The organism is Flavobacterium araucananum, from assembly GCF_002222055.1.
Taxonomy (GTDB): Bacteria; Bacteroidota; Bacteroidia; order Flavobacteriales; family Flavobacteriaceae; genus Flavobacterium; species Flavobacterium araucananum.
Map to the genome: position 1 here is coordinate 115,343 of NZ_MUGS01000002.1, position 57,671 is coordinate 173,013.

At 34.5% G+C, this 57,671-nt stretch carries 50 protein-coding genes and 1 tRNA gene (1 of these 51 cut by a window edge); 25 read left to right on the forward strand and 26 right to left on the reverse strand.

Features of this window, described 5'->3' with window-relative positions:
• Window positions 1-389 precede the first annotated feature (389 nt).
• Together B0A64_RS00835 and B0A64_RS00840 are read left to right on the forward strand one after the other, a co-directional pair.
• The gene (locus B0A64_RS00835; protein ID WP_089477654.1) at window positions 390-1,610 is read left to right on the forward strand and encodes an MFS transporter; all 1,221 of its coding nucleotides are present in this window, start codon (window positions 390-392) and stop codon (window positions 1,608-1,610) included.
• Entirely contained in the window at window positions 1,600-3,468 is a 1,869-nt protein-coding gene (locus tag B0A64_RS00840; protein WP_089477655.1) for a trehalase family glycosidase, read from the forward strand. The genes B0A64_RS00835 and B0A64_RS00840 overlap by 11 nt, the downstream gene beginning before the upstream one ends.
• A gap of 329 nt (window positions 3,469-3,797) precedes the next feature.
• Here the strand turns inward: B0A64_RS00840 and B0A64_RS00845 are convergent, their stop codons facing one another.
• On the reverse strand, window positions 3,798-4,772 hold the full coding sequence (locus tag B0A64_RS00845; protein ID WP_089477656.1) for a polyprenyl synthetase family protein: 975 nt from the start codon (window positions 4,770-4,772) through the stop codon (window positions 3,798-3,800).
• 267 nt (window positions 4,773-5,039) lie between these two features.
• On the opposite strand from B0A64_RS00845, the gene B0A64_RS00850 reads away from it, so the two are divergent.
• The 5 genes from B0A64_RS00850 to B0A64_RS00870 all read left to right on the forward strand — a co-directional run bounded on the left by B0A64_RS00850 (window position 5,040) and on the right by B0A64_RS00870 (window position 11,933).
• Complete coding sequence (locus tag B0A64_RS00850) at window positions 5,040-5,561, forward strand: YceI family protein (RefSeq protein ID WP_089477657.1); 522 nt, start codon at window positions 5,040-5,042, stop codon at window positions 5,559-5,561.
• 107 nt (window positions 5,562-5,668) lie between these two features.
• Window positions 5,669-6,268, forward strand: coding sequence for a TetR/AcrR family transcriptional regulator (locus tag B0A64_RS00855; protein WP_089477658.1), 600 nt, complete (start codon window positions 5,669-5,671; stop codon window positions 6,266-6,268).
• A 10-nt stretch (window positions 6,269-6,278) separates the two neighbouring features.
• A complete protein-coding gene (locus B0A64_RS00860) occupies window positions 6,279-7,613 on the forward strand; it encodes a TolC family protein (protein WP_089477659.1) in 1,335 nt (444 codons plus the stop codon).
• 10 nt (window positions 7,614-7,623) lie between these two features.
• Entirely contained in the window at window positions 7,624-8,691 is a 1,068-nt protein-coding gene (locus B0A64_RS00865) for an efflux RND transporter periplasmic adaptor subunit (RefSeq protein WP_089477660.1), read from the forward strand.
• A gap of 71 nt (window positions 8,692-8,762) precedes the next feature.
• Window positions 8,763-11,933: an efflux RND transporter permease subunit gene (locus B0A64_RS00870; protein WP_089477661.1), complete on the forward strand. Its 3,171-nt coding sequence runs from the start codon at window positions 8,763-8,765 to the stop codon at window positions 11,931-11,933.
• Window positions 11,934-12,032: 99 nt separating this feature from the next.
• On the opposite strand, the gene B0A64_RS00875 is transcribed toward B0A64_RS00870, so the two are convergent.
• The 7 genes from B0A64_RS00875 to B0A64_RS00910 form a co-directional block, all read right to left on the reverse strand.
• Window positions 12,033-13,484 carry an RNA-binding domain-containing protein gene (locus B0A64_RS00875; protein ID WP_089477662.1) on the reverse strand — a complete coding sequence of 484 codons (1,452 nt, stop codon included), beginning with the start codon at window positions 13,482-13,484 and terminating at the stop codon, window positions 12,033-12,035.
• A gap of 433 nt (window positions 13,485-13,917) precedes the next feature.
• On the reverse strand, window positions 13,918-16,353 hold the full coding sequence (locus tag B0A64_RS00885; RefSeq protein ID WP_089477664.1) for a T9SS type A sorting domain-containing protein: 2,436 nt from the start codon (window positions 16,351-16,353) through the stop codon (window positions 13,918-13,920).
• Between the two features lie 51 nt (window positions 16,354-16,404).
• A complete protein-coding gene (locus tag B0A64_RS00890; RefSeq protein WP_089477665.1) occupies window positions 16,405-16,842 on the reverse strand; it encodes a retropepsin-like aspartic protease in 438 nt (145 codons plus the stop codon).
• The gene (locus B0A64_RS00895) at window positions 16,794-19,451 is read right to left on the reverse strand and encodes a CHAT domain-containing protein (protein ID WP_089477666.1); all 2,658 of its coding nucleotides are present in this window, start codon (window positions 19,449-19,451) and stop codon (window positions 16,794-16,796) included. The genes B0A64_RS00890 and B0A64_RS00895 overlap by 49 nt, the downstream gene beginning before the upstream one ends.
• Before the next feature lie 199 nt (window positions 19,452-19,650).
• Window positions 19,651-21,603, reverse strand: coding sequence for a PKD domain-containing protein (locus B0A64_RS00900; RefSeq protein WP_089477667.1), 1,953 nt, complete (start codon window positions 21,601-21,603; stop codon window positions 19,651-19,653).
• Between the two features lie 229 nt (window positions 21,604-21,832).
• Window positions 21,833-22,819 (reverse strand): hypothetical protein, encoded by a 987-nt coding sequence (locus tag B0A64_RS00905; protein ID WP_089477668.1) that lies wholly within the window; start codon window positions 22,817-22,819, stop codon window positions 21,833-21,835.
• Window positions 22,820-23,008: 189 nt separating this feature from the next.
• Complete coding sequence (locus tag B0A64_RS00910; RefSeq protein WP_089477669.1) at window positions 23,009-23,311, reverse strand: hypothetical protein; 303 nt, start codon at window positions 23,309-23,311, stop codon at window positions 23,009-23,011.
• A 125-nt stretch (window positions 23,312-23,436) separates the two neighbouring features.
• Here B0A64_RS00910 and B0A64_RS00915 point away from each other — a divergent pair, with 125 nt between their 5' ends.
• From B0A64_RS00915 to B0A64_RS00940, 6 genes are all read left to right on the forward strand, one after another.
• Window positions 23,437-24,021, forward strand: coding sequence for an RNA polymerase sigma factor (locus B0A64_RS00915; RefSeq protein ID WP_089477670.1), 585 nt, complete (start codon window positions 23,437-23,439; stop codon window positions 24,019-24,021).
• 2 nt (window positions 24,022-24,023) lie between these two features.
• Window positions 24,024-24,746, forward strand: coding sequence for a tetratricopeptide repeat protein (locus tag B0A64_RS00920; RefSeq protein WP_089477671.1), 723 nt, complete (start codon window positions 24,024-24,026; stop codon window positions 24,744-24,746).
• Between the two features lie 242 nt (window positions 24,747-24,988).
• Window positions 24,989-26,638, forward strand: coding sequence for a S41 family peptidase (locus B0A64_RS00925; RefSeq protein ID WP_089477672.1), 1,650 nt, complete (start codon window positions 24,989-24,991; stop codon window positions 26,636-26,638).
• A 105-nt stretch (window positions 26,639-26,743) separates the two neighbouring features.
• Window positions 26,744-27,523 carry a TatD family hydrolase gene (locus B0A64_RS00930; protein ID WP_089477673.1) on the forward strand — a complete coding sequence of 260 codons (780 nt, stop codon included), beginning with the start codon at window positions 26,744-26,746 and terminating at the stop codon, window positions 27,521-27,523.
• 63 nt (window positions 27,524-27,586) lie between these two features.
• Complete coding sequence (locus tag B0A64_RS00935; protein ID WP_089477674.1) at window positions 27,587-28,723, forward strand: 1-acyl-sn-glycerol-3-phosphate acyltransferase; 1,137 nt, start codon at window positions 27,587-27,589, stop codon at window positions 28,721-28,723.
• Window positions 28,713-29,744: an asparaginase gene (locus tag B0A64_RS00940; RefSeq protein ID WP_089477675.1), complete on the forward strand. Its 1,032-nt coding sequence runs from the start codon at window positions 28,713-28,715 to the stop codon at window positions 29,742-29,744. Before B0A64_RS00935 ends, B0A64_RS00940 begins: the two co-directional genes overlap by 11 nt.
• A 156-nt stretch (window positions 29,745-29,900) precedes the next feature.
• Here B0A64_RS00940 and B0A64_RS00945 read toward each other — a convergent pair whose 3' ends face one another.
• Complete coding sequence (locus B0A64_RS00945; protein WP_089477676.1) at window positions 29,901-31,133, reverse strand: MFS transporter; 1,233 nt, start codon at window positions 31,131-31,133, stop codon at window positions 29,901-29,903.
• Window positions 31,134-31,224: 91 nt separating this feature from the next.
• On the opposite strand from B0A64_RS00945, the gene B0A64_RS00950 reads away from it, so the two are divergent.
• The 4 genes from B0A64_RS00950 to B0A64_RS00965 all read left to right on the forward strand — a co-directional run bounded on the left by B0A64_RS00950 (window position 31,225) and on the right by B0A64_RS00965 (window position 34,268).
• Complete coding sequence (locus B0A64_RS00950; protein WP_089477677.1) at window positions 31,225-32,097, forward strand: LysR substrate-binding domain-containing protein; 873 nt, start codon at window positions 31,225-31,227, stop codon at window positions 32,095-32,097.
• Window positions 32,098-32,156: 59 nt separating this feature from the next.
• A tRNA-Ser gene (locus B0A64_RS00955) sits at window positions 32,157-32,243 on the forward strand.
• Window positions 32,244-32,458: 215 nt separating this feature from the next.
• Window positions 32,459-33,949: a beta-lactamase family protein gene (locus B0A64_RS00960; RefSeq protein ID WP_244285321.1), complete on the forward strand. Its 1,491-nt coding sequence runs from the start codon at window positions 32,459-32,461 to the stop codon at window positions 33,947-33,949.
• 142 nt (window positions 33,950-34,091) lie between these two features.
• Complete coding sequence (locus tag B0A64_RS00965; protein WP_089477926.1) at window positions 34,092-34,268, forward strand: MarR family transcriptional regulator; 177 nt, start codon at window positions 34,092-34,094, stop codon at window positions 34,266-34,268.
• 70 nt (window positions 34,269-34,338) lie between these two features.
• On the opposite strand, the gene B0A64_RS00970 is transcribed toward B0A64_RS00965, so the two are convergent.
• From B0A64_RS00970 to B0A64_RS00995, 6 genes are all read right to left on the reverse strand, one after another.
• Window positions 34,339-34,845 carry a GNAT family N-acetyltransferase gene (locus B0A64_RS00970; protein ID WP_089477678.1) on the reverse strand — a complete coding sequence of 169 codons (507 nt, stop codon included), beginning with the start codon at window positions 34,843-34,845 and terminating at the stop codon, window positions 34,339-34,341.
• A 79-nt stretch (window positions 34,846-34,924) separates the two neighbouring features.
• A complete protein-coding gene (locus tag B0A64_RS00975) occupies window positions 34,925-35,884 on the reverse strand; it encodes a nitrilase family protein (protein ID WP_089477679.1) in 960 nt (319 codons plus the stop codon).
• 69 nt (window positions 35,885-35,953) lie between these two features.
• A complete protein-coding gene (locus tag B0A64_RS00980) occupies window positions 35,954-36,778 on the reverse strand; it encodes an AraC family transcriptional regulator (RefSeq protein WP_089477680.1) in 825 nt (274 codons plus the stop codon).
• Window positions 36,779-36,833: 55 nt separating this feature from the next.
• The gene (locus B0A64_RS00985) at window positions 36,834-37,583 is read right to left on the reverse strand and encodes an SGNH/GDSL hydrolase family protein (protein WP_089477681.1); all 750 of its coding nucleotides are present in this window, start codon (window positions 37,581-37,583) and stop codon (window positions 36,834-36,836) included.
• 67 nt (window positions 37,584-37,650) lie between these two features.
• Entirely contained in the window at window positions 37,651-38,433 is a 783-nt protein-coding gene (locus B0A64_RS00990; RefSeq protein WP_089477682.1) for a DUF3050 domain-containing protein, read from the reverse strand.
• Window positions 38,434-38,520: 87 nt separating this feature from the next.
• Window positions 38,521-39,699 (reverse strand): acyl-CoA dehydrogenase family protein, encoded by a 1,179-nt coding sequence (locus B0A64_RS00995; protein ID WP_089477683.1) that lies wholly within the window; start codon window positions 39,697-39,699, stop codon window positions 38,521-38,523.
• 167 nt (window positions 39,700-39,866) lie between these two features.
• Between B0A64_RS00995 and B0A64_RS01000 the strand changes: the two genes are divergently transcribed.
• Complete coding sequence (locus tag B0A64_RS01000) at window positions 39,867-41,615, forward strand: AraC family transcriptional regulator (RefSeq protein ID WP_089477684.1); 1,749 nt, start codon at window positions 39,867-39,869, stop codon at window positions 41,613-41,615.
• Between the two features lie 10 nt (window positions 41,616-41,625).
• Here the strand turns inward: B0A64_RS01000 and B0A64_RS01005 are convergent, their stop codons facing one another.
• Genes B0A64_RS01005 through B0A64_RS24865 form a run of 3 tightly spaced genes read right to left on the reverse strand, consistent with a single transcriptional unit; the run spans window position 41,626 to window position 42,138 of the window.
• Window positions 41,626-41,772: an rSAM-modified peptide gene (locus tag B0A64_RS01005; RefSeq protein WP_109746159.1), complete on the reverse strand. Its 147-nt coding sequence runs from the start codon at window positions 41,770-41,772 to the stop codon at window positions 41,626-41,628.
• Window positions 41,773-41,800: 28 nt separating this feature from the next.
• Window positions 41,801-41,950: an rSAM-modified peptide gene (locus B0A64_RS24860; protein ID WP_109746151.1), complete on the reverse strand. Its 150-nt coding sequence runs from the start codon at window positions 41,948-41,950 to the stop codon at window positions 41,801-41,803.
• Between the two features lie 59 nt (window positions 41,951-42,009).
• Window positions 42,010-42,138, reverse strand: coding sequence for an rSAM-modified peptide (locus tag B0A64_RS24865; protein ID WP_109746152.1), 129 nt, complete (start codon window positions 42,136-42,138; stop codon window positions 42,010-42,012).
• A 260-nt stretch (window positions 42,139-42,398) separates the two neighbouring features.
• Between B0A64_RS24865 and B0A64_RS01010 the strand changes: the two genes are divergently transcribed.
• The 5 genes from B0A64_RS01010 (at window position 42,399) to B0A64_RS01030 (ending at window position 48,233) form a co-directional block, all read left to right on the forward strand.
• The gene (locus B0A64_RS01010) at window positions 42,399-43,958 is read left to right on the forward strand and encodes a vitamin K epoxide reductase family protein (protein ID WP_089477686.1); all 1,560 of its coding nucleotides are present in this window, start codon (window positions 42,399-42,401) and stop codon (window positions 43,956-43,958) included.
• 51 nt (window positions 43,959-44,009) lie between these two features.
• Window positions 44,010-44,231: a hypothetical protein gene (locus B0A64_RS01015; protein ID WP_089477687.1), complete on the forward strand. Its 222-nt coding sequence runs from the start codon at window positions 44,010-44,012 to the stop codon at window positions 44,229-44,231.
• A gap of 5 nt (window positions 44,232-44,236) precedes the next feature.
• Window positions 44,237-44,428 (forward strand): hypothetical protein, encoded by a 192-nt coding sequence (locus B0A64_RS01020; RefSeq protein WP_089477688.1) that lies wholly within the window; start codon window positions 44,237-44,239, stop codon window positions 44,426-44,428.
• A 316-nt stretch (window positions 44,429-44,744) separates the two neighbouring features.
• Complete coding sequence (locus B0A64_RS01025) at window positions 44,745-46,937, forward strand: peptidase domain-containing ABC transporter (RefSeq protein ID WP_089477689.1); 2,193 nt, start codon at window positions 44,745-44,747, stop codon at window positions 46,935-46,937.
• A 3-nt stretch (window positions 46,938-46,940) separates the two neighbouring features.
• A complete protein-coding gene (locus B0A64_RS01030; protein ID WP_089477690.1) occupies window positions 46,941-48,233 on the forward strand; it encodes an HlyD family secretion protein in 1,293 nt (430 codons plus the stop codon).
• Here the strand turns inward: B0A64_RS01030 and B0A64_RS01035 are convergent.
• From B0A64_RS01035 to B0A64_RS01045, 3 genes are all read right to left on the reverse strand, one after another.
• Window positions 48,230-48,937, reverse strand: coding sequence for a tRNA1(Val) (adenine(37)-N6)-methyltransferase (locus B0A64_RS01035; RefSeq protein ID WP_089477691.1), 708 nt, complete (start codon window positions 48,935-48,937; stop codon window positions 48,230-48,232). The genes B0A64_RS01030 and B0A64_RS01035 overlap by 4 nt on opposite strands.
• Window positions 48,938-49,026: 89 nt before the next feature.
• Entirely contained in the window at window positions 49,027-49,551 is a 525-nt protein-coding gene (gene rimM, locus B0A64_RS01040; protein ID WP_089477692.1) for a ribosome maturation factor RimM, read from the reverse strand.
• 15 nt (window positions 49,552-49,566) lie between these two features.
• Window positions 49,567-50,130: a 30S ribosomal protein S16 gene (locus B0A64_RS01045; RefSeq protein WP_089477693.1), complete on the reverse strand. Its 564-nt coding sequence runs from the start codon at window positions 50,128-50,130 to the stop codon at window positions 49,567-49,569.
• A gap of 200 nt (window positions 50,131-50,330) precedes the next feature.
• Here B0A64_RS01045 and B0A64_RS01050 point away from each other — a divergent pair, with 200 nt between their 5' ends.
• Both B0A64_RS01050 and B0A64_RS01055 read left to right on the forward strand, forming a co-directional pair.
• Window positions 50,331-50,804, forward strand: a complete 474-nt coding sequence (locus B0A64_RS01050) for a DUF6252 family protein (RefSeq protein WP_089477927.1) — start codon at window positions 50,331-50,333, stop codon at window positions 50,802-50,804.
• A 150-nt stretch (window positions 50,805-50,954) separates the two neighbouring features.
• Window positions 50,955-51,314, forward strand: a complete 360-nt coding sequence (locus tag B0A64_RS01055) for an RNA recognition motif domain-containing protein (protein WP_026982652.1) — start codon at window positions 50,955-50,957, stop codon at window positions 51,312-51,314.
• Between the two features lie 145 nt (window positions 51,315-51,459).
• Here B0A64_RS01055 and leuB read toward each other — a convergent pair whose 3' ends face one another.
• The 5 genes from leuB to B0A64_RS01080 form a co-directional block, all read right to left on the reverse strand.
• Complete coding sequence (gene leuB, locus B0A64_RS01060) at window positions 51,460-52,521, reverse strand: 3-isopropylmalate dehydrogenase (RefSeq protein ID WP_089477694.1); 1,062 nt, start codon at window positions 52,519-52,521, stop codon at window positions 51,460-51,462.
• Between the two features lie 154 nt (window positions 52,522-52,675).
• Window positions 52,676-54,196, reverse strand: a complete 1,521-nt coding sequence (locus B0A64_RS01065) for an alpha-isopropylmalate synthase regulatory domain-containing protein (RefSeq protein ID WP_089477695.1) — start codon at window positions 54,194-54,196, stop codon at window positions 52,676-52,678.
• Between the two features lie 233 nt (window positions 54,197-54,429).
• Window positions 54,430-55,026: a 3-isopropylmalate dehydratase small subunit gene (leuD, locus tag B0A64_RS01070; protein WP_089477696.1), complete on the reverse strand. Its 597-nt coding sequence runs from the start codon at window positions 55,024-55,026 to the stop codon at window positions 54,430-54,432.
• A 169-nt stretch (window positions 55,027-55,195) separates the two neighbouring features.
• Window positions 55,196-56,590 (reverse strand): 3-isopropylmalate dehydratase large subunit, encoded by a 1,395-nt coding sequence (gene leuC / locus B0A64_RS01075; RefSeq protein ID WP_089477697.1) that lies wholly within the window; start codon window positions 56,588-56,590, stop codon window positions 55,196-55,198.
• Window positions 56,591-57,112: 522 nt separating this feature from the next.
• Window positions 57,113-57,671, reverse strand: the 3' portion of a protein-coding gene (locus B0A64_RS01080; RefSeq protein ID WP_089477698.1) for a helix-turn-helix domain-containing protein. Its footprint extends 362 nt past the window's final position; only the last 559 of its 921 coding nucleotides appear in the window; its start codon lies beyond the right edge, outside the window; it ends in the stop codon at window positions 57,113-57,115.

A 57,671-nucleotide genomic window follows, 5' to 3' on the forward strand; every position in this document is an offset into this window, starting at 1 on the left:
GAACAAAAAAGAAACTGGTTTCTCACACATAGCTATGTGGATTAATGTAAGTGAAACGCCTTTTGAGTTCAATCTAAGCTATGTTTCTATGTGTTAAAATTTACAGCCATCAGGTTACAGCAAAATGACATACGGCAATGTAGAGGCGCACAGCAGTGCGTCTCCACAACGTAAACGTAAAAAATCGGCAACAAATCACAACCGAAAAAAAATTAAACACATAGAAACATAGATTTTTATCATTAAAAAAAGAACAAAAAAGAAGCTGGTTTCTCACACATAGCTATGTGGATTAATGTAAGTGAAACGCCCTTTGAATTCAAACCAAACTATGTTTCTATGTGTTAAATTTAATAAACGTACAGTAACTACAAATTATAGATAAAAAAATGAAAAACATAGGAATCAAAATCTCTCTTTATCTTAATTATTTTGTCTTCGCTATTTTATTGAATAGTGTAGGGATTGTGATTTTAAAATCACAAAAAAATTACGGAGTAGATGAAGTTCAGGCAAGTATTCTGGAAGCTTTCAAAGACATGCCAATTGCTATTGTATCTTTTTTTATAGCCTCTTTTTTACCCAGAATTGGCTATAAAAAATCGATGTTGATAGGATTAGGTTTGGTTACTCTGGCTTGTATTTCTATGTATTTTGGAAACTCATTTGATAATGCTAAAATTCTTTTTGCAACCGTAGGAGTCTCCTTTGCTTTGATCAAAGTTTCGGTTTATTCGTTGATAGGAACCGTGACCGAAACCAAAAAAGAACACAACGCTTTGATGAGTAGTATCGAAGGTTTTTTTATGGTGGGTATTGCGTTGGCTTATTTTTTATTTCCCGCTTTTAATAACGAAAGCGATCCTAATTCCTGGCTTAATGTCTATTGGTTTTTGGCAGGATTATCGTTGCTGTCCTTTCTGTTTTTATTTTTTGTAAGATTCAAAGAGCCCGAAGTTTCAGCAGGAGCAAATGTCAAAGACGATTTCCTGCAAATGTTCAAATTAATGGCAAAATTACTTACCGTTATTTTTGTGATCAGTGTCTTTTTGTTTGTAATGATCGAGCAGGGAATCCTTTCGTGGTTGCCAACATTTAATACAAAAGTGCTTCATTTGCCGGAAAATATCAGTATCATGATGGCAAGTATTTTGGCAATTTCATTGGCAATTGGCAGATTGATTGCAGGTATAGTAACCAAAAAAGTCAACTGGATCTGGGTGTTGAGTTTTTGTATTCTTTCGGCAATGTTGATTGTTGTTTTTGTATTGCCAAAAACAGTTGGTTTAGAAGTTAAAAACATCAATACACTATCAGATATACCCTTAATTGGTTTTGCATTTCCTTTGATAGGCTTGTTTATAGCGCCCATTTATCCGTTACTAAATTCGATTGTGCTAAGTGCTCTGCCAAAGAATTTGCAAAGCTCCATGACCGGATTAATTGTCATTTTTTCTGCTCTTGGCGGAACATTAGGTTCCAGGATAACGGGCTGGTTGTTTAAAAATGAAGGACCGGAAAAAGCATTTTATTTTACTTTAATTCCAATGTCTTTATTATTAATATCCTTTTTTATTCTTAAAAAAATAACTGCAAAAGATGAAATTTAAATTACATATAACCCAAACCATCGAAAAATTATTGGCTCAGGAAGATACTGATGGTGATAAAAAAATAACGATTGATGATCATGGTCCAAAAAAGTTTTTGCTAAATGATGAAAGCGGAAATTCTACTGTAATCGAAGGAACATATCAGCTTTCTAATTTATTGCAGGAATTGGCTTTAGCCAAAAAAAACAAGACTGAATTTGCCGAAATCAATCTGGATGAAATTACCGAAGATCCTGTAAAAAGAATTTCAAGAAAAATAAAAACCCTCTATTGGAAAGGTCTTACCAGAACAATTGATGCCGATGGCGTAAAAAAAATCCTCGAAGACAATAAGATCGAAAATGAATTGGCGTATTTGTACGTGCCTTTTGGCGATGAAATTGTTTTTGATTATTTCAAGAAATTAGAAGCGGCAACACCCAAATTAAAAGTCGTGCAAATGCCTAAAAACATTTCGCCGGAATATGTTTTGTCGCTCAATAAAAAGCCCGGAATTTTAGCGCTGGCACTTCAGATTAAGAACAACGTAATTTCTGGTGTTCCGTTTGTGGTTCCTGGCGGACGATTTAACGAAATGTATGGTTGGGACAGTTATTTTATTGCCAAAGGTCTTTTGATCGACGATAAAATTGATCTTGCTTTGGGCATTGCAGAGAATTTTAAATATCAAATTGATCATTACGGAAAAATTCTGAACGCCAACCGAAGTTATTATTTAACGCGTACACAACCGCCACTTTATACATCGCTGATTATGGATGTTTTAGAAAAGTCGAATCCCGATATTTTCTGGATAGAAAGACATTTAAAAACTGCCATAAAAGAATATCAAACCGTTTGGATGGAAGAAGGCAAACGCCTTACAGCAAACGGATTAAATCGCTATAAAGCCGAAGGAATAGGACTTCCGTTTGAAGTAGAAGAAGGGCATTTTGATGATATTCTGGAGCAATATGCACCAAAATACAATCTGTCTACCCGAGAATTTGAAAAGAAATATCTCGAAAGAGAAGTGGTAGATCCTGAACTCGATAAATATTTTATTCACGATCGCAGCATGCGAGAAAGCGGTCATGATACGACCAATAGATTGGTTGGTGTTTGTGCCAATTTAAACACCGTTGCCATTAATAGTTTATTGTATAAATACGAAACGGATATTGCTTTTTTGATCAAAAAATATTTTAAAAATGAGTTTCAATATTTTGAAGATAAATCTTTTTCAAGCGAATATTGGCTTACAAAAGCCAATTCGAGAAAAGAAAAAATCAATACAATGTGTTGGAATCCGGAATCCGGTTGTTATCTGGATTATGATTTTGTAAACGAAAAGCAACATTTTTTTGAAGCTGCTCCCACATTTTATCCCCTTTGGGCAAAAATAAGTACGCCTGAACAGGCTGAAATTTTGGTCAAAAAGACACTGCCAAGGTTTAAAATGAAAGGCGGAATTGCAGGTTGTACCAAAGAATCTATTGCAGATGTTGATGAAAATGCACCGATAAGACAATGGGATTATCCGTTTGGGTGGGCGCCGCATCAAATGCTTTTATGGGAAGGGTTGCTCAATTATAATTTTTACGAAGAAGCGCAGGAAATGGTTTATCGCTGGCTTTGGCTTATTACCAGAAACGCAGTTGATTATAACGGAACCATTCCGGAGAAATTTGATTTGTCGATAAGCTCGCACAAGATTTTTGCAGAATACGGAAACGTAGGAACTGAATTTGATTATATAACCGAAGAAGGTTTTGGCTGGATGAACGCCTCTTACCAATACGGATTAACAATTTTAGAAGATAATCTAAAACAAAAATTATCAGATTTAGTAGATCCTGATGAACTTTTTAGTTAAACAAGCCTTCGACTTCGTTCAGGGTGATACTTCGTTTTTAAGATATCGTTTGTCTGGCTGAGCGAAGTCGAAGCCCTTTTTGAGCGTTTAAAATAACAAACCCTACAGGTTTTTAAAACCTGTAGGGATTACTGTTTCATAAGCCTTCGACTTCGCTCAGGATGACACTTCGTTTTAAGATATCGTTTGTCTGGCTGAGCGAAGTCGAAGCCCTTTTTCTGTTTACAAATGTGAATTTTTTTTGCCACGAATTACATGAATCTCCGCGAATTCATCATAATTATATTTGATTTTGTATTTTACTGAAAACTGAGACTGAGACTAAAATTTTAAACTTTTCTTCCCATTAAATTTTCACCAAAAGTTCTCAAGATATCTTTCTTTTGGGCGTTAATATCCATTTTTTCTAAAGTTTCAAAAGCCTTAAAAGTATACATTTCTATCGCATCCTGCGTGGCTTTTGAAGCACCGGATTCATTAAAAATAGTTTTTGCTGTGGCTATTTTATCCGTGTTATCGTCTAATTGTAAACTGAATAATTTTTCGAGTTCCGAGGCTTTTTCAGCCGATGAGAACTCACGTGCTTTAAGGTATAAATAGGTTTTTTTGTTTTCGATAATATCACCGCCAACTTGCTTGCCAAAGGTCTCCGGATCTCCAAAAGCATCCAGATAATCGTCCTGAAGCTGGAAAGCCAATCCCAGGTTAAGTCCGAAATCGTAGATAAAATCAGCTTCTTTTTGGGATGTTTTGGCTACAATGGCACCCATTTTCATGGCAGCAGCAACTAAAACAGCAGTTTTGTATTCGATCATTTTTAGATATTCCGGAATCGTAACATCGTTTCTTTTCTCGAAATCAACATCCCATTGTTGTCCTTCGCATACTTCAAGAGCCGTTTTGCTAAACAACTTTGCCAGATCTCTAAAAACGGTTGGATCATACTGTTCAAAATATTGATACGCCAGAATAAGCATTGCATCTCCGGAAAGAATTCCTGTATTAAGATCCCATTTTTCATGCACCGTTTCCTTACCTCTTCGCAAAGGCGCATCATCCATAATATCATCATGAACCAGCGAAAAATTATGAAAAACTTCGACAGCCATTGCAGCAGGAAGGGCTACTTTATAATCCGTATCAAAAACTTCTGAAGCCATTAAAGTTAGTACAGGACGCATCCGTTTTCCGCCAAGACCTAAAATGTAGTCAATAGGTTCATAAAGGTTTTTAGGCTCTTTGCTGATGCTTTGTTTTTCTAAATAAGTGATAAAAAAATCCTGGTATTGGCTAATATCGTGCATAAAATATAATCTGAATTGCGAGCTTCAAAGATACGATTCATAATGAATTATTTCTTTCTTAAATTTTAAATCACAGTTTCCGTCTAAAATAGGCGCTGAATCTGTTAATTCTTAAGGATTTAAAATTATTTTCAAAAAAACTCGGAAACTTATTTGGTGTTTAGAGTTTCCTGTTTATATTTGCACCGTTAATTGGAAACTCGGGAAACCGTAAAAGTTTCCGCAAAGAGTTAGAGTAATTTATAAACTCAGTAAAATCAAATAGTTATGAAAACAACATGGACCTTAGATTCTAGTCAATCAGATGTTTTAATTAAAATGAGACATTCGATAATTGCCTACATGGGAGGAACTACGAATAAATTTGATGGATATGTGAACATTGAGGACAATGAGATCGAAGATGCTTCGGTTGAGTTTTCATTAGACATTAATAACAAAAAAGATAGCTTTCAGCAAATAGATACGTATTTACAACTTCAGGATTTCTTTGATGTAGACGAACATCCAATTATTAGTTTTAAATCGACTTCATTTCAAAGAGTGAACAACAATATCAATTTTTTTAAAGGAGACCTAACAATAAAAGACGTAACCAAAGTGGTAGAACTTGATGCGGAGTTTATTGGAATCAATACCTACAATGGCGAGAAAAAAGTTGCTTTTGAGATCAAAGGCGATATCAAACGTCAGGATTTTGGTTTAGATTTTAATTCGTTCAACCATAACGGAGGTTTAGCTTTAGGGAAAGATATTAAACTGATAGCAAATTTAGAATTTAGCATATAAATCTTAGACAATGAATAAATTAATGTAAAATTATTACAAATATCACGGAAACTATTTTTCTGATTTTAGTTTCCTAAGTATATTTGCAATATAATTTGAAAATTAAAATGAAAGAGAAAATTATATCAAAAGCAAGTGAGTTGTTCTTGAAGCTTGGTTTTAAGAGTGTTACAATGGATGATATTGCAGGTGAAATGTGTATTTCTAAAAAAACGATTTACAAATACTTCTGTAATAAAGAGGTTTTGATCGAAGAGAGTACATCGACAGTTCATAAACAAGTGCATGAAGTTATAGATTCTGTTGTAGCGAAAAATTACAATGCCATTCACGAAAATTTTGAGATTAGAGAAATGTTTCGTGATATGTTTAAAAACGCCACAGATACATCACCACTTTATCAGTTAAAAAAGCATTATCCTGAAATCTATCAAAATATAATGACGCATGAAATCGATCAGTGCAACCATTATTTCAGAGATAATATTTTGAAAGGAATCCAGGAAGGATTGTACAGACCGGAATTGAATATCGATTTGTATGTAAAATTTTACTACACGCTAATTTTTCATATCAACGAAACTACGGTTTCAGAAAGAGAAGCGCAAAAAATAGAATTAGAAGCACTGGAATATCATACCAGAGCTATGGCAACAGAAAAAGGAATACTGGAATTAGAAAAACAACTTAAAAAAATTACTATTTAATCATCAATCTATGAAACGAATAATTCTTATATTTTTGTGTTCAATTGGCTTGTCTGCCAACGCACAAGTCAAAACACTAACCCTGAAAGATGCTATTGTATATGCGCTTGAAAACAAAGCCGATGCAAAAAAAGCAAAATTACAGGTTGAAAATAGCGAGTATAAAATTCAGGAAGTACGTTCAAGAGCGTTACCTCAAATTTCTGCAAACGGAAACTTGACCCACAATCCAATCATTCAGACAACAGTTATTGACGGAGCTGGTTTTGGTGCGCCGGGAACTACGATTCAGGCAGCATTTGGTCAAAAATGGACCTCAAATGCTGGAGTTTCATTGACTCAGACGATTTTTGATCAATCTGTTTTTACCGGATTAAGAGCGGCAAGATCTACCCGTGAATTTTATCAAATAAACGAACAACTAACAGAAGAGCAAGTAATCGAAAGAGTTGCCAATAACTATTATTCTGTTTATGTACAACGCGAAAGATTAATTTTATTAGACAGTAATTATGTTAATACAACTAAAGTACGTGATATCGTAAAAGGACAATTTGATAATGGTCTGGCAAAAAAAATCGATTTGGACCGTATCGTTGTAAAAATGTCAAACATAGATACAGAACGTCAACAAATTAAAAATCAAATTACCTTACAAGAAAACTCGTTAAAGTTTTATATGGGAATGCCTATAGAAACTATAATCGAGATCCCAAAAGAAGAGTTTGAAGTTGTTCCTGCTGCATTGACAGAAGTGCCAAATACTGAAACAAGAACTGAATTTTTGCTTTTGAAAAAACAAGAAGAACTTTTAGTATTCAATAAAAAAGCTGTAGAAGCCGGATATTATCCAACGCTTTCCCTAACGGCAGGTTACAATTATATTGGTCAGGGGCCTCAGATGCCTTGGTTTGCAAAACCTAAAGATGGGGTATATTGGTCAGATTACTCTGCAATTGGATTAAACCTGCATGTGCCAATCTTTACAGGATTTGGAACTCGTGCCAAAGTAAGACAAGCCGATGTCGAAATCAGATCGCTTCAGGAAGATATCAAAGACACTAAACTTTCGCTTGATTTAGATTATAGAAATGCAATGGCTCAAATAGAGAATAACCTTGTAACTATCGAGAATCAAAAAGAAAATATGCGTTTAGCGACGGAGATCCTGAGCAATACAAAGAACAATTATCTTCAGGGATTAGCATCATTAACAGATTTGCTGGATGCAGAAAATGCGCAACTTGAAGCTCAAAATAACTATACCAGAGCAGTCTTGAATTACAAAATTGCCGAAGTAGCACTAATCAAATCAAAAGGCGAACTTAAAACTCTTATTAAATAACTAAAAAAAAATGAAGAAAACTATTATAACAATCGTAATCATAATCGCAGCACTGGGTGTGATTGGGTATGTCTTAAATAATAATAAGAAAGAGAATAAAGCAAAAACAGATATCGTAGCACAGAAAAATGCTGCAGTTTCAGTAAAAGTAGCTCCTGTAAAAACAGAAGAAGTTTCGTTAGACTTCGTGGCTAACGGAAACTTTCAACCTATTCAACAATTGACTTTCTCTGCAGAAAAATCAGGAAAAGTAATTAGTGTTTTGGCCAAAGAAGGAGATTATGTAAGAGTAGGTCAGACTTTATTGACAGTGAGAGGTGATGTAATTAATGTAAATGCGCAACAAGCACAGGCAGTTTACCAAAACGCAAAATCTGATTACAGCAGATACGAAAATGCTTTTAAAACCGGTGGTGTTACCAAACAACAATTAGATCAGGCAAAACTAGCGTTAACAAATGCTCAGTCTAGCTTAACACAAGCAAACATTAATGTTGGAGATACAAAAGTAAAAGCTCCGATAAATGGTTTTATCAATAAAAAATACATTGAGCCGGGATCTATTTTGGCAGGAATGCCTGCAACTGCATTGTTTGATATCGTAAACGTTTCTAAATTAAAATTGGTAGTTACAGTAAACGAAAATCAAGTAGCAAGCCTTAAAGTAGGAAACCATATTAATGTAACGGCAAGTGTTTATCCTGACAAAACTTTTTCTGGAAAAATTACTTTTATCGCTGCAAAAGCAGACGAATCTTTAAACTTTCCGGTTGAGATCGAAATTACAAACAATACAAATAACGACCTGAAAGCAGGGATGTACGGAACTGCAAACTTTGCATCGAACCAACAAAAACAAAACCTTATGGTTGTACCTAGAAATGCTTTTGTAGGAAGTGTAAGCAGCAACGAAATATTTGTAGTTGAAAAAGGTATTGCAAAATTAAGAAAAGTTACTGCCGGAAGAATCTTAGGAGATAAAGTAGAAGTTATCAAAGGATTATCAGACGGTGAAACTGTAGTTATTACAGGTCAAATTAACTTACAAGACGGTAATACAGTAGAAATTATTAAATAATTTAAAGCATTAAGCTATAAGCCATAAGTATTAAGCTTATTGCCTAAAGCCTACAGCCTAAAGCAACATATATGAAATTAGCCGAAATATCCATAAAACGTCCGTCGTTAGTGATTGTATTGTTTACAATCCTGATACTTGGTGGATTGTTTAGCTACAGCCAATTGGGCTATGAGCTGATCCCTAAATTTGAACAAAACGTTATTACGATTTCTACTGTTTATCCTGGAGCGTCTCCAAGTGAGGTAGAGAATACTGTAACCAAGAAAATTGAAGATGCGATTGCATCCCTGGAAAACGTTAAAAAAATTGACTCGAAATCGTACGAAAGTTTGTCTATCGTTTCGATTACACTGACATCAAACGCAAAAGTCGATTTTTCTTTGAATGATGCACAGCGTAAAATAAATGCGATTATTAGTGATTTGCCAGATGATGTAAAAACTCCGGCACTTACCAAATTCTCGCTGAGTGATTTACCAATTATGACTCTTGGTGCCAACGGAAAAATGGACGAAGCAGCATTTTATGACTTAATTGACAAAAAAATTGCGCCTATTTTATCTCGTGTACAAGGTGTTGCCCAGGTAAATATCATTGGTGGTTCTGAGCGTGAAATTCAGGTAAACCTTGATGCATTAAAAATGCAGGGTTACGGATTATCTGTTCCGCAGGTACAACAAAATATTCTGACTTCGAATCTGGATTTCCCAACAGGAAACATCCAGACTCGTAACCAGAAAATATTAATTCGTTTAGCGGGAAAATATAAAAGTGTCGAAGAACTAAGAAACTTAGTAGTTTCTTCTCAAAACGGAATCCAGGTTCGTTTAAGTGATATTGCCGATGTTCAGGATACTCAAAAAATTGCTGAAAAAATATCACGTGTAGATCAAAAAAGCGCCATTGTTTTGCAAATCGTAAAACAATCTGATGCAAATGCCGTAGCGGTAAGTGAGCAATTATTGAAAACAATTGCAATACTTGAAAAAGATTATAAAGTAAACCAGTTAAAACTGGAAGTAGCAAAAGACAGTACCGTCTTTACGCTTGAAGCAGCAGACTCTGTAGTTCACGATTTATTAATTGCAGTAGTTCTGGTAGCTTTTGTAATGTTGTTCTTCTTGCACAGTATTAGAAACTCATTGATTGTAATGGTGTCTATTCCGGCATCTTTGATCGCTACCTTTATTGGTATTTACTTAATGGGTTATACCCTGAACTTAATGAGTTTATTAGGATTATCTCTTGTTGTAGGTATTCTGGTCGATGATGCGATTGTGGTCCTCGAGAATATTTACCGACACATGGAGATGGGTAAAAGCCGTATTCGTGCATCGTATGACGGAACTGCCGAAATTGGTGGAACGGTAACTTCGATTACATTAGTAATTGTGGTAGTGTTCTTGCCTATTGCAATGAGTTCCGGTTTAGTATCTAATATCATTACACAATTTTGTGTTACGGTAATTATATCAACTTTACTATCGCTTTTAGCTTCATTTACAATTATCCCTTGGTTATCATCTCGTTATGGTAAATTAGAGCATATTGAAGGAAAAAATTTCTTTGGAAGAGTAATTCTTGGTTTCGAAAGTTACCTGACACGTTTTACAAACTGGATTTCAGTATTGTTGACCTGGTGTTTGGATAATTACGGTAAAACAGTTGTTCTGGTATTGATATTATTCTTTGGATCTATTTTTGGACTTGGAGGTTTTATCGGTGGAGAGTTTTTTGCATCATCTGATAGTGGAGAATTCTTAGTTCAGATCGAAATGCCAAAAGATGCTTCGTTAGAACAAACGAACTTCATGACCCAAAAAGCCGAAGCTTACTTAAAAGGACAAGAATACGTTCACAGTCAAATTACAACGGTAGGACAAACCAGTGAAGGTTTTGGAGCATCGCAAGCTACAGCTTACAAAGCAGAGATTGACGTAAAAATGATCGAACAAAAAGATCGTACCGATGATGCGAATGTTTATGCGGCAAAAATTAAACGTAAACTTGAAAAAGTATTAGTTGGAGCAAAAGTAAAAACAGTTCCCGTAGGTATCTTAGGTACAGCAGAAGATGCTACATTAGGATTGATCGTAACAGGTCCATCTACAGAAAGTGCTATGGCATTTGCAAAATTAGCAGAAGCAGAATTACGTACAATTCCCGGAACAACGGAGATTAAATTAACGGTTGAAGACGGAAATCCTGAGGTAAACGTAAAAGTAGACCGTGATAAAATGGCCGCTTTAGGACTAACACTTCAAACAGTTGGTTTAACCATGCAAACTGCTTTTAGCGGAAACACAGATGGTAAATACAGAGCTGGAGAATACGAATACGATATCAATATCAGATACAATGCATTCGACAGAAAAAGTATTACAGATGTAAGTAATTTGATTTTTATCAATGCAGCAGGACAACAAATTAAATTGTCTCAGTTTGCTGATATTACAGAAGGTTCAGGACCTAGCCAGTTAGAACGTAGAGACAAATCAGCGTCTGTAACCGTAAAAGGACAAAACGTTGGGGTTCCATCAGGAACAATTGTTACACAATGGCAGGCAAAATTAGACAAGCTTAAAAAACCAGCAGGAGTAAACTATATCTGGGGTGGTGACCAGGAGAACCAATCAGAAGGATTTGGTACTTTAGGAATCGCTTTATTAGCCGCTATTGTTTTGGTTTACCTGGTAATGGTGAGTTTGTACGACAGTTTTGTTCACCCGTTTGTAGTATTATTTGCTATTCCACTTTCGTTTATTGGAGCATTATTAGCATTAGCATTAACAAACAACTCCTTAAATATCTTTACCATTTTGGGTATCATTATGCTTATTGGTCTGGTGTGTAAGAATGCGATCATGCTTGTCGATTACACCAACCAGAGAAGAGCAGCCGGAGAATCGATCAGAAATGCATTAATCCAGGCAAATCACGCACGTTTACGTCCAATTTTGATGACAACAATTGCGATGGTATTTGGTATGTTCCCAATTGCATTAGCATCTGGAGCAGGAGCAGAATGGAAAAACGGTTTGGCTTGGGTAATTATCGGAGGATTAATCTCTTCGTTATTCCTAACCCTGATTGTAGTTCCTGTAATCTACCAAATAATGGAAGGAATTATCCGCAGACTATCTAAAGGAGAAAAAATCGATTACGAAGCTGAAATGTTTGCAGATTATACGCCAACAGAAGTTAGTGAAGACGGTTTTAACCCTAAACATACCCATTAATTGATTTAATTTTAGATTGAAAAATCCCAAATTCCTTAATTGGAGTTTGGGATTTTTTTTGTTTGAGATAACTAAATTTTGGTGTTTAGAAGTCATTCTCTATGCCCAAAAAGGAATGTATTTTTTATATTTTCTGGAATTACTTGACGGATCATCGTCTTTTATTAAACCTTCGGTTATCGTGTCTTTTATAATTCTTGATGCTATTGCAGCATTCTTTTCTTCAATTTGGAATCGTTCTCTTAAACTTTGATTAGTCATTATATCATTCGAGACATAGCATAGACAAGCATGTTGATAGCATGCTCGAGCTTTATCTTTTTTATCTAAATGATTAAGTTCTTTATAACTAAACATAGTAATTCTTGTTCTTTTTTCTGAAACTGTAAAGTCAACAGCTGGTAATTGGAACATTTCGTTATAAAAGATTACTTTATCAATTCCGCTTCCCTTTTCTTCACATATTCCAAATCTTCTTAAGATGTCAGCTAATTTTTCATTTCGAGAAATATACTCATCAATAAAACGCTGTGGAGTTATCAGTGGAAGACCTGGATTTGAAATTTCAATTCGATCTGAAAATATTTCGATCATTGGAAATCCTTTTTCGTTAAAATCTTGGTGAATAAGAGCATTTGCAACCAATTCTCTTATTGCAATTTCAGGATACATTTTTGTTTCTTTTCTAAAAGCTTTTCCTATTTCTTCGTTAGCGGGTAATTGTCCATTAATCCAGTCAATTAAACCATCAAAGCTAACGGCATATCCTCTTTTATCTATTTGTTCTCTTATTGTCTCAACTTTATTTTTTCCTTTATAAACAATTACTCTTACTGCTTTTCTTCCTATTTCATCAAATTCTTCGAGGTTTTTGGCTAGTAAAACAGCACCTAGTTTAGTTATGTCGTATAATTCTTTATTCTTTTTTATAAATTTTTCAGAAACAAATTTTTCTATTACGCCTTGCTGAGTATTTGGATATGGAAGTTTTAATAATTCAAAGTATGTTTGAGAATTTAGTAAACTTATTATTTCAGATGATGTAAGATTAGCTTTAGCAACACGATTTTCTAAAGGCTTATCTGGAGCTTTTCTCCAAATTTTACCTTCTTTTTCAGGAAATTCACTTAGTTTTCTAGTATAACTACCGATTCTAATGTATGATGTGTGTAAAAAATCGACAGGATGGTTTACAGCACTTGGAATCATAATCATAGCTACATGTATTCCATCTTCATATTCAAATTCGTGAAACCGAAAATCTATCTTAGGTGCTAATCGATTCATCAGCCAACTTTCTAATTCTTCACCGCCTTTTTTCTGCGATTTTATCTTGAAGCTAGTTCCAACAACTTTATGGGTTTTATCTTCTATTCCAAAAATTAGATAGCCAAACGGGTGGTTATGTAAGCAAGCGCCATTCGATAGTGCTGAAATACGTTCGCCTATTTCTTCAGCTGAATGGTAGTTCAATTTGAATTCAACCCATTCACTTTCGTTGGGTTGTTTAATTAAATCGTTTACTATATTTATTAACTTTTTTTGTTCCATAATCAAATAACCATCAAATAAGAAAGCCTTGATTTTACTGGCTTCTAGTGTAAAAATACATCTATTTATCAAATAACTATCAAATAAGATTTCTGGTTTACTTTGTTTTGGTAATAACTTTTATTCTTTTTGTTGAATTAATTTAATAGATATTTAAATCAGATAAAATGATTTATAAAATATAAGATACAAATAATAATTTATTAATTGCCTTAGCTTCTAATAAAAAGATCAGTACCAATAATTATTTTAACAGGTTTTGCTTTGTAATATTATAAAGTTTTATTTACGTGGGAAAGATCAAAAAACTGAAGAAAAAATCCCAAACTCCAATTAAGGAATTTGGGATTTTTTTATCGATTCCCTCCAATCCCGCTTCGAAATTTCGGGATCAGAATGAGGTTGGAATTCTAAGTATTGAAATTCAAAACCTTTATTTCTTTACAATTTTTATCGTTTTTACTTTACCTTCAGCTTTTACTTTTAAGAAATAAAACCCGGTGGAAACATTCGATAAATCAATTTCAGAATGCGTATTGTTTATTTTTTTAGCCAAAACAGATTTTCCGGAAACAGCTACAATTTCGATTTCATCAATAGTCGAAGCATTATCGATTATCAAAGTATGTTGTACCGGATTAGGATAAAATCTAAAATTAGGCAAAACAACATCCGGAGTAGAAAGAGTTCCGCTTAATTTTGCCGTAACCGCCAAACGTTGTACACTTTCGATTCCGTTTATCGTTTGCGAAGCATAATACGTAGTTCCGTCTACTAATAGTGTTGTTAGAGGCAAAGTAGCTTCAGTACTTGTCTTAGTTGTTTTTCCTGATAAAGGATTCTGATTGCTATACCATTTAATATTCTGACCCTTAACAACCAAATCCCCTAAAGTTTGTCCCGGATTAAATTCTATCGTCAGAATGTCTTTATCATCTATTAAAGGAGAAGACGGATCGACTAAAATATCTGCAATTACAGAACAACCATTAGCATCCTGGACAATTATAGTATAGGTTCCGGGAACTAATGCCTGAAATGAATTTTTTTCAGAAAACACATCCAGATTTGGAGAAATTGCATATCTAAAATCACCATTTCCTCCTGCTGCATTAACTGTAATAGTTTGATTTTTTACCGTAAATTTTGCAGTTACTGCCGCAGTTGGTTCAGAAATAACAACGTTTCCGCCAAGGATACATCCATTAGCATCTTTTACAGCGATATGGTGTGTACCGATAAATAAATTAGAGAAAAGTTTAGTACTATCAGCATCGGCAGCAACATAAGAAGCTTCGTCTAAAGAGAAACTATAAGGGGCCTTGCCTCCAATTCCTTTAATCGATATCCAGCCACTAGAGTCTCCTTTGCAAGCCACATTTGCAGATGTTGTATTAAAAGATAACGCATCGCCCCCGGTAATTACCGCTGTAAGCGAAATTGTCGTGTTTTGATAGTCACGTACTCTTATATCATAACTTTTAGAAACATTACTATTAATAAAGTTACGGGAACTATAATTATTTCCACCATCAAACGAGTATTGATAAGGACTAAGTCCACCGGAAGCATTTACAGTAATTTTTCCTGAATTGCTACAGTTTACAGCCAGCACATCAGCAGTTGCCAAAAGTGCTGTTGCCGGGATAACATTTATAGGTCCCTGTATCAATCCGCACCCGTTAACATCTGTAACTTGTGCACTATAAGATCCAAGAGGCAGTCTTACAAAAACGCCATTGTCCTGAGGTCCTGCAACTACAACTCCCATATTGTTTTGCAAATAATACAGGTAAGGTCCAGTCCCGCCTTTGGCATTTACAATTATACTTTGATCATTAACAGCAAAAGCTGTTGCAGATAATCCCTCTGCCGGTTCATTTAAAGTGATTATTGCCACATTAGTACATCCGTTTGCGTCTTTTATACCAATTTGATAAGTACCTACACGCAAATTAGTAAAAACAGGATTATTAGTAAAAGTATTTCCGTTACTGGTATACATATAAGGAGCTTTTCCGCCAATTGCTGTTGCTGTTATCTCCCCCGTATTATCTCCCTTGCAGCGTATAGTCGTAGCAGTTAATGTAACAGTAGGTGAATTCATAGGACTCACAACAGCAGTTACTGTAGTCTCATTGTTGTCTGCATCGCGTACTTTTATAGTATAAGTACCGGGTTCCAGCGCGCTAAATCCACCTGAAGAAATATAGTTATTACCATTATTTAATGAATATTGGTACGGAGCCGTTCCTCCGGAAGCCGTTACCGTTATATTTGCTAAATCTGTTAAACAGGTTATTGGCACTATAGCTACACTTGCAGAAAGCGCATTAGGTTTATTAAGGATAGAAATATTGGTTTGAGATAAAATACAGTTTCTGGCATCTTGTACTTGTATACCATACGTACCCGCTTTTAATCCGGTAAAAGCATTGGATACCTGTGCAGAACCAAGAGCTAATCCCACATTATTTGTCAATGTATAGGTATAAGGTTTAATACCTCCAACAGCAGCAATAGTTATTCTCCCGTCATTATCAGCAATTGTCGATGAGTTTGCAGCCGTTACCGCAGCTGATAAAACCTGAAAATCGGCTATTGTAATATCTGTATATCTAATACTATTAAGAGCATCTTTTACAGCAATAGTATAATCTCCGGCAGTTAAGTTTTTAAAAATATTGCTCGACTGATACGGATCTTTATTCAAAGCATATTCATAAGGGAGTTGTCCTCCGGATGCAGTAATACTAACTTCGGCATTACTAACACAGTCAATAGGTTTTAATAAAGATGCAGAAGCAGTAAGCTGAGCATAAAAATAATTGGTAAACAGTAATATAAAGCAAAGTAGAGTTTTTTTCATAAATATAGGTTTGTTAAATTTACTTAACAAATATATACAAAAAACCCAATCTTATTTCAAATACAAATAATGATTGTAATAATCTATAATTGCCTTGCCCTCAAGTAGAACGTCTGCGCCAATAATACCATGAACAGGCTTTGTTTTGTAAGCTTCCAGCGCTTCATTGACATGCGAAAGATCGAAAATAACGATATTAAAATCCTGATTTTTCCAATTGCCCAATTGTAGCTTATTATGAGCAGAAATCTGAGTTTTCATGCCCGTTCCTCCCGCTCCTGAAGCTTTGGTTTTAGATTTTTTTGCATTCAGTTCAAAACGTTCAATGCTCTCAAAACCCACACAGGAATTAGAAGCTCCGGTGTCTAAAATAAAATTTCCGGAAACACCATTGATCTTGACTTTTATTAAAAGGTGTTGCGTTTTGATAACTTTAAATTTTATTTTTTTGTAGTTCTCTTTTTTGAGAACCTCGTGAAGATTTTCCATTTTTGATAGTGATTGAAAACCAAAAATAAACCAATTACAGCCAATAAACTAATGATGTAAAAGATATAATTTGTTGGTTTTTCTTCGACAGAAATAGAGCCATAATACACAAAAGAACTCCAATAGTAAGGAGATTTTTTTGCATTGGAGATTGATTTGTTATTCAGGAAATCAAGCTTTGCCGTGTTATTTGCTTCAAAATAAGGAATATCCTTTTTGATGTTTTTATAAAAATCTGCCATAAAAACCGATGTCGTATAATCGTTGACTTTCCATAGCGAGAACAGCAAGTTCTGAGCTCCCGCAAACTGAAAACCTCTTGCAACGCTCATCGCACCTTCGGCTTTGTAGAGTTTGCCAATTCCGGTTTCGCAGGCACTTAAAACCACCAGGTCCGGATTGATATCGAGGTTATACAATTCTGAATATACTATTTCCTGATCATAAAACTTAATACTTGCCGGAGTTTCGATATCGCCCGAAGAAGCATGTGTACTTAAATGCAAAATAGAATATTTGCTTGCATTATTTTTAAAATTAGAAAAACCAGCGGCTGAATTTTCTAAATATTTCCCTTTAAAGTTACTTCTGATAGCTTCCAGCTCTTTCTTGGAAAAACGCAGTTCGTAAGCCGTTTTTTCGAAAACCGGAAAAACTCCCAAAACCGTTTTCTCTGAGTTTGAAATGGGTTTTGAATGGAGATAATTGCCCGCCGAATTATTATAGGCAATCTTAAAATCATGTAGCAAATAATGCATTTTGGCAAAATTTGTAGTTGATGATTCTTGCGTAATCAAAGCTTCGAAAGGCAGGAAATTCAAAATACCATCAGGAACAATGATGAGGTTTTTATAAATGGTATTTTGAGGTAATTGTAATAAATCGTAAACTCTTTTGCCATAATGATTATATCCCGAAACATCATTTGTAATAGCTGCCGAAGAGCTGAAATAATCAATAAACTTTACAATTTCGAGCATCGATCTGTGTGCTGTATAAATATGTTTAAGATTGATTTTCTTGTTTTGTAATGTAAAATAAAACAAGTTTTCATTTCCGGTAAAATAATAAACCATAACAGCTTTGTCTTTTTCCAGTTTTGATAACAGCGCTTTTACATCACAATTTTCAGGAATGTAGCCCGAGCTTTCGGTTTGGATTTTCTTTAGGGAAAGCATCAATTCGTTTTGCTTTTTTATGGCTAAATTAATGCTGGAAATATTTGCTAAATCTCCTTTTTGCTGTTCTTTTATAATGTTGTTATTTAAATTTTGAAGTTGCTGCAAAAGCTGCTTTTCTTCTGTCGATACATTTTTAATATTTGAGCGATACCCTTTTAAAATTCCTGATTTTGTTCTTTCAGATAATTGAAAAGCTTGTTCCAGATATTCAGTTTTGTTTTCCTTTCGATACAATCGATCATAAATCAAAAGACATATTTCGGTACGATTACGTGCCCTGATTTGTGTAATGATTTTAGAGTTTTCGTAAACCAAAACATTCATCAGTAAATCTTCGATATTAAAAGAAAGATAATAAGAGCGAAGTGCTTTTTTATATTGATTTTGACTAAAGAATATTTCTGCCTGCAAATCCAGAACGTCTATTAAAACCGTTTCTGCATACAATTGATTTTGATTAGGCAACATGTTTTTTGAATTATAATTTGGAATAAGGATTTTAAAAATTGCCTGAATCTGCTTTGCGCTTTCCTCATATTTTTGTTCATCAAAAAGCAATAGGGCTTTTTCATAATATAGTTTTGCCAATTTTCCAGGCTGACGATTTAGTATTGCTAAAAATAGCTTTTCTGCCTTTTGCATATAAGATTCAGCAATTTGAAACTGATGTCTTTGACGGTTAAGAGTGGCTAAATTGCGATAAGAATTAGACAAGGTTTCCGATTGACCTTTATCGTTTTTAAGATAATTTCCGACTGATTTAAAAGCGTTTTCCGCCTTATCATAAATTTCCGGGCGCATCAAATTACCAACCGAACTTAATACATAACTGTTACCCAAATTATTTAATAAAATTGCTTTTTGGACATTTGATAATTTCTCTGTTTTCAGCGTGCTTTCCAGTAATTCTATTGCCAAAGAAATTTTGCCGGAACTCTGATAAACATTTGATAAATTCAGGATCGCAGCAAACTTTTGTTTTGTTGCGTCAGGATAATTTGTTGCAGTATTTACAATAAAAAAGTATTGTTTTATAGTATTTTCGGCACTATCATAATCGCCTAAAACAGTATATAAATTGCCCAGAGGTTTCAGGCAAAATTCGATTATATCATAATTACCGAGTTTGTTTTTCTGATAAATTTGCCAGGCTTTCTCGTAACTCGCAATCGCTTTTGTGTTTTGCCCAAATTGGTTTTCATAATAGGCTTTATTACAGCTCAAAATCACAATTGCCAGTAATTCGTCTTTGGTTTTTGGTGCTGATTTTTTCCAGAAATCAGTTTCTATATTCGTGAGATTTTGTAAAGCTTTCTCCGATGGATGTGCCACAAAAACATCAACCGCATTGTATATCTTATCTTCCTGATTTTGTCCGAAGAGAAAGAGTGTTGAAAAGAATAATATATAGCAATATAGTTTTTTCATAAATTTTTTTTCGCAAAGTTGCACGAAGATTCACAAAGAAGGTTTGCCACGAATTTCACTAATTCTCACGAATTTTCTTTTTTATTTAATATTCATACTTTATCTTAAGTCCTGCATTTGTGAAATTCGTGGCAAAAAAACTTTAAATATATTTCGCGCATCTCTATGAAAATTTTCGTGCAACTTTGTGGAATAACTCCTAAAACTTCCAGATTCCATAAAACTGAAAATAGTTAAAATTCTGTTCAAAGTTCATGACATATCGTGCGCCTAAACTGGGACCAATTCTTGCAAAACCAAATGTTAGATCGAATAAAAGACCTGTTTTTAAATTGGAAAAAGAATTTTTGACAGCGCTTGATTCTGTTCGGGTATCCATTAAAAACTGATCGGTTCCGCCCTCAAAAGTTTCGATTTTTTTGGTTTGATTTTGCTCAGACGAAACATCAAAATTAGCCTGAATTCCGGCGCCAACACCTATGTAATTATTAATATTATAACGGATCAAAACGGGAACTTCCCAGTTTACGTTTTTGTTTTCTGTGGTCGTTGTCGTGCGTTGAAACTGTTTTGTACCATTTGCACCCACAACTGTCTGATCAACGATTGTTGCACCACTTTGGTATTTATTAATAGCATTGAGCCATTCTGCCTGCCAATAAAAGCGATACGATTTAAAAGGCGAGATCGTTGCACCAACAAAATAACTGGTCGATTTTTCGAGATCAGGATAGACATTATAACCCGCTTTTGCGCCAATCGAAATCCCGGGCAAGAATCGGGTAGTGGCATAATTGGTAATTATAGGTTCGTTTTTATCGAAGATTATTGCGGTTCTGCTTTTGGTTTTTACTTTATGAAAGTCTTCGGCAAATTTCATCGAGTATTTTACAAAACCCTTTGTACTGTCTTTTTCGTGTACATTTTTTTGTTCGCTTCCGGGTAGATAAATGTTTTTGAAGGTAAAGTAGATTTGATTTTTCCTGATAATCGTATCCAGGCAACTTACAGTAGGTTCCTGACCTTTAGGGCAAATAGGACATTTGGGGTACATATCTTCGACCTGAAATGTTTTCTTGTCGAACATATCCGGAATATCGGTTTCTAACCGGATCATTCTTGCCGGACCTTCGCCATTGTTCTGGAAACGGGTTTTAAAATTTACACGTTTAAAACGCACCAATCTATAATTCATAAAGCTTCCGTTAGACCCCATTTTGTTGGGATCATGAGACGTTACGATTTCCATTTCGAGATTTTTTACTTTGTGGTTTTTATAACTTCTGTTGGGAACAAAGATTCCGCGCATCGTAACGGTTGCACTAGTATCTTTTATCATTTCCGGAGTAGTCTTAAAAGTATAAAAAACATTGTGTGTCTCGCCGGGATTCACATCGTCGAATTCTAAAACAGAGACATTATGATAGGTTTTATTAGCGTCTGACAACGAAGCATTAAGATCTTCTTCGGTTGTTGTATTTCTATATTTTTTGATCTTAAAAGTGTTTTCGGCAGCAGCCAGATAGGTATTAGAATCCTCAAGATCACTGACCTGTGCTACGGTATTTTCTCTTACTTCGCGTTCGTTGGCATACGTTCTAAAATCGACCAATTGAAAATTATTACTTTTAAATTGTTTCTCATTATAGAATAAATACAATTTTCCGCTTGCCACATAATTCTCCAGATTTTGATATCCCACTACGACTACCATTTCCTGATCCGGAATGGGGTCGCAGTTTTTTATAATTGCAAATCCGTTTTGGTCCGCAATAGAAGCAATGTCTTTATAATTAGTATCGGTAATATCGTTTACAGCAACTTTTTTAGGTCGTGTTGCCGGAGGTTTTCCGTTGTCGTAATTGTTGGTTACAGCAAGTCTTGTTGTGTATGTTCCTTTGTTTTTATAGACGTGTTTAGGTTCTGCTTCTTTGCTGTAATGTCCGTCGCCCAACTCCCATAAATACGAATAACTAGGTTTTGGAGCGCCCGCAATCGGGATCAGTGGTGGCGTTTCGGGTTTGTACGTAACAGTATTTCCGTTTTGGGTAATAACAATATTGGCTCTGCGGGTTATGGTGTCTTTTATTTTGGTTTGTCCTATTGAGAGAATAGAGAATAGAATAAAGATAATAGACGATAGTGGTTTCATAACTAGTGGTTTTTAGCCCTGATAGTAGTGGAAATCCTTTTGTATCCGCCGCGGCGGACATAAAAGATACTTCACTTAATTCGTATTTTAATTGGAGTTCAGTGAACTTCGTTTGTAACGAATAGCAGGATTAGCTTCTTAAAATCATCAGAATTAATTTTAAAACTGGATTAAATGTAAAAAAAAGTGATGAGCAAATCACCACTTTTTCTTAAAAGTATTTTGTAAGTTATTGAATAGCATTGATTGCCGCTACAAGTTGTGCCTCTGTACCTACTACAGTTTCTGCAAGAGTAAAGGTATAAACATCGTTGGCAGCAACGGTTACCGCTTTTATTGCATAACGCCATTGACCATTAGATTCGGTTACAAAAATCACGTGACATTTTAAACCAATCGGGATTTGTCCGTAATGCTCGCTAAACAATCCTGCGGCAGTATAGGTGTCCAGTTTCGCCAGTGCATTTGTTCCTTCTCCATCATAAGATAAATAAACCGCACTATTGTTGTTGTCGTAACCATCCGGCGCATCAGCAAGAAGGGTTGTTTTAGGTCTGGGATCGCTGTAAAAACGGTCTACATTTGTCCATCCAAAGTTTCCAAAAGTTACATAATAATTAGTTCCTTCGCCTTGAACACCGCCTTTTCCAACAACTCCATCAGCATTTGGTTTAGGTTGTTCCCACGCAAGTTCGCCTTTATCATCGATGGTACCGTTCCATAAAGTCATTGCGTTGTCTATACCATCTGTTAAAGCAACCGGAACGATTAAATTCATAGAGCAGGAAGTTTTAAGTTCTACACCGCCTTGAGTGGCTTTGATAAAGAATTCTCCTCCTGAAATCAGTAAGTTTTTCTTTCCGTCAGGCATAACTCCCATCGTAGGTTTGTTGGTTACGAGCATCGTTCCTTTGTCAAAAAGCTCGATATATTCAATATCAACTGCTCCGGTTACCGCGACACCGTTTTTAGTAAGACAATCTCCGTTTATGTTTAGTTTTACACCTTTGGCAGATGTTATGGTTTTTACACCATTTCCGGCAGTGATCGTAAATCTTTGTATGGTGCTTGATACGCCTTTTTCGCTAATGCCTTTAAAAGCAGCTCCGCTTGGCGGAAGAACAAGATTGTTATCATCGCCGTCGCCATTGTCGCAGCTTACTAAAGTGACTGTCAATAAAAATAAAACTCCTAATTTTTTAAAATTTGTGTTCATGATTTCTAGTTTTTATAAATCTGTCTTGATTGTTTCAAGTGGTTTTCAGATTCTGGTTGTTAATTTTAATTTTTATATTCTTATATCAATTTGGGTTTGATATTGTTACCCTTATTTTTAAAATTTATTTTTTTAACTTCTTTTCTACCTTTATATCAACTTGCAAAAGAAATTGTTACCCTGTTACTGCTATTTTTTTGAAAGGCATTTATCTTCAAATAAATTTCCGTCTTCGTCTAAGGCAACCAGAATGTCTTTTTTTCTCGAAAGCGTAATGCTTAAATAAATCCAGACAATAGACCAGAGTCCAAAAGTGATACAGGCAAGAAACAAGTGCAGCGGATGATTGATCTCTTTTTTTTCTTTGGATAAAACAGCATAAGGCAATTTCTCGTTATGCTCTATAATAACAAAGCCATTTCGGGTTTTGGCCAAAAGCATTTTATGAAATTGATCCAGGCTTTCTTGGTTTACAAATTGATAAGTTTCCATTTCTCTTAATTTTTAACTGTTTTAAAAGACTTTTGTTCCTATATATCAACCTGAATTGTTAATTGTTACCCTATGATGTGAAATTTATTTATAATTGTTTTTTAAATTAGCTACAAATTTTTTTTATGAGCCAATCTAAAATTCATCCTGATCAAATGTATATTGAGGGACTAGCTGCAAATAACTCAGCAATCATTCAGACCATTTACAAAAAGTATGTTCCAAAAGTGGTGATGTTTGTCATGAACAATTCAGGAGATAAAGAACATGCACAAGATGTGGTTCAGGAAATCATGATTTTACTTTTTAATCAGGCAAAAGCCAATACACTACAATTGACTTGCCCGTTCGACGCTTACTTTTTTTTATTGTGTAAAAGAAAATGGCTTAACGAGTTGAAAAAAACATCCAATAAAGGGGTAACAATAAACGAGGATGCAGTATCTATGAATGAATCTGCAAGTGAGTTGATTACTCATACAGAAGAATTTGATGAAAAACAGCAGCTTTTTGATCTGATGTTCCTTAAGTTAGGAGACAAATGTCAGGAGGTTTTAAAACTGAGTTTCAGCAGTAAAACGATGGAAGAAGTTGCCGGGAAACTGAACGTGACTTACGGTTATGTTCGTAAAAAGAAATCGTTATGTATAGGGCAGCTAACGCAGTGGATTCAGGAAGCCAAAAATTTTAAATCTCTAAAAAATAATTAGTCATGAACGAAGAGCGTTATATATTATTCGATCAATATCTTCAGGGAGAAATGACTGTTGAGCAAAGAAATAGTTTTGAAAAACAATTGTCTGAAGATCCGGAATTGGCTTCAGAACTTGAAACTTTTAAAGACGTGCAGTCGCATCTCACAAACAAATTTGAACACGAAGAACAAAGAGAAGCATTTAAGGCAAACCTGACTGCGATTTCAGACAAACATTTTAATGCAAATAAACCAAAGGTCGTCCTGATGCGACCATGGTATTATGCAGCAGCCGCATCTGCAATTATTTTATTCGGGTTGTTCTTTTTTGATTATAATAATCCAACTTTTGCAGATTATGATAATCCGGAAACCGCTTCGTTTGTAGAAAGAGGCAATTCTGATGCCGCCTTAAAAGAAGCACAAACGGCTTTTAATGATGGGAAATATGCAGTAGCAATTCCGCTTTTTGAAGAAATTTTGAAAGAAAACAAAACCCCCGAAATTCAATATTTTTATGGCGTTTCTTTGTTAGAAGAGAGTAAATGTGCGAAAGCCGAAGCTGTTTTTAATGCGTTAATTTCAGGAACATCCGTGTACAAAGAAAAAGCAAAATGGAATCTTGCCTTGTCTAAATTGAAACAAAAAAAATACAAAGAGTGTAAACAAGTCCTGCAAACCATTTCGCAGGATTATGAAAACTATGATAGTGTAGAGCAACTTCTGGATGAGTTAAATTAAGCTTACGCAAGCATTGCGGGACTTCGACTTTGCTGAGTCTGACAAAAACAAGGTAATAAAAAAAACTGTTTTTATTCGCGTTTTCACGAAGTGAATCGGTTAAATCCGTGCGTCATTTAGCCCCAAAGAGTTGCGTTTTACGTAAAGCCGTAATTGGGTTTGATTTTTTTAGTCTAAATTCGATTTTTCTTATTGTAAGAATTTAACCAAAAACCAATTTAAACCATAATTTTATTGACTGCATGAAAAAAATTACTTTCTTTTTTCTTATTGTATTTACTCAAACGATCTTTGGATTTACTAAAATTACTGAAACCGAAAAACTTACAGCAACCTGCAAAGTCTGGGGGTTTCTAAAATACTATCATCCAAAGGTTGCCAATGGAGAAGTAAATTGGGACAATGAGCTTCTGGAAATTTTGCCAAAAATAGAAAAGACACAAACAAAAGAAGAATTTTCATTGGTTCTCGAAAACTGGATTGATGATTTGGGTCCGGTAAAAGAAATTGCCCCCATCATTATACCAAAAGAGGTCGAGTTTTTTGATAAAAATTTCGATTTAAACTGGATAAAAAGCAATAAGTTATTCTCGAAAAAGCTTTCTAAAAAATTAAAATTTATAGAAGAAAACAGGTTTCAAATCAATCAGGAATTTGAACCGGGTTTTGATGCCTTAAAAAGTATCAAAAACTACTTTGATTTAGATTATACTAATAAAGGATCTAGAATTCTAATGTTATTTGCATATTGGAATTTAATAGAATATTATTTTCCGTATAAATATGTAATGGATCAAAAATGGGATCTGTCTTTAGAACAATCGCTGCCAGCTGTTGCAGCTGCTAAAAGTGAAGCAGATTTTTATATTGCCATAAAAAAACTGACAAGCAAACTCAATGATAGTCATGTCGAAACACCAATATACGGAACTGTTTTTGGACCAAAAAAATTTAATTATTTTCCGGCAAAGGGTAAAATAATCGAAGAAAAACTGGTTGTTACAGAGATTTTGGGTGATAGTCTGGCTGCCGCAGATAATATTAAAGTGGGAGATGCAATTACTAAAATAAATGGCAAAACGATAAAAGAGTTAATTCAGGAAAACAGAGATTTTATTTGTGCGTCAAATGAAGTTACCTTTCTGGACAAAGTTACTGTACCAATTTTAAAAAACTACTCTGAAAATGTTGAAGTAGAGTTTTTAAAAGAGGGAAAATACGAAACAAAATCAATGATTTGGTCTAATTATCATGATTCGCATCGAAATGAATTTAAAAAAGGGGCAATCAAAAAGAAGGAAAAATTTAAACTTCTGGAAGGTAATATTGGTTATGTTGACATGGGGATAATAAAGCAAAAAAATATCCCTGATATGATTGCGGCCTTAAAATCTACACAAGCAATTGTTTTTGATATGAGAAATTATCCGCAAAATACATGGGAAGAAATTTCGAATTTTTTAAATTCTCACGAAGAAACATTTTGTATCTATACGATGCCGTACCCAAATTATCCTGGAAGATACTTATGGACACGAGACAAAAAATGCGGATTTGAAAACAAGGATAATTATAAAGGCAAAGTAATTGTTTTACTTAATGAAGAGTCTTTAAGTCAGGCAGAATGGACAGCAATGTGTTTTAAAACAGCAGGAAATACAACTATTATAGGCAGCCAGACCGCAGGCTCAGATGGAAATGTAATGGAACTTGATTTTAAAGGATTTCATACCAGATACACCGGAATTGGTGTATTCTATCCAGACAGAAGAGAAACCCAAAGAATAGGAATCGTTCCGGATATCGAAGTAAAACCAACCATAAAAGGAATTCAGGAAGGAAGAGATGAGGTTCTGGATCGTGCTATATTGTTTATTGAAAAAGGAGTTTAAATCAGCGTTTTTGCGAAGTGAATCCGTATCATTCGCATACCCTAACATTGAGATTGGGAAAGTTTTTAATATTGTCGTAATTTTGGACTTTTAAAAATTATACCATTGAATTCGACACCCATAATTACCGATACCCATACGCACCTCTATTCTGAAGAATTTGATCAGGATCGCGACGAAATGATGCAAAGAGCCATAAATGCAGGAGTAACACGTTTTTTTATTCCTGCAATAGATGCCGCTGCAACACAATCTATGTACGATTTAGAGCAAAATTATCCTGATTATGTATTCCTGATGATGGGCTTGCATCCTACTTATGTAAAAGACAATTACGAAGAGGAGTTACAACATGTCGAAACCCAATTGGCAAAAAGAAAGTTTTATGCTGTTGGCGAAATCGGGATCGATTTGTATTGGGATAAAACACATCTTAAAGAACAGCAAATTGCTTTTAAAAGGCAAATTCAGTTAGCGAAACACTATAAATTACCAATTGTGATTCATTGTCGTGAAGCTTTTAATGAAATTTTTGAAGTTCTGGAAGAAGAGAAATCAGATGATTTGTTTGGTATCTTTCATTGTTTTTCCGGAACACATGAGCAGGCGCTTCAGGCGGTTTCGTACAATATGAAGTTAGGTATTGGCGGCGTTGTAACGTTTAAGAACGGAAAGATCGATCAGTTTTTAAATCAAATCGACCTAAAACATATCGTTTTGGAGACTGATTCTCCTTATTTAGCCCCAATTCCGTATCGCGGAAAACGTAATGAAAGTAGTTATTTAGTAAATGTTATTAGCAAATTGGCAGATATATATGATGTTTCTGAAGAGGAAATAGCAGCCAGAACAACTCAGAATTCTAAAGACGTTTTTGGGATTTAACCCGTACCTTACAATACTTTGATTTTTTTTTTGTTCTTTTGCCCACTAAAATAGATATTTATAATGCAGAAATTTGATGCCATTCGACCTTTTTATGATTCCGAAATAAATGAAGCACTTCATGGTGTTGTCAATCATCCGATGATGAAAGCCATGATGAATTTTACTTTTCCAGAATTAGAAGATCAAGTTTGGAAAGATCAATTGAAGAAAACACATTCTATTCGTGATTTTCAATGTAATTTTATTTATAATACTATTCAAAAAGTTCTTGAAAAAAGCTCTGAAGGTCTTACTACTTCCGGTTTTGATAAGCTGGAAAAAAATACCTCGTACTTATTTGTCTCAAATCACAGAGATATTCTATTAGACACAACCTTATTAAATGTTTGCCTTTTTGAGCATGGTTTAGTCATGACAGCATCTGCAATTGGAGACAATCTGGTAAAAAAAGCATTCTTAAGCACATTGGCAAAGCTTAACAGAAACTTTTTGGTTTTAAGAGGTTTAACACCTCGCGAAATGTTGCAAAGTTCAAAATTGCTGGCAGAATATATGGGGCAATTATTGCTTCGCGAAAACCGTTCGGTTTGGATTGCACAACGAGAAGGACGTACCAAAGACGGAAATGACGAAACCAATCCGGGAGTTTTAAAAATGATAGGAATGGGGTCTGATGAAGCCAATTTAATGGACTATTTTAAGAAATTAAAGATAGTTCCGGTTTCAATTTCATACGAATATGATCCTACAGATGTTTTAAAAATGCCACAATTAATGGCAGAAGCAAACAACGAAGTTTATATTAAAGAAAAAAACGAAGATTTCATGACCATCTTAAGTGGTATTATGGGAACTAAAAAAAGAATACACATCTCTGTTGGAGATGTTCTTGATACTGAAATTGATCAGATTGTTGCAGAAAACGACAATGCAAACAAACAAATTCAGGCATTGGCACAAGTTATCGATGATTCGATTTTAAAGAATTATCAGTTATGGCCAACAAATTTTATAGCATACGATATCTTAAACGAAACAGAAAAATTTGCTCATTTGTATAAAGAGAGCGAAAAATCGCTATTCGAGCGTCGTTTAGAAATGCGTATTGGTAGTGATAATCCAGTAACAAGACAAGGATTTTTATCCATGTATGCAAATCCTGTAGTCAATAAATTAAAATACCAAGATGTCATCTAAAGCTAAAATATTGCTAATTTATACCGGTGGAACCATTGGTATGAGCAAAGATTTTGAGACAGGCGCGCTCAAAGCGTTCAACTTTGGTAAATTGTTGCAAAAGATCCCTGAGCTTAAACAATTAGATTGCGAGATTGAAACAGTTTCTTTCGAAAACCCAATAGATTCATCGAACATGAATCCTGAAATGTGGACGAAAATTGCTGAAATTATCGAAGAAAACTATATTTCTTTTGACGGATTTGTTGTCCTGCACGGTTCAGATACCATGTCATACTCAGCCTCAGCCTTAAGTTTTATGTTAGAGAATCTGGTAAAACCGGTAATCTTTACGGGCTCTCAATTGCCCATTGGTGATCTGCGTACAGATGCTAAAGAAAACCTGATTACAGCAATTCAGATTGCTTCATTACAAGAAAACGGAAAACCGGTAATTAACGAAGTATGTTTGTATTTTGAATATAAATTGTATCGTGGTAACCGAACTTCTAAAGTAAATGCAGAACATTTTAGAGCCTTTACAGCACCAAATTATCCTGAATTGGTAGAGTCCGGTGTTCATCTTAAACTAAACTCGCATTTATTTCTTCCTGTAAAAACAGAGGCTAAATTGATCGTTCACAAAAACTTAGACAATCATGTTGCTATTATAAAAATGTTCCCGGGAATGAGCGAGATCGTTTTGTCTTCGATTTTAGCCATTAAAGATCTCAAAGGAATTGTTCTGGAAACTTACGGTTCCGGAAATGCACCTACCGAAGATTGGTTTCTAAAGTTGATTGAGAAAGCGATTCAGTCCGGTTTGCACATCGTTAACGTAACACAATGTTCCGGCGGAAGTGTAAATATGGGACAATACGAAACCAGTACAGCATTAAAATCCCTTGGCGTTATCTCCGGAAAAGACATTACTACAGAAGCTGCCATTACCAAACTGATGTATTTGTTGGGACACAATATTCCTAAAACCGAATTTAAAACTGTTTTTGAAACGGCATTACGAGGAGAAATTTCGCTTTAGTCTTTTCTCACCATAGAAATGATATAAGGTCCTTTTAGTTTTTTTCAGGAGCTAATCCCGATAGAAGTGCAAATCATTTTTATAATAATATTTTCGTGTAATTTGTCATCCCTCGAAATGACAAGATCACGGATAGATAATTGGAATTTATTTTTCTTAATCTTTATATGGAATCGGACAAGTTCCCAATTCTTCTTCAGAACTACGGTTTTTATAATACACATAAACAATTACAGAAACGATACAAATAATTCCCTGAATCGCAACTGTATTTCTTGTTCCTATAATGTGCGAAACATACCCAATAATTAAACTCCCTACAGGAATCATTCCCTGATAGGCCATTAAATAATAACTAATACTTCTCGAACGCATGTTTACCGTACTTTGTGTCTGAACATAAATGTTTATAGAGGAGGTTTGTGCCATCATACCCACACCGCTCAATGCCATGCAAATAAGCGCCACAGTCAAACTATTCGAATAGGCTAGTATTATGATGCTAAAGCCTAATAACAAGCTCGCTCCGATCATTATTTTGCCCATATTGTCTGCTTTTTTAAGATTAGCCAGATAAATAGCCGATACTATAGAACCAATTCCTGCCGCACTTTCGAACCAGCTAAAGGTTTGGGCATTTCCGCTAAAGATATCTTTTGCAAAAACAGGCATTAAAGTATTAAAAGAGATCACAAATAAACTGCTGCACATCAACATTAAAAGCATTTTTGCCATTTCGGTTTCTTTTTTAACGTAATCAAGGCCTTCAATAAAATCATTGTACATTTTAAGTTTTTCGGTTGCTTTAATATGAGGTGTAATTTTCATCATTAACAAGGAAACCAGAACCGGGATATAACTCAGGAAATTTCCAATAAAACAAATGTCTTCACCATAGTTGTGCAGTATAATACCTGCCAAAGCAGGACCCGCAATTCGGGCAAAATTATTTAAAGTAGAGTTCAGGGCAACCGCGTTTGGCAAATCTTCTTTGTCATCTACAATATCAATCATCATGGTTTGTCTGCAAGTCATATCAAACGAATTGATAATTCCCTGAATTAAACTTAGCGCCATTATAAAATTGATGTTGTATATCTTTAAATAAATCAATAAAGCCATAGCTCCGGCTTGTAGCATTGCCAAGGATTGTAATAAAATCATCGCTTTGTGTCTGTCATAACGACCAATAATGCTCCCTGCTAAAGGTGCCAGAAACAACGACGGAATCATACTTAAAAAAGTCGCCAATCCTAATAAGAAAACAGAACCCGTAACACTGTAAACCATCCAACTAACAGCTGTTTTTTGAAGCCATGTCCCAATTACAGATACAGATTGTCCGTAGAAGAACAATTTGAAGTTTTTTGATTTTAACGCTTTAAACATGATGCCTGATATTTTTTTACAAAGTTCGGGATTATGATTTCATTAGAAAAATTAATAATTTTACTGATAATAAGTATTTAAACTTATCGATATGGAACTTTATCAATTAGAATATTTTATAAAAACAGCTGAGGTTTTGCATTTTACAAAAGCTGCAGAGTTGTGTTTTGTAACCCAATCCGGATTGTCGCAACAAATAAAAAAACTCGAAGAAGAACTAGGGATGCCTTTGTTTATAAGGATTGGCAAAAAAGTTCAGCTTACCGAAGCTGGAGCTGTATTCCTGATTCACGCCAAACAAATAATCGAAAATGTGCAAAGCGGAAAACAGGCCATCGACGATTTGAACGAAATGATTGGCGGAGAATTACGAATTGGGGTTACCTACATTTTTGGACTTTTGGTTTTGCCAATTGTCAATTTGTTTGCTAAAACATATCCAAACCTTAGAATTGTAGTAGAATATGGCTCAACAGAACCTTTAGAAAATAAATTACTCAATAACGAATTAGACTTGGTTTTGGTGATATCGTCGAAAGAGATAAAACAAACCATTCAGAAAATCCCATTATTTAGGTCGAATCTGGTTATGGCAGTTGCAAAAACACATCCGTTGGCGGTTTTAGACAAAATCTCGTTTAAAAAAATAGGCGATTATCCGCTTATTTTGCCCGTAAGAGGATTTAGTTCGCGGGAATTTCTGGACGAATTGTTTCTAAAGAACAATATGAAGCCCAAAGTTTCGATCGAATTAAATGCTGTTCATGCACTTTTGCAATTGGTAGAAGAAAGCGATTGGGTAACCATTGTAACCGAGAAAGCCCTAAAAGGCTGGGATAATCTTAAAGCAATAGCCATTACAGGCGTTCCTACGCAAAGAGATTCGTTTATGTTAACCATCGAAGGAGCCTATCAAAAAAAGGCCGTAAAATTGTTTATGGAAGAATTCAGAAAAAGTATGTAACTAATATTCGATTTTGTTTTTGTAACTCAGTTTTTTTTGTGTTCTTTGCAGACCAATTTAGAGAGGTGTCCGAGTGGTTGAAGGAGCTAGCCTGGAAAGCTAGTATATGGGTAACTGTATCGTGGGTTCGAATCCCATCCTCTCTGCAAAATAAAAAACCCTTGTGAAGTTTTATTCACAAGGGTTTTCTGCTTTTATTAATATTCATAAAAAAAATATTTTAAAAACGATGTAGCATTTTCATTTTATGATCGTCTTGATTTAAAATGCTTCAATACTCTGAATTTACAAAAATAGACTTTTGGTAAAAGGATTTAAGAAGTAGTCAATCATCAATCAAATATTTAAATCAATCACAATCATGAAAATCAATTTTTCTAAAACTCTGGTATTCTATTTTTTAACAGGTTTAATGGCGCTTAACGCTACTTCTCAAAACCAGCAACATACAGATAGCATCGATGTTTTTCTAAAAGATAAAATGGAAAAACTTCATATTCCGGGACTTCAGCTTGCTGTTGTTCAAAACGGCAAAATAATCAAAAGCACAAGTTACGGAGTTGCCAATATCGAAAATTCAGTTCCTGTAACAGATCAAAGTATGTTCTCTATTAATTCCTGCACAAAAGCATTTGTAGGAGTTGCTGTGATGCAACTTCAGGAAGAAGGAAAACTTAATATCAACGATCCTATTTCCAAATATTTAGAAGATCTGCCAGTTGCCTGGAAAGGCTTAACGATAAAACAATTATTTGCTAATATTTCAGGACTGCCGAACATTATTGATGAAAAAGAAAATTTATTAGCAGATACAGAGAGTGGTTCCTGGGAAAAGGTAAAAACAATGCCGATGGAATTTAATACAGGAGATCGTTTTCGATACAACCAGACTGGCTATGTTATTATTGGCAGGATTATTAATAAAGTAAGCGGGATGCATTTTACCAAATTTATTGAAGATCGCCAGTTTAAAGTAGCAGGAATGAAACAAACTCGTTTTGGAGATTCTAATGATATTATTCCGCATTCAGCAGGAGCTTACACCACTCAGGATATTGTTAATGGGAGATGGGTTACGACTAACGAAGTGAGAAGTAGTTATGCTAAATTTCCGGAGTTTTTTAGAACCTGTACGGGAATCATTTCTACCTCTGATGAAATTGCACAGTGGATCGTAGCCTTGCAAAACGGAGTATTGTTAAAACAAAAATCAAGCTTAGATTTGCTTTGGCAACCAGCGCTTCGAAATAACGGACGTGTAGGTGGATTTAATAAATTGGTAAACGGATATGCAATTGGCTGGCCAACCGTTACAAGAGAAGAACATCCTGCCGTTGGACCTATTGGCGGTATGAGATCTGCCTTTTTTGTTTACCCAAAAGATGCCCTTTCTATAGTTGTTTTAACAAATCTTCAGGGAGCAAATCCGGAATGGTTTATAGATGAAATTGCAGGATACTATATTCCTGATATGAAAGAATCGAATGGCTTTGGATTATCGCCTTCAGTAAAAAAACTGAGAAAAGAATTAATGAAGCAGAAGTACAACAATGCACAAAAAGTTGCCGAAAATTTAAAAAAGACTGATGCTGGTTTTGCTTTAAGCGAAAATGAATTGAATGATTTTGGATACAGATTGTTGGCAGAAGGAAAGCAAAACGAAGCCTTGAAAATCTTTAAACTAAATACAGATCTTTATCCGGAAAGCGGCAATACGTATGATAGTTATGCCGAAACACTGGCTGGTTTAGGAAATAAAAAAGAAGCCATAAAGAATTATAAAAAAGCATTCGAATTGAATCCAAAAAATCTAAATGCTCAGGAACAGGCAAAGAAACTGGCAAGTTTGTAAAAATTAGAATTTGTAATGATATAAAAACCCCGTTGTAAAATTGTTTTTACAGCGGGGTTTTGCTTTTTAGAACGATTGTCTTTCTTTTTTTTGAAGGAAAATATTTACTATTTTTGTATTTTAAATGAAAATGGAAGGAATTATGGAAATCAAAGATCAGGTATTAGAGGCTATGAAAAAAGCGCAACAGCCTTTAAACGCAGGTAAAGTAGTTGAACTAACTAAGTTAGATCGTAAAGATGTAGATAAAGCAATGAAAATGTTGAAAGACGAAGGTTCAATCGTTTCTCCTAAACGTTGCTTTTGGGAAGCAAAATAAATTTGAAAAAAACTATTAGTAAGAGACAGACCTAACAGGTTTTTAAAACCTGTTAGGTCTTGATTTAATTCTAAAGTTTGATCTCAAACAAACTAAAAGAACCTTCTTTATAATGCTCCGGTAATTCGCTTGTCCATTCGATTGTGCTGATTCCTTTGTAGTCAAAACCACAGCTTGTGTAGTATTTGTTTATTCTTTCGTTGCCGCTATGGGTATCAAGTCTAATATATTCTTTGCCGTTTTCGCTGGCATATATTTTAACCCACCCGATGATTTTTTTGACGTAGGATTGTCCTCTGAATTTTGGGTTCGTTGCAATACGATGCAAATATACTGCGGGATCTTGTGCGGCTTCTTTCCAGATAATCAAATCATTAAAAGTAAGTACAAAGGTACAGGCAACTTCCTCTTTTTCTTTGATTATAAAATGACGGTTTTCGGCAATTTCTTTTTCTATTAGAGCTCTTTCAAATCCTCTCCAGCTTTTATTATTGACTGTTTTTTGATAGGAGGTAGCTGCATTATAAATATCAAAAACAGCATCGATATCTTCATTTGTAGTTTTAAAAAATTCCATTATTAAAGTTTATTCGGTAGATTATTGAATTTATCAAAGGTAAAATTTCAATGGCTTAAAGGCATAAAAAAATTTAGTTTTAACTTTTATGAACAGTGTCCAACCAAACCACATTTTGTTCTGATTCGTGATTTTGTCCAATAATATCCCGATACAATTCTGGTCTTCTTGCTTTTATGTAGCGACTTCCACCAGCCTGGATGCATTTTTCGGGAGTTAGTATTGCTGTGGCAAAAGAGTCATCAAAAGAGCTACATTCATTCAAAACATCCCCAAATGGATCAATAATCATCGAACAACCATTTTTTAGTTGATCATCGTCCATACCAATTGGGTTCGAAAAAACGGTATATATTGCATTGTCATAAGCCCTTGCCGGAAGCCATTTCATTAGCCAATCGCGACCTTTCATTCCGTCAAACTCTAATCGTAAAGAAGTGGGGTCGGCTTCGCGGTTTTCCCACAGTTCTGGTGCCACAAAACCAGCTCCGGGACGGGTAGAAGGAGTACACATCGTAACATGTGGCATAAAAATAATATCGGCACCCAAAAGTTTCGTAGCCCGTACATTTTCGATAATATTATTGTCGTAACAGATTAAAATGCCGCATTTCCAACCCTTAATTTCAAAAACACAATAACGATCTCCAGGGGTCAAATACGGATTTATAAAAGGATGCAGTTTTCTATATTTTGCCACCAATCCATTTTTGTCTACACAAACATAGGCTTTGAATAAATTATTGTTTTCATCTTTTTCAAACAAACCGGCTAATATTACAATATTGTTGTTTGTAGCAATTTCAATAAGTTTAAGAATGCTTTCTCCTGTTGGAATACTTTCTGCCAGATCCAGCATTTGTTCTTTCGATAAATGTCTTGCAAAAGTATATCCGGTTATCGAACATTCATGAAACGAAATCACATCGCAACCTTCGTTGGCAGCCTTTTGCGAAAGCTTTTCGATTACAGATAAATTATAATTCTTATCGCCACTTTTGTTCTCGAACTGAGCTGTGGCTATTTTTAGATTTTTCATATTGTACGCTATTAATTTTAGCCAAAAATAGCGTTCCTAATAGGGTGCAAATTGTATAAAACCGACATTTTAGAGTGTCGAAACAGGAAAAGTCCGGATAAGATTATTGGTTAATTTTCCCGTACTGTGCAAATATTCTTTGGGCGATATCCCGGTATGTTTCCTGAATTCTTTGATAAGATGAGACTGGTCTGCAAATCCTGCATCATAACAAATGGTTGTAAGTGTAGTGCTGTCAGATTTACCTTTTAATAGTTTTAAAAAATGATGCAGTCTAATAACGCTGCCAAATTTCTTGGGATTTAAACCAATACATTCTTTAAATTTTCTTTCCAGATGCCTTTCTGTATAACCCGTATATTCGACCAATTGTTTAACAGAAAAATCTCCTTTATTGGCAATAATAAAAGCTAACGAGCTTTCGATAATTACTGGATTGAAAACTGTTTTTTTAGCGATTAGCGCACTAAAAAAATGATTTAAAAGTTCGATTCTTTCCGGATTATTTTTTTCTGATAATCTTTCCTGAAGTGCACTGGCTTTTTGACCAAATACATCTTGAACAGGAAGGATAGAATCCTGAAATTCATGGGCAGGAATACCTAACAACTGATGTATTCCGTTGGGCTGAAAAACGATAATAATCAAAGAAATCTCGTTATCAGAATAAATATCTTTAAAGCCGTTAAGTTGTCCGTATAAAAAGGAAGCGGGTAAATAATTTTTTACTTCAAAATTATTAAAGCCCGAAATAAGTTTACTTTTTAATGAGAATACAACGCCCGTATTGCCATCAGAGAACAAGCGAAGTTTTTGTACAGCAGTTTCATTATGATCTAAAAAAAGATAATGTTTTATGTATGGTGCTAATTCTTTTGGTGGCGAAACTTGCATTACTGTATTCTGTTTTTTGAATGTTAGACTGATTTATCCGGAAATCTAAAAAAGCTTAATCCTTCAAGGCTATTTTTACTTTAGGCAAAATACGATCTACAAATAAAGTATAAGCTGCTGCTGATGGATGTAGGCCATCTCCTGCAACTAAATTTGGATTGTCAAGACCTTTTTGGGTAATGTCGGTAATAGAGATAAAAAGTACGCCATTATTGACACAATAATTCTGGGCAAAAGTATTGTATTGGCTTATTTCGGCAGAAATTCTTGCTCCTTCACCTTGCATTTGGTTGGTACCAAAAGGGGTATAAGCATAATCTGGAATAGAAATAACAATAACCTTTTTTTTATTGCCTTTTGCAAGCGTAATCGCTTTGTTTACTAATTCAGGAAATTCTTTTTCGTAAATAGAAAAATCCCGACCTTGATATTGATTGTTTACACCAATTAAAAGGGTAACCAAATCATAATTAGAATCCAGATTTTCGCTGTTTATAGCCGAAATTAAATTAGAAGTTGTCCAGCCTGTTTTTGCAATTATTTTTAAGGAGAAATTCGTTTCCGGATAAATTGCCTTGAGGCTTGATTTTAATTGTTCCGGATATCTGCACGTTTCACAAACACTCTGACCTATGGTATAGCTATCTCCCAATGCCAAATAATTTATTATTGCGGGTAGCGGCGTATTAGGAACTTGTGTTGCGGGAGGAATTGCGGTATCTTCTAAGGCTGTTTCTTCAGAACTGCAACTTAAAAGGAATATAGCGAGGATAACAGTAACTATTTGTTTGAAATGTGGTTTCATAATTTAGGAAAATTAAGTTTGGGTTCATTCTAAACAAATAGTTACGTTTTATAACTTGTTTTGGTTTTTAGGCCATTTCTGTTTTCAGGACAATTTGTTCTTCGATGGCATTCCAGAGTCCAATTCGTTTTTCTAATGCCAGAATAGAAATTTCTTCGACTTCTTTCCATTTTTGCGCATCATCTTCACATAAGTCTGTAATCATTTGCATTGCCATTGGTCCGTGTTCATCTGCATCCAATTCGATATGTCTTTCGAAATAATAAAGTAATTTACTTAAATCAGTTTCAGGAAGATTTTTTTGAAAGTTTTTTAAAATCGCTGTAAACATACTCGGAATCAGGTCTTCTCTTCCAAAAGTAAAAGCGGCAGCAATTTGATGAGGTTTTCCTTCTTCAATAACTCTAAAGGTAAAATCTAAAAAAGCTTTTGTATCAGGATGTAAAGAACTTTGTTTTATAGCAACAAATATGTTGTGAAGCGAGTTTACTTCGGCCAAAAAGGTATTAATTCCGGTTGTATCTGCACCACAATCTTCCATTGCTTCAAGGTACATTTCATAATGACTTTGTCTTCTTCCGTCCATGCTCAAATCAGTTTCTTCGGCAAGAACAATTTCATTGATTAAGTATCTTGTTTCAGGATTTTTGGTAGCAAACCAGGGTGTTGTGGTACAAGTAAGTTTGGCTTGCAAAGCTTTTAATAGTGACATAAAATCCCAAACGGCAAAAACATGACTTTCTAAAAAACGATGCAAGTCATCGATGCTTTGAATTTTATTGTATAAAGAATGTTGTAAGAGTTGATCTTTTTGAGGTTGAATGCTATTATGTATAGTTTCAATATTCATTTGCGTAAATTTTTTGCAAAGATAAAAAGCTTCTCGGTTAGAAGAAGCTTTTTATATTGATTTTGTATATATTTTAATAGTTGTTTATTATTTAAAAGCTGGAATTCCAGTTACATCCATTCCCGTAATCAATAAATGTATGTCGTGAGTTCCTTCATAAGTAATAACACTTTCAAGATTCATCATGTGGCGCATAATCGAATATTCGCCCGTAATACCCATTCCGCCTAACATTTGTCTTGCTTCACGTGCAATATGAATCGCCATATCGACATTATTACGTTTTGCCATTGAGATTTGAGATGTTGTCGCTTTTCCTTCGTTTCTTAAAACACCTAAACGCCAGGTCAATAATTGCGCTTTGGTGATTTCGGTAATCATTTCGGCTAATTTTTTTTGTTGCAATTGAGTTCCTCCAATTGGTTTTCCAAACTGAATTCTTTCTTTGGCATATCTCAAAGCCGTATCATAGCAATCCATTGCAGCTCCAATTGCTCCCCATGCAATACCATATCTGGCAGAATCTAAGCAACCTAGCGGAGCTCCCAAACCAGATTTATTAGGCAACAGATTCTCTTTAGGCACTTTTACATTATCAAAAATTAATTCTCCGGTTGATGACGCACGAAGCGACCATTTATTATGTGTTTCAGGAGTTGTAAAACCCGCCATTCCGCGTTCTACGATTAATCCATGAATTCGTCCTTCCTCATTTTTTGCCCAAACAACAGCAATATCAGCAAAAGGGGCATTCGAAATCCACATTTTGGCACCATTTAAAAGATAATGATCGCCCATATCTTTAAAATTGGTAATCATGCTTCCGGGATCAGAACCATGATCTGGTTCTGTTAGACCAAAACAACCCATAAATTCTCCCGTTGCCAATTTTGGTAAATATTTCATGCGTTGTTCTTCGTTTCCATATTTCCAAATAGGATACATTACTAGCGAAGACTGAACAGATGAAGTAGATCTTACACCAGAATCACCGCGTTCGATTTCCTGCATAATTAAACCATAAGAAATTTGGTCTAAACCTGCACCTCCATATTCTACAGGAATGTATGGGCCAAAACCGCCAATTTCGCCAAGACCTTTTATAATTTGCTTAGGAAATTCAGCTTTTTGAGCATACTCTTCTATGATAGGAGAAACTTCTCTTTTTACCCACGCACGTGCTGACTCGCGAACTAATTTGTGCTCGTCTGTCAATAAATCGTCTAGGTTATAATAATCTGGGGCTTGAAATAAGTCTGGTTTCATTTTTTGATAGTTTTACAAAAACAAATTTACGCAATAAAAATATAACAAAACAATGTTAAATTGTTATATTTTTACAACTAGTATAGAAGAAAAATAATATAAAGACGAATAAATTTTAGTTTATTGAAAATTTATAAGCTATTTTTGAGATTCCAAAAACAAAATGAATGAGGCTGATCATCTCTTTTTTACTCTTTTTTGTTCTGAATAATGCATTTGCTCAGCAAAAAAGTGCTTTAACAGAACAGGAATATTTAGTATTACAAGATAAAATTCGATTAAATGGGAATGCGAATGTCGATAGTGCTCTTGTATACTCTTACCAATTAGCAAAATCTAATAACAATAAACATTTAGCTTTTGCAAATGCGGCAATGTCCTATTTGTTGCAAATGAAAGGCAATGTCAAACAGTCTCACGAAAAATATAAACTGGCACTTATCTATTTAGAAAAAATGCCGGATTCCCGGGATAAAACTCAGCTTAAGTCCTATCTATATAATTATAATGGTCTGACAGAATGGAAACGGGGAAACTTTAGTAAAGCTCTTGGAGTATATCAGGAAGGCATGAAGCTTTCGATTGAAATAAGCGACATTACTCAGGTTGTTAAGTTCAAAGCTAATATTGCTTTGATAAATGAATCAGTTGGTAATTATCAACTGGCCATTAAAAACTTGAGGCAGCTCAATGATTTTATTGACAAAAATGAAGGCTTATTTACAAAAGAACAATTTTTAAATAGAAAAAGTAATATCAATCTTAGTTTAGGCAGTTCGTATGAAAATTATTTCATGAAAAACTTAAATAAAAGATTTTTGCTTGATTCATCAGAATATTTTTACAAGAAAACGATTGATTATTCTCAAAATTTTGCTGAGAATAAAACAACTGCAAAGTTAAGCTTAGGAAATGTCTATAGTTGGAAAGGCGATTATAAAAATGCTGAGAAAACGTATTATGATATTGTGTTTTTTTCGCAACAAAACAATCAGAAAGATTTATTATGTGTCGCTACATACAATTTGGGAGACATATATTATACGACCAAAAAATATGATAAAGCCTTAGTTTTCTTTAAAAAGACAGACTCAATTGCGATGTTAACCAATAGTAATGATATAGATTATCTAAAATCAAATTATTATCAGGCTAAAATCTATAATATTCTTAAAAAGCCCGAATTGGCTTATAAACATTCAAAAATTTATTTGGATAATTATGAAAAATCTGAAGCTAAATTAAGAGAAGAGGCGCTGGAAGTTAATTATAAATTAGGCGTAGGTGGTCTGGTGAATGAAATGATTACCATACAGGAGAAATATAAATATGAAGTTTTTCTAAATAAAGCTTTAAAAGTATTTTATGTGGTATTGTTTGTTGGAATTGTCTTTTTGCTAATTAAAAACATAAGGGATAAAAATAAAGCGCATAAAAAGATGAATGCTTTGATAGAAGAATTTAAAGCTAATCTTGAAAAGAAAAATCTGCCAGAATTTGAAGAAGTTGTGCTTGAACCCGAAGAAGAAGAGGTTTTGCTCAAAAAAGAGAACGCAAACTTAAGTATTGATGAGGCTAAAGAGAATAAAATTGTCGAAAAATTACTAGCTCTGGAAAACAAACTCGAATACTTGCATGCTGATTTTACGTTGCCTTATGTAGCTAAAAAAATAAAAACCAATACAACTTATCTGTCCTATGTTGTAAATAAGAGATTTGGAAAATCGTTTGGAGAATACTCTAACGAGCTTAAAATTAATTATGTAATCAATGAAATGATTACCAATCACATGTACCGTAAATATTCTACGCAGGCGATTGCAGAAAGCGTTGGGTTCAAAAATGCAGTTTCATTTGCTAAATCATTTCGCAAAAGAACTGGAGTATCTCCAGCTCAATTTGCGAATAATATATAATTTAAAAGATTTAACCGTTTCCGCCTTTTCCTGTTCCTTTTCCTGGATCTACATCTTCTCCGCCACCACCGCCATCACCTCCGTGAATTTCTTTTTGTTGGTTTTTGGATAATTTAGCGTTGTTAAAATCTTCGAATTTCAATTTATTAGTTTTCATAATAATGTGTTTTAGTATTATTGATTTATTATTTTTGTTGATTTCCACTTCCAAGTCCTTTTGACGGATCTACACAATTTGGATCTACAGGATCGTCTCCGCCACGAACTGTTTTTTGTTGAATTTTAGTAATTTTTTCTGATTTAAAATCCTCCAGCTTTAATTTATAATTTGCCATGATGTTATATTTTAATAATTGATTTGTTGTTTGTAAAGGTCTGTTTATTGTTTAAAAAATTATTGAGTTCCGCTTCCAATTCCTTTAGACGGATCAACATAAGTATCACCTCCTCGAATTGTTTTTTGTTGATTTTTAGATAATTTTTGCGCTTCAAAATCTTCGAAATTTAATACTTGCTTTGTCATGTTTTTGTGTATTAGTGTTATTGATTTATCAAAACTAGACAAAAAGCAAAACCCTTAATCGAGAATAGGGTTTTGAGGGTTTTTACTAAAATATTAGCAATGTAATCACTTGATATATAACGAATTAAATGTTTTATTCAGACTGATATAATTTATAAATTGTATGTAGTATAATTGATAAAATGTGTGCTAACAGCGTTTTTTTTCCAATAAAAACAACAATATTTGCAGTGTAATTATGATTTTAAAGATCCAAAACGATGTTAAAACTTGTCCAAAAATTTCTACAAATAAATAGATACTCGGAAATTAAAAATGAGTTTAAGGATTTGTTTCTTTCTCATCCTAATTATCCAAGTTTATTTGCGATAACAGATTCTTTGGATTTGCTTTCTGTAGAGAATGCTGCGATAAGAGTTTCGAAAGAACAAATAGTAGATTTACCATCAAATTTTTTAGCCTATTTTAAAGAGGAACTTATATTGGTAGAGAAGGCTAAAAATTTCGTTCGAATCAATACTATAAAAAAAGGAAGTTTGAAAATGCCGTATGAAAAATTCCTTTTGGACTGGAATGGAGTAATAGTTGCAATCGAACCAAATAATGTAATTGCAAGAGAAAATTTAAAAGTTGAATTCAGTTGGCTAAAATATACATTGCCACTTTTGCTTTCAGTTGGATTATCTTTTTTCTATAACACTTATAATTTATTTAGTGTTGTTTTTTTAATAACATCTGTTTTAGGGTTTATTGTTAGTGTTTTTATTGTTCAGGAAAAATTGGGTTTTAAAAATAGTTTTATTTCGAAATTTTGTAATCTAAGTTCTAATTCATCTTGTAGTTCAGTTATCAATAATAAGGAAGGAAATAACAATAAATGGATTAGTGTTCCGGATTTACCACTTATCTTTTTTGGTTCTAGTTTGATAGCCATTTTAGTTCAGCCATTGCAGTCTGCTATTTTTATAGGTTTCTTAAGTTTATTAGCGATACCTATTATAGTGTCTTCAATTTGGATTCAAAAATTTGAAATTCAAAAATGGTGTGTAATGTGTTTGGTAGTTTCGGCCTTGATTTTTTTACAAAGTGCTGTATGGTTTGCGTCAGATTTGTTTACGCTAAGTTTTAGTTTCGGGAGTATGTTTCCGTTTTTATTCTCCGTACTTCTTCTTATACCTATTTGGACAGTTTTAAAAACAACAGCAAAAGGAATATTAAGTACAGAAAATGCTCTGAAAGAGATGAAAAAATTCAAAAGAAATTATTCTCTATTGAATTTCTTATCAAAAAAAGTGCCTTACACAAACGGATTTGAGGACTTAAGAGGTTTGAATTTTGGAAATAGAAATGCAGCAGTAAAGCTTTCGATCATTATAAGTCCAAGTTGTGAACATTGTCATAAGACATTTCAAGAGGCATTTGATCTGGTTTTAAGATTTCCGGACAAGATTTTTTTAAATGTGTTATTTAATATTAATCCTGAAAACGCAGAAAACCCATATAAGGCAGTTGTCGAAAGACTTTTAACCATAAACAGGGCAACTCCCGGAAAAACGGTAGAAGCTATTTCAGATTGGCATATCAAAAATATAGGACTTAAAAAGTGGTTGAAAAAGTGGAATGTTGATTCTGTCAACATGATGGTCAATCAGGAAATACAAAAACAATATGATTGGTGTTCGAAAAATAATTTCAATTATACACCGGTTAAGATTGTAAACGAAAGAGTATTTCCTAATGAATATGAACTCAATGAGCTAAAATATTTCTTGAATGATTTTGTTGAAGAAATTGAAATATTGGAGAAAAAGATAGCTTAAGGAAATTTGTTTATCTAAGGTTAGAGAAGTAATTACTTAAAGTAATGCATCATGATTAAAAATATTTTGAACCTGGACGGCGCTTATTTGTTAAGTGCATACGAACAAAAAAGTATACAAGGAGGACAGCCAATTCAACCGTCGACCTGTCACTGCTTTTGTAGTAATTCGCACGGATCAGTTAGTGCATCGTGTTTTACATATTGTCCCGATGGATCAATTCCGGGATTAAGTGAAGGAAGTACCGGAAATTGTAAGTTTCCATTTGAATAAATAATATGTTAAAGAAGATTTTGAATTTAGAAAATGCTCAATACATAAGCAAAAATGAGCAAAAAACAATAAAAGGAGGTATTCCTGAATGTTGGATTTATGCTATCGAAGCCGGATGTGTTTTGATACCCGTAGGCGGAACTTGTCCTGTAAATACATTAGCAGGTATTTGTGACACAAGTCGTCTTTGTTGTTAATTTTTAACCGTTTTAAGAGAAATACAATACAGCCTTTTTTAGAATTTAGTCATGTTTTTTTTAATTTGTAGGCGCTCGATCGTGGAACATTGAGCAATTTCCCCACATTGATGATTGGTGTAGGGATTCTTAGGAAATTGGTCACTGAGTTGATTTTAATTGGTTAGGGTTAACCAGTGCCATGTCCTACAGAAATTGTATTTCTAATAAATATGTTTTTAAATACTTTAGCAGAGAAGATTATATCTTCTCTGTTTTTTTTTGACCTAAATAAAAAAAAATAATCTTAAATTGCTCTGGAATAAATCATTAAAAATTGAAAAAATTCACCAATTATAAGCAAGCTGATTATAAAGATTGCGGCCCTACATGTTTAAAAATTATAGCTAAGCATTACGGAAAAACAATCCAGATTCAAGAGTTGAGAAACATTAGCGAAACAACTCGTGAAGGAAGTAATTTGCTTTTTTTGAGTGATGCAGCAGAGAAAATAGGATTCAGGACATTAGGCGTAAAATTAAATCTGGAGAGATTAGAAGAAGCCCCATTGCCTTGTGTTTTACATTGGAACAAAAACCACTACGTAGTACTTTATAAAATCAATAAAGGAACCTATTACCTGTCTGATCCCGCTTTTGGTTTAATTCAATACAACAAACAGGATTTTATTAAATTCTGGATCGGAAATAATGCTAATGAAACAACCGAAGAAGGAATCGCATTATTGATAGAAGCCACCCCAAAGTTTTTTCAATCCGACTTTGATAAAGAAGAGAATAATGGGCTGGGCTTTAAAATGTTAGCGCAATATGTGTTGCGATACAAATCTTTTTTGACCCAGCTTAGTATAGGATTACTCGCAAGTAGTTTGATACAGCTAATTTTTCCGTTTCTAACCCAAAGTATTGTTGATATTGGAATTCAAAATCAAAATATTCATTTTATTTACCTCATTCTCTTTGCGCAATTATTTCTTTTTGCAGGACGAACAGGCTTAGAGCTCATTAGGAGTTGGATATTACTGCATCTTTCTACCCGAATAAACATATCGCTTATCTCAGATTTCTTTATTAAATTAATGAACCTGCCCATTTCATTTTTTGATGTTCGAATGACCGGAGATATTATGCAACGTATTAATGATCATCGCAGGATCGAAAAAATCCTGACCACCTCTTCTCTAAATGTTTTATTTTCTGTCATTAATATGTTTGTCATGGGAGGCGTTCTGGCCTATTTTAATTTGCAGATATTTTTTGTGTTTTTTGCCGGAAGTATTCTTTATTTTGGGTGGATAACCCTATTTTTGAAACGAAGAGAAGTTCTGGATTACAAACGTTTTGCCGAAGTTTCGCAAGAACAAAGCAAAGTCATGGAACTCATTAACGGCATGCAGGAAATTAAACTGCACAATGCCGAGAAACAAAAGCGTTGGGGATGGGAATATATTCAGGCTCGACTTTTCAGGGTTTCTATAAAAGGATTGGTTTTAGAACAAACACAAACCATTGGTTCCTCCGTAATCAACGAACTAAAAAATATTTTCATCATATTTCTATCTGCCAAATTAGTAATCGATGGTTCTATAACCCTTGGAATGATGTTGGCGATTAGTTCAATCGTAGGCAGCTTAAACGGGCCAATAACGCAACTTATAGAATTTGTAAGAGAACTTCAGGATGCAAAAATATCATTGGCCAGATTATCTGAAATTCATGAAAAAGAAGATGAAACCCAACAAGAAATGCATCAAACCAGCGATGTACCTTTTGATTCGGATATTGATATTAAAGAGCTTTCGTATCGCTATTTAGGATCAGATGTTCCTGTTCTGGATAATTTGACGCTAAAAATCCCCGCCAATAAAATAACCGCAATAGTGGGTGTGAGCGGAAGCGGAAAAACGACTTTGATGAAACTGCTCCTTAAATTTTATGAACCTGAAAAAGGAGAAGTCACCATTGGTAATACACAACTTAAAAACATTTCGCAAAAAGCCTGGCGATCCAATATTGGAGCCGTTATGCAGGAAGGTTTTATTTTTAGTGACACCATTGCCAATAATATTGCCATTGGTGTGGATAAAATAGATAAAGAACGGTTGGTTTATGCAGCAGATGTAGCCAATATAAAAGAATACATTAATGGTTTGCCATTGGGTTATAATACTAAAATTGGTGCCGAAGGAGTAGGGATGAGCACAGGGCAAAAACAGCGTTTACTCATTGCAAGAGCTGTTTATAAAAACCCTGAAATCTTGTTTTTTGACGAAGCCACATCTGCCTTAGATGCTAACAACGAAAAAGAAATTATGCAAAAACTGGATCTCTTTTTTAAAGACAAAACGGTAGTCGTTATTGCCCATCGATTGAGTACTGTAATCAATGCAGATCAAATCGTGGTTTTAGACAAAGGCAAAATTATCGAAATAGGAAATCATTCTGCTTTGGTGCAGCAAAAAGGCAATTACTTCGAACTGGTTAAAAATCAATTACAATTAGGAAACTAAATCATGGCAGAAGATACTACATTCGAACTAAGAAGTGAAGAAGTTCAGGACATTCTAACCAAAGTCCCCCATTGGATGATCCGTTGGGGAACAGTATTGATCTTTGTGATTATTTTCTTACTGTTTTTTGTGTCTTGGTTTATTAAATATCCCGATGTTGTCAATACACAAATTGTTATTACAACCAATATTCCGCCAGAGAAAATAGTCTCAAAATCTTCCGGTCGTATCGTAGCAATTTTAGTAAAAGACAAATCGGTAGTTTCCAAAAACAGTACCCTGGCTATTATTGAAAACACAGCCAATTACAAAGATGTTTTTCAATTAAAAAAAATAGTAGATCAGTATGATATCAATAATCCCAAGAAAGTGTTTCCTTTTGGAGTATTAAAAAACATACAACTGGGCGAAATTGAAAGTGCTTATGCCGTATTTCAAAAAGATTATCAGGCAGAACAATTAAATAAAGACCTGCAACCTTTTGAAGTCGAAAACAGAGCGCAGGTTTCTGAGAAAATTCAGATCAAAGAACGATTAGAAATTCTGCAACAGCAAAAAGTACTTAACGAAAGTGAATTGCAACTCCAGAAAAATGAAATTGCCCGTTTTGAAACCTTGTTCAACAAAGGTATTATTTCGGCTCAGGAGATGGAAGCTAAAAAATTGAGTTACCTGCAAGCTCAAAAGAGCTATAAAAGCCTTTTAACGTCTATTTCGCAATTAAGGTCTTCTTTGATTGATAATACAAAACTAAGTCAGAATTCGCATATAAGCGGCACTAAAGAAGAAGTTACACTGGGAAGAAATATGACGCAATCTTTCTATCAGCTTAAAAAAGTGATAAAAGACTGGGAATTGACCTATGCACTAAAATCATCCGTTAGCGGAGTGGTTACTTTCTTGCAGGTCTGGACAGAGAATCAAACCATCAGTGTGGGGGATAATGTTTTTTCTATAATCCCAGATACTAAGAACGGTTTTGTGGGCAAAGTAAAAGCGCCGGCTTTAAATTCCGGTAAAATAAAAGTTGGACAAAGGGTAAATATTCGGTTAGCGAATTTTCCTGACCGTGAATTTGGTGTGCTAAAAGGTACGATTCGAAATATTTCTCTGGTTCCCGATAAAGACGGTAATTTGCTTATTGATGTAGCTTTGCCAAACGGATTAAAAACTTCATATAAAAAACAAATCGTTTTTCAACAGGAGATGAAGGGAAGTGCCGAAATTATAACCGAAGATCTACGATTAATTGAAAGAATCTTATATCAGTTTAAAAGTATTTTTGAACAGGTTTAAAACTTTAGATAAAAATCTTTGGTCAAATCGATATACTCAGGAGTATAAACATGTCTGTCTATTTCGATTGTTAATTCGTCGATTTCAGTTTCCGTATTTTCATTTCGGCTAAAAGCCAATAGACTACGCTTGACGGGAGAATTTGGATTGCCTTTTACGTGTGTAATTTTTAGGGGATATAATTCAGCTTCTTTTGCCAAAGCAATAAAGTTTTCTTCTTCTTTAAAGGGTAGAATAACGGCAAATATTCCGTTTTCAGATAGTAATAAATCTGCGGCCTCGATTAATTCTTCAAAAGGCATAGCATCTTGAAAACGGGCCAAATCACGTTGTTCGTTTTCTGTTTTATAATCTTCTGAATAAAAAGGAGGATTGGAAACAATCAGATCATATTCGTCTTCCGGTTCTTCGATAAATTCATCCAAACCTGCATGAAAACAAAATAAACGATCACCCCAAGGAGAGTTTTCGAAATTATCAACAGCTTGTTCATAAGCCTCTTCATCAATTTCAAGAGCGTCAATTTGTTCAGCATGAGTGCGCTGAGCAAGCATTAAAGCAATAATTCCAGTTCCGGCGCCAATGTCTAATATGCTAAACGGATTATGGTTTACCGGAGCCCAGGAGCCCAATAAAACACCATCTGTGCCGACTTTCATAGCAGTTTTGTCTTGTTTTACAGAAAATTGCTTAAACTGAAACATTTTATTTATGATTATAGGTTAACAATTTAGATTCTAAGAAATTAATTATAATCTAAAAATCCAGCAATCTAAGAAGTCTAAAAATCTAATTAAAGGTACATTTCTACCAATCCTTCCGGAAGGTTCATGATCACTTTTTTATTCTCACGATCAATTTTTACAAGAAAATGGTCGATCATCGGGATCAGCATTTCTACTTCACCGTTCAAAACTTCAAAAAGTGGTTGTGCTGTGGTATCGTTTACGGCAGCAATTTTTCCAAAAACGCCTAAACGCTGGTCTTCGATTTCAAAACCAATTACCTCGTGAAAATAAAATTTGTTACCGCTAAGTTTTGGTAACATATTTAGAGGAAGATAAATGGCATTGCCCATAATGGCATCTGCATCTTCTTCTGTATTCATGTCTTCGAAACGAATTCTTAAAAAATCGTTTTTGTGCAAGGAACTTTTTTCAATAAAAAAAGGAACCAGGTGTTTGTTGCATTCAACAAACACTGATTCCAGATTTTCGTATAACTCAGGTTCGTCCGTGTCTAAATAAGCCAGAACTTCACCTTTGAAACTAAATTTTTTAGCGATTTTACCTAAATAAAAACAATCTTCTTTACGCATTCCCGCTAATTATAATTATGCCTCAGTTGTTTCGTTATTTTCTTCAGCAGCAGGAGCTTCTTCAGTTGATCCTTCAACTTCAGCAACTTCTTCAACTGCAGGATTTGCAGCAGCGATAGCGTCAGCTTCAGCCTGAGCTGCAGCAGCTAAACGTTTAGCGTTAACTTCTTGTTCTGCTTTAAAAGCTTTAGCTCTGGCATCAGCTTGCGCTTTTGTTAAACCGTCTTTTTTAGCGTCAACTTTTCCAGCTTTAGCATCTAACCAAGCAGATAATTTAGCATCAGCTTGTTCTTGAGTCAAAGCACCTTTACGAATACCTCCATCAAGGTGGTGTTTCAATAAAGCACCTTTGTAAGAAAGAATTGCTCTAGCCGTATCAGTAGGTTGAGCACCATTGTGCAACCATTTTACTGCGCTATCAATGTTTAATTCGATAGTTGCAGGATTTGTGTTTGGATTGTAAGTACCGATTTTCTCTAAGTATTTACCATCTCTTTTTGAGCGTGCATCTGCAGCTACAACCCAGTAAAAAGGTTTTTGTTTTTTACCGTGTCTTTGTAATCTAATTTTTACTGACATAATCTTATGATTAAATTTTGAGGTACTCGACCTCTGTTAATTAAGGGCGCAAAGATATAATTTTTTTATGAATTATGCGTTCCAAACTTTATTAAATATACTGAAGAAGGATTTTGATCTTTTTTTAGTTGTTTTTCCAAGTTCAAATTTCCAATTCTTTTAGTTCAGATGAGGCTTTTATGCCTCAAATTCATGATTTTATGAAAAAATACTTTTGTTTATTATTACCTGTTTTTTTACTGGCATCTTGTACAGAGGATGTAAAATTCAATAACCCTGCCTTTCAAAGTTTAAAGGATAATGTTTTTTGGAGGGCTCAAAATTATAGTGCTCATGTAGAAACAAGTGGGATCGTTGTTATTCAGGGATCGTTAGGATACGAAAAAGTAACTTTTAGATTACCGTCTTCGTCTCCGCAAACTTATATTTTGGGTGTTGATGATTCGTCAGTTGCAACATACTCAAATACACTTCCGTCTCAATTGGCAGAATTTAGCACAGGCACAAATAAAGGAAGTGGTCAGATTATAGTTACCGACTATAATGCTGAGGCACAAACTATTTCAGGAACATTTAGGTTTAATGCCGTTAATAGGGATGAGGGTAATCCCGAAAAACCGGGAATAAGTTTTACGGAAGGGGTTTTTTATAAAATTCCAATTTCTCCTAATTAGAGTGCCAGGGGTTAAGTTTTTAATTTACAATTGTTTGGTTTTATTGATTTATGTTTTTTTAAATCAAAATAAAAACATAAATAAACTAATATATAGTAGATTACAGAAAAAATAAGACTACATTTGCTACATTATTATAAATAAGTACATATGAACATTTTTGTTGGAAGCCTTCCATTCAGTATTGAGGAAGCAGATTTAAGAGAGTCTTTCGAGGCTTACGGAGCAGTAGATTCAGTTAAAATTATTACAGATAAATTTACTGGAAGAAGCAAAGGTTTTGGTTTCGTAGAGATGCCAAACGATGCAGAAGCTCAAAAAGCAATTGATGAATTGAACGGAGCTACTGTTCAAGGTCGTGCAATTGTGGTTAATAAATCTGAACCGAAACCAGAAGGCGAAAGAAGAAGCTTTAACAATAACAGTCGTGGTGGAGATTCACGCGGTGGTTATGGTGGAGGAAACAGCCGTGGTGGAAATGACCGTGGTGGTAACAGAGGAGGATATTAATATTTTTTTCTAAATATATAAAAGGGATCAACGTAAGTTGATCCCTTTTTTTATGTGGTAAAATTTGTTTTTGTAGAGATGTACAGCAGTGCAGCTAACACAAAGCAAAGACGCACTGCTGTGCGCCCCTACTTAAAAAATTAAATTATAAATTTGCTACAAGCCAGTCACCAACTTCGCTGGTTTGGTATGCTTTAGTTCCTTTTGCGGCCAGATCCTCAGTAACAATTCCTTGCTCCAATGATTTGTTTACAACAGCTCTGATAGCTTCGGCTTCGTCTTTTAATCCAAAAGCATCTTCGAACATCATTGCTGCAGATAAAATAGTTGCTAATGGATTGGCAATATTTAATCCTGTTGCTTGTGGGTAAGATCCGTGTATTGGCTCATATAATGAAGTGTGTTCTCCTACAGATGCAGAAGGCATTAACCCCATAGAACCTGAAATTACAGAAGCTTCATCTGTTAAAATATCTCCAAATAAGTTCTCGGTAATTAAAACATCATAAGAGTTTGGCCACTGTACCAAACGCATGGCAACAGCATCTACAAACTCGTATGAAACCGTAACTTCAGGATAATCTTTTTCCATTGCCTGAACAGTTTCTCTCCATAAACGAGAAGTTTCAAGAACGTTGGCTTTATCAACACAACATAATTTTTTGCTACGTGTCATCGCCAATTCAAAACCTTTTTTTGCCAAACGGTGTACTTCGGCTCTGGTATAAACACAATTGTCAAAAGCAGTTTCTCCGTCGTCTCTTCTTCCTTTTTCTCCAAAGTAAATACCGCCTGTTAATTCTCTTAAGAAAACCAAATCAGTCCCTTCGATTCTTTCTCTTTTTAGAGGCGAATTGTCAATTAGGGAAGGGAAAGTAAAAGTAGGGCGTACATTGGCAAACAATCCTAATTTTTTGCGCATCAATAACAATCCTTGTTCAGGACGAACAGGTGCACTAGGATCGTTATCATATTTTGGATGACCAATTGCTCCAAACAAAACAGCATCGGCAGCCATACAAATTTCATGCGTTTCATCAGGATAAGGAACACCAACAGCATCTATCGCACATGCTCCTGTAAGCGCCGGTGTCCAGGTTATTTCGTGATTGAATTTTTTTGCAATAGCATCAGATACTTTTACAGCTTCATTAATTACCTCAGGACCAATTCCGTCTCCTGCTAAAAGGGCTATGTTAAATTTCATTTTTTTTTGAGTTTCTAAGATTCTGAGTTTCTAAGATTATAAGTTTTTTCTTAGTAAATGAGAATCTTTATTTATAATAGTTTATTAGTTTTTTGAGATTTTCTAAGCTTCTGAGCTTTTTCTTAGTAGCTTAGAGACTTAGTACCTTAGTGTCTTAGGCTACTACATTAAGCATTTTTTGAGTTGCTATAATTGCTGCAACTGTTTGATCAGAGTCTAATCCGCGGGTTTTAAATTCTTTGCCGTTGTTTACCCATGTAATAATGGTTTCGCACAAGGCATCAGAACTGCTTCCCGGAGGAATTCGAACAGCATAATCAATCAATTTTGGAAGTGTTATTTTCTTGCTTTTATAAATTTTTGATAAAGCATTCATGAAAGCATCAAACTGACCATCGCCTTGCGCATGTTCTTCTATGATTTCTCCATCAAGATTTAAACTTAATGTTGTTGATGGGCGTGTTCCTTTTGAATGCATTAATACATACGATTCGATAGTAATTTTATCTTGATAAGTATGGCTGTCCAAAACATCAGAGATAATATAAGGAAGATCTTCTTTGGTAACGGTTTCTTTTTTGTCGCCTAATTCGATGATTCTTTGAGTAACCAATTTTAAATCTTCCTGATTTAGTTTTAAACCTAATTCCTGAAGGTTTTTCTCGATATTGGCTTTTCCTGAAGTTTTTCCTAAAGCATATTTACGTTTTCTTCCAAAACGTTCCGGAAGTAAATCATTAAAATATAGATTGTTTTTATTGTCACCATCAGCATGAATTCCTGCAGTTTGTGTAAAAACATTATCACCAACAATAGGTTTATTGGCAGGGATTCTGTACCCCGTAAAAGTCTCTACAAGTTTGCTTACCGTATACAAAGAAGTCTCTTTTATATTGATGCTTACTTCTGGCAAATAATCATTTATTACGGCAACGGTGCTTTCAAGAGGAGCATTTCCGGCTCTTTCGCCCATTCCGTTTACAGTAACGTGAAGTCCGTTAATACCTGCTTTCACAGCTTCCATAACATTAGCAATGCTTAAATCGTAATCATTATGTGCGTGAAAATCAAAATGAATATGAGGGTATTTAGCGGTTATTTTCGAAATAAACTCAAAAGTCAAAGAAGGAATTAATACCCCTAACGTATCGGGTAATAAAATTCTTTTTACAGGTTGGGTAGATAAAAAGTCCAGAAATTGAAAAACATATTCAGGAGAGTTTCGCATTCCGTTGCTCCAGTCTTCCAGATAAACATTCGTTTCAATATTATTTTCTTTTGCTAAAGTGATGATTTCTGCAATTTCAGAAAAATGTTGTTCCGGTGTTTTTTTTAATTGATGTGTCAGATGATTCATGGAGCCTTTGGTCAATAAATTTTGCACCTTGGCACCTGCTTTTTTCATCCATTCGATCGAAACGCCGGCATCTACAAACGAAAGCACTTCAATTCTATTAATATATCCTCTTTCTTCAGCCCAGGATGTAATACCTTTTACGGCTTGAAATTCGCCTTCGCTCACACGGGCAGAAGCAATTTCGATTCTATCAATATTTAATTCCTCCAACAACAATTGTGCAATGGTTAGTTTTTCTGCAGCAGAAAATGATACTCCAGAGGTTTGTTCACCATCACGGAGCGTCGTATCCATTATTTCAATTTTTCTTTTTTCCATATTGATGATCTATAATTCTGATGTAATTTGACGCGGATTTTACTGATTCGCTATCGCGAAGACGCGGATTTATGCGGATTTTTCGCTTTAGTCAAAAAATAAAATCAGTTTTTTTCAGCGCTTTTGCGATAGCAAATCTGTTTTATCCGCGTTCTGTATTTTTTCATTTAATTTAGAAAAACCCGACAAGTTTCAAAAACCTGTCGGGTCTAATAGATTGAACAAGATTTTTTTTAGTAAGGAAGTTTATCTGCGAAAGTCACAATATCTTCTTTAATATTTTGTAAATAATCAATGTCATCAAAGCCATTAACCATATTGTTCTTTTTGTATCCGTTAATAGCAAAAGATTCTTGTTGACCAGTTGCCAATAAAGTAATCGTTTGGTTTGGCAAGTTGATTTCTAATTCTGTTTTTGGATCAGCTTCTATTGCTTTAAAAATAGTTTCGGCAAATTCAGGGCTTACCTGAACTGGTAAAACACCAATATTTAAACAATTCCCTTTGAAGATATCAGCAAAGAAACTTGAAACTACAGCACGAAATCCGTAATCATAAACTGCCCATGCAGCGTGTTCTCTTGAAGATCCTGAACCAAAGTTTTTTCCTCCAACAAGGATTTTGCCGCTATAAGTTGAATCGTTCAAAACGAAGTCAGCTTTTGGAGAATCATCTCCGTTATATCTCCAGTCTCTAAAAAGATTATCTCCAAAACCTTCACGTTTTGTAGCTTTCAGGAAACGGGCCGGAATGATTTGATCCGTATCCACGTTCTCAATTGGTAGTGGCACAGCACTACTGGTAAGAATATTAAATTTATCGTATGCCATTTTTTGAAATTTTAGATTTTAGGGTTTTAGATTTTAGATTTTCTTTTGAAAACTTAAACTTAGAACCTAAAAAAGTTTTGTATTAAAATAATGTTGATCATTTTTATTTGAAGAAACTTAGATAGAAGATTGTACACAGTTGAGAAATCTAAAATCTAAAATCTTCAATCTAAAATAATTCACGCGGGTCTGTTAGTTTTCCGGTAACAGCAGCAGCGGCAGCCATAATTGGGCTTGCTAATAATGTTCTTGAACCAGGACCCTGACGACCTTCAAAGTTTCTGTTTGAAGTACTTACGGCATATTTTCCTGCTGGAACTTTGTCATCGTTCATTGCCAGACATGCTGAGCAACCCGGCTGACGTAATACAAAACCAGCTTCTATCAAAATATCCAACAAGCCTTCTTCTTTAATCTGAGCTTCAACAACGTGAGAACCCGGAACTAACCAAGCAGTAACATTATCAGCTTTTTTTCTTCCTTTTACAATTTCTGTAAAAGCTCTAAAATCTTCAATACGTCCATTTGTACAACTTCCTAGAAAAACATAATCAATAGGTTTGCCTATCATTACATCGTCTTCTTCGAAGCCCATATAAGCAAGAGATTTTTTGTATGTTTCCTCGCCGCCTTCAACTTGATTAGCGTTCGGAATATGTTTAGAGATACCAATTCCCATTCCAGGGTTAGTACCATAAGTAATCATTGGTTCAATATCTGATGCTTTGATGTTTAATTCAGCATCAAAAACAGCGTCATCATCTGTTTTAAGTGTTTTCCAATATTCAACAGCTTTTGTCCAGGCTTCTCCTTTTGGAGCGTATAATCTTCCTTCAAGAAAATCAAAAGTTTTTTGGTCAGGAGCAATCATTCCGCCACGAGCACCCATTTCTATACTTAAGTTACAAACGGTCATACGACCTTCCATAGTCATGTTTTCGAAAACATCTCCGGCATATTCAACAAAATAACCTGTTCCTCCGGAAGTAGTCAATTGAGCAATAATATAAAGGGCAACGTCTTTTGGACCAACACCTTTGCTTAATTCACCATTTACGTTAATACGCATTTTCTTTGGTTTGGGTTGCATGATGCATTGTGTAGAAAGTACCATCTCAACCTCAGAAGTTCCAATACCAAAAGCAATAGCTCCAAAAGCCCCGTGAGTAGACGTGTGGGAATCTCCACAAACAATAGTAGCACCTGGCAAAGTAATTCCGTTTTCAGGACCAACTACGTGTACAATTCCATTTTTTATATGACCTAAACCCCAGTGCGAAATTCCGTATTCGGCAGCATTATCTTCAAGTGCTTTAAGCTGATTGGCAGATAGTGCATCCTCAACTGGTAAATGTTGGTTTATGGTTGGTGTATTGTGATCTGCAGTTGCAAAAGTACGTTCCGGATATAAAACGGTAACGCCTCTGGCTTTTAATCCTAAAAAAGCAACAGGACTCGTAACTTCGTGAATGAAATGGCGGTCAATAAAAAACACATCTGGTCCATCTTCAATTTTACGCACTACATGTGAATCCCATACTTTGTCAAATAATGTCTTACTCATTTTTTATTTTTTTTAATTGTAATTCTATAACCACAGCAATTCCTGCTTATTATAATAGGAAAACAAAATTAGAAAAAGATATAAGGGTGTCAATTTCAATATTTCATTATATACGATACCCAAACCAAAATACAAATTGCGATTGGCTTTTTTGTAATCAGATTTGGTTGTAGAATGAATATAAATTGGTTTTGCTTTTCGTTTTCAGTCTAATTCTGATGGAGTGACTTTAATTTTGACGGTTGGTAGAATTATCTTAAAATTAACAAATAATCAACTATTTTATTGTTAAATACGCATCATATTTGAATTAAAGCTCAGGAATTGCTAACTTTGAATTGTTTTTTCAGGGTTTTAAATTCCAATTAAAAAGCCTTTCTGAAAGTCTTAAAGAAAGATTTTACACAAAGAGTTTCTTCGAATTTTTTATTGAAATACTACGACATCCAAGAAGTTTATTTTTATCAAATTTTATGAATTTTAATATAAAAAATGGTTTGTCGACGTGGAGAATTTTAAGGATTAATTGAGTGAGTTTTTGAATTCTAATGGAGTCAGGTTGGTTTTCTTTTTGAACAATTTACTGAAAGACTGAGGATATTCAAAACCCAATTGATACGCTATTTCTGCTACCGAAAGATTGGTAGTAATCAGGAAATCTTTGGATTTTTCGATTAGTTTTGAATGTATGTGCTGTTGTGCATTTTGTCCGGTTAAATTTCGGAGCATGTCGCTAAGGTAATGGGTCGAAACATTAATTTGTGAAGCAAGAAAATCTACTGTAGGCAAACCTCTTTTTAGAGTTTCGGCATTGTTGAGATAATGGTCCAGGGTTTCTTCTACTTTTACTAATAAATCGTGGCTAATTGTTTTTCTTGTAATAAATTGACGTTTGTAAAAACGATTGCTGTAATTGAGCAAAACATCTATATAAGAGACTATTACGTCCTGACTCATCTCGTCGATTGCTGTATGAAGTTCTGTATCAATACTTGTTAATAAGCCAATAATAGTTGTTTTTTCGCTATCAGAAAGATGTAGTGCTTCATTGGTATCATAGGAAAAGAAACCGTATTTTTTG

Coding starts and splice junctions, on each gene's coding strand:
- B0A64_RS01035 (WP_089477691.1), bottom strand. CDS start 48,937: ATGTTTCAGTTTAAGCAATTTTCTGTAAAACAAGACAAAACTGCTATG.
- leuD (WP_089477696.1), bottom strand. CDS start 55,026: ATGGCATACGATAAATTTAATATTCTTACCAGTAGTGCTGTGCCACTA.
- B0A64_RS00860 (WP_089477659.1), top strand. CDS start 6,279: ATGAAACGAATAATTCTTATATTTTTGTGTTCAATTGGCTTGTCTGCC.
- B0A64_RS01010 (WP_089477686.1), top strand. CDS start 42,399: ATGTTAAAACTTGTCCAAAAATTTCTACAAATAAATAGATACTCGGAA.
- B0A64_RS00835 (WP_089477654.1), top strand. CDS start 390: ATGAAAAACATAGGAATCAAAATCTCTCTTTATCTTAATTATTTTGTC.
- B0A64_RS00975 (WP_089477679.1), bottom strand. CDS start 35,884: ATGAAAAATCTAAAAATAGCCACAGCTCAGTTCGAGAACAAAAGTGGC.
- B0A64_RS00920 (WP_089477671.1), top strand. CDS start 24,024: ATGAACGAAGAGCGTTATATATTATTCGATCAATATCTTCAGGGAGAA.
- B0A64_RS00995 (WP_089477683.1), bottom strand. CDS start 39,699: ATGAAACCAGACTTATTTCAAGCCCCAGATTATTATAACCTAGACGAT.
- leuC (WP_089477697.1), bottom strand. CDS start 56,590: ATGAGTAAGACATTATTTGACAAAGTATGGGATTCACATGTAGTGCGT.
- B0A64_RS00910 (WP_089477669.1), bottom strand. CDS start 23,311: ATGGAAACTTATCAATTTGTAAACCAAGAAAGCCTGGATCAATTTCAT.
- B0A64_RS01005 (WP_109746159.1), bottom strand. CDS start 41,772: ATGAAAACTAATAAATTGAAATTCGAAGATTTTAACAACGCTAAATTA.
- B0A64_RS00855 (WP_089477658.1), top strand. CDS start 5,669: ATGAAAGAGAAAATTATATCAAAAGCAAGTGAGTTGTTCTTGAAGCTT.
- B0A64_RS00970 (WP_089477678.1), bottom strand. CDS start 34,845: ATGGAATTTTTTAAAACTACAAATGAAGATATCGATGCTGTTTTTGAT.
- B0A64_RS00935 (WP_089477674.1), top strand. CDS start 27,587: ATGCAGAAATTTGATGCCATTCGACCTTTTTATGATTCCGAAATAAAT.
- B0A64_RS01020 (WP_089477688.1), top strand. CDS start 44,237: ATGTTAAAGAAGATTTTGAATTTAGAAAATGCTCAATACATAAGCAAA.
- B0A64_RS24860 (WP_109746151.1), bottom strand. CDS start 41,950: ATGGCAAATTATAAATTAAAGCTGGAGGATTTTAAATCAGAAAAAATT.
- B0A64_RS00960 (WP_244285321.1), top strand. CDS start 32,459: ATGAAAATCAATTTTTCTAAAACTCTGGTATTCTATTTTTTAACAGGT.
- B0A64_RS00885 (WP_089477664.1), bottom strand. CDS start 16,353: ATGAAAAAAACTCTACTTTGCTTTATATTACTGTTTACCAATTATTTT.
- B0A64_RS00900 (WP_089477667.1), bottom strand. CDS start 21,603: ATGAAACCACTATCGTCTATTATCTTTATTCTATTCTCTATTCTCTCA.
- B0A64_RS00985 (WP_089477681.1), bottom strand. CDS start 37,583: ATGAAACCACATTTCAAACAAATAGTTACTGTTATCCTCGCTATATTC.
- B0A64_RS00845 (WP_089477656.1), bottom strand. CDS start 4,772: ATGCACGATATTAGCCAATACCAGGATTTTTTTATCACTTATTTAGAA.
- B0A64_RS01030 (WP_089477690.1), top strand. CDS start 46,941: ATGGCAGAAGATACTACATTCGAACTAAGAAGTGAAGAAGTTCAGGAC.
- B0A64_RS00865 (WP_089477660.1), top strand. CDS start 7,624: ATGAAGAAAACTATTATAACAATCGTAATCATAATCGCAGCACTGGGT.
- rimM (WP_089477692.1), bottom strand. CDS start 49,551: ATGCGTAAAGAAGATTGTTTTTATTTAGGTAAAATCGCTAAAAAATTT.
- B0A64_RS00850 (WP_089477657.1), top strand. CDS start 5,040: ATGAAAACAACATGGACCTTAGATTCTAGTCAATCAGATGTTTTAATT.
- B0A64_RS00945 (WP_089477676.1), bottom strand. CDS start 31,133: ATGTTTAAAGCGTTAAAATCAAAAAACTTCAAATTGTTCTTCTACGGA.
- B0A64_RS00840 (WP_089477655.1), top strand. CDS start 1,600: ATGAAATTTAAATTACATATAACCCAAACCATCGAAAAATTATTGGCT.
- B0A64_RS00940 (WP_089477675.1), top strand. CDS start 28,713: ATGTCATCTAAAGCTAAAATATTGCTAATTTATACCGGTGGAACCATT.
- B0A64_RS01065 (WP_089477695.1), bottom strand. CDS start 54,196: ATGGAAAAAAGAAAAATTGAAATAATGGATACGACGCTCCGTGATGGT.
- B0A64_RS01055 (WP_026982652.1), top strand. CDS start 50,955: ATGAACATTTTTGTTGGAAGCCTTCCATTCAGTATTGAGGAAGCAGAT.
- B0A64_RS01000 (WP_089477684.1), top strand. CDS start 39,867: ATGAGGCTGATCATCTCTTTTTTACTCTTTTTTGTTCTGAATAATGCA.
- B0A64_RS24865 (WP_109746152.1), bottom strand. CDS start 42,138: ATGACAAAGCAAGTATTAAATTTCGAAGATTTTGAAGCGCAAAAATTA.
- B0A64_RS00875 (WP_089477662.1), bottom strand. CDS start 13,484: ATGGAACAAAAAAAGTTAATAAATATAGTAAACGATTTAATTAAACAA.
- B0A64_RS00915 (WP_089477670.1), top strand. CDS start 23,437: ATGAGCCAATCTAAAATTCATCCTGATCAAATGTATATTGAGGGACTA.
- B0A64_RS00990 (WP_089477682.1), bottom strand. CDS start 38,433: ATGAATATTGAAACTATACATAATAGCATTCAACCTCAAAAAGATCAA.
- B0A64_RS01050 (WP_089477927.1), top strand. CDS start 50,331: ATGAAAAAATACTTTTGTTTATTATTACCTGTTTTTTTACTGGCATCT.
- B0A64_RS00870 (WP_089477661.1), top strand. CDS start 8,763: ATGAAATTAGCCGAAATATCCATAAAACGTCCGTCGTTAGTGATTGTA.
- B0A64_RS00890 (WP_089477665.1), bottom strand. CDS start 16,842: ATGGAAAATCTTCACGAGGTTCTCAAAAAAGAGAACTACAAAAAAATA.
- B0A64_RS00925 (WP_089477672.1), top strand. CDS start 24,989: ATGAAAAAAATTACTTTCTTTTTTCTTATTGTATTTACTCAAACGATC.
- B0A64_RS01015 (WP_089477687.1), top strand. CDS start 44,010: ATGATTAAAAATATTTTGAACCTGGACGGCGCTTATTTGTTAAGTGCA.
- B0A64_RS01045 (WP_089477693.1), bottom strand. CDS start 50,130: ATGTCAGTAAAAATTAGATTACAAAGACACGGTAAAAAACAAAAACCT.
- B0A64_RS00950 (WP_089477677.1), top strand. CDS start 31,225: ATGGAACTTTATCAATTAGAATATTTTATAAAAACAGCTGAGGTTTTG.
- B0A64_RS00895 (WP_089477666.1), bottom strand. CDS start 19,451: ATGAAAAAACTATATTGCTATATATTATTCTTTTCAACACTCTTTCTC.
- B0A64_RS00980 (WP_089477680.1), bottom strand. CDS start 36,778: ATGCAAGTTTCGCCACCAAAAGAATTAGCACCATACATAAAACATTAT.
- B0A64_RS00905 (WP_089477668.1), bottom strand. CDS start 22,819: ATGAACACAAATTTTAAAAAATTAGGAGTTTTATTTTTATTGACAGTC.
- B0A64_RS00965 (WP_089477926.1), top strand. CDS start 34,092: ATGGAAATCAAAGATCAGGTATTAGAGGCTATGAAAAAAGCGCAACAG.
- leuB (WP_089477694.1), bottom strand. CDS start 52,521: ATGAAATTTAACATAGCCCTTTTAGCAGGAGACGGAATTGGTCCTGAG.